We start from the raw sequence: 57671 nt of genomic DNA, 5'->3' as shown, positions 1-57671 counted from the left end.
TGAATCACAAGATTTAAAGATAGACTTTAAAGCAAGTAATAAGATGCAACATTTAGATGGTAAGAAAGCAGAAGAGTTTATTAGATGGAGAAAAAATAATGATGGTACAGGATTTGCTGATGGAGACATTGGAAGAATAAAACAACAACAAAGTTTTTATAGCAATGTTTTACAAAAATTAAAAAGTCCATCTATGATATTTAAAGCACCTAAGATTTTAAGCATTTTTCCTAAGTATATGGAAACTAACTTAGATGCTACAGACATTATGAAATATGGAATTAGTGTTGTAACAGCATCAAAAGAAAATATCAGATTTCATACATTACAAGGAGAATCAACATATATTGATGGTACTTCATACTACAAGTATGAACCGGAAATAAATGAAGATATATTAAATATTTTAAAAAATTCTGAGCCAAATCAAACTAGTGATTCAAGTATTTCTAATAGTGGAAGTGGACTTTCAATGAGTAAAGAAAGCATAAGAGTAAATGTTCTTAATGGAACTAACAAGGAAGGATTAGCTGGAGAATTTGCAAATAAAGTTATGAAATTAGGATATAATAATTGTGACTTTGGAAATTATGATGCTAATTTAAAACCAGTAAAAGTTTCAGAAATAAAGTTATATGGATTAACTAGTGATGATGCAAAAATATTAAAAAAAGAATTTGGCATAAAAAATGTTGAAGTAATGAATGAAGTAAATCCTAATTATGAGATGGAAATTATTTTAGGTGATGACAAAGCAAAAGATTAAGATAAAAAAATTACTTTTATAAAGTAATTTTTATATAAATAAATAAAAGTTTCTAGGAGGAATTTTAATTATGGAAAAGAAAATAATACACACAGAAAAAGCACCTGCAGCTTTAGGACCATACTCACAAGCAGTTAAAGTTGGAAATATGGTTTACACTTCAGGACAATTAGCAATAAACTCAGCTACTGGAGAATTAGTAAACGATGATATAAGAAAAGCTACAGAGCAATCTTTAAACAATGTTAAAGCTATATTAGAAGAAGCTGGAACATCAATGGATAAAGTTGTTAAAACATTAGTTTTATTAAAAGACATTAATGATTTTGCAGCTATGAATGAAGTTTATGCAACATTCTTCACATCAAACCCACCAGCAAGATCTTGTTTCCAAGTTGGAGCATTACCAAAAGATGCTTTAGTTGAAATAGAAGTAGTAGCAATAGCTGAATAATAAAAATAAAACTCCAGTGTAAAATCTGGAGTTTTTATTTTATGAATTAATTATATTATGTTATTATGAGATATAATATTAAATTGGTGGTGAATTAATGGAAAGTAATTTAAAATATACAGTTACTAATGAAGGCAATGATGTTAAAGTAAGAGATTATATGAAAGAAGTATTAAATCTTTCAGGAAGATTTATAAAAAAAGTAGGATTAAGTAATAGAATTAAAGTTAATGGAAATGTAGTAAGATTAAATCATAAATTGTGTGAAGGAGACTTTTTAGAAATTCAAGTTGAAAAAAAAGATGAAAGTCAAAATATAATTCCAGAAGAGATGGAGTTAGATATAAAATATGAAGATATGGATTTATTAATTGCTAATAAACCATGTAATATGGTTGTTCATCCAACTAAAAGTTATCCTACAGGAACACTTTCAAATGGTGTTTTAAACTATTTTAAGTGTAGTAATCAAAATTGTATAGTAAGATTAGTAAGTAGATTAGATATGGATACGTCAGGACTTATAATGATAGCTAAAAATCAATTTGCACATATGACACTAGCAAAAAGTATGGAAAATAATCTTATAGAGAAGAAATACTTAGCAATAGTACATGGAATAATAGAGAAAGATTCAGGAACTATTAATGCAGCAATTGGTAGACCAAGTGATGATAGTATAAAAAGAGCTGTTATGAAGAATGGTCAAAGAAGCATAACTCATTATAATGTAATAAAGAGATTTAACAATGCAACATTAGTAGAGCTTAAGTTAGAAACAGGTAGAACACATCAAATTAGAGTACATTTAAGCTCTATTGGTCATCCTATATATGGTGACTCATTATATGGAAAGCAAGAACCTCAATACATAAAAAGGCAAGCATTACATGCATATAAATTAATATTACCTCATCCTAGAAGCAATGATTTGCTAGAGATAAAAAGTGAAATTCCTCAAGATATGGAAGAGTTAATTGAAATCTTAAAAAAAGAACATTAGAGAACTCTCTAATGTTCTATCTTCTAAAATAATTTTTATTGTGTTTTTTCTTTTTAACAATGAACAAAGTTAATATTAATAAGCTACTAAAAATTCCAACTACAATTAAACCTATGTTTAACATTTTAGAATTGCTCTTAAATATTTTAGTTAAAAAATTAGAATTTTTAGGCTCATAATCTACGCCACTTATAAGATCAACTTTCTTCTCTGTATTATTATACTTAAAAGTAGCAGTACCAATGGTTTGACCAGATAAAATAGTACATTTGTCTATTTTGTTAATATCATATGATATAATAGGTTCCTCATTTAATGTTTTATCCTTAGTATAATATGCATCATTAGAAGCTAAAATAGGAATTTTAGTTCCATCAGAAGTTGTATAATTTGTTACTTCTGAATTTTTAGTAAAACATTTAACAGTCTCAAAGTTATTAAATGCCCAATCAAAGAAATTTCTACTATCACCAAAATAAGTCTTATCTTGGTCACGTAAAAATGCTACAACAAATGTTTCATTATCTTTTCTAGCTGAACCCACATAAGAATGCAATGCTTCATCTGTATAACCAGTTTTACCAGCTAAACAGTATTTATAATAATAATCATCACCAGATTGGACTAATCTATTATCATTCCAAAGAGGTCTCTTTTCTTTGAACTTATTTGTTGGTTGTAATAACATACTCTTAGTTTTTGATATTTCTAGATATGTAGGATTTTTTAAAAGTTCATTTTCTATAAGAGCTAAATCATAAGCTGTAGTTTTATGGTTTGCTTCATAAAGGCCATGTGGATTTGTAAAATTGGTATTTTTACATCCAAGTTTTTTTGCACGATCATTCATCATTTTAGCAAAACCTTCTATATTTCCACCCATATGTTCAGCAAGAGCAGCTGCACAGTCATTTGCAGAAACCATAATCAATGAATATAAAAGTTCTCTAACAGTTAGAATTTCACCAGTATCAATATATATTTTAGAACCTTCAATTGTTGGGGGAATCTCACCAACAGTTACTTTTTCATCTAAATTGCAATTTTCTAAAGTAAGAAGTGCTGTCATTAGTTTTGTTGGAGACGCTGGTGCATAAGCAGTATCCTTGTTTTTATCATATAATACTTCACCAGTTTGAGCATTTAAAACTACAACACCTTTAGCACTTGCGGTTGGAGGTTCTGATGCTGCTAAGACACTTGGAGTGTTTAAGGTCAAAAGCAAGCCTGCTGAAATTAAAATTTTATTTATTTTTTTCATATTTATCTCCTAATTGTAAAAGTCTAATTAACAAAAAATTATATACCTTAAAATTATAACATATTACCAAGAAAAATGAAATTAATTGCTAATTCATAATTATTATAGCAGAAAAGTTAAAAAAATACGATAAAAAAAAGAAAATTGGAAATAATTTAACAAAAGGAGGTATAAAAATATGAAGAATAAAGAAAAAATTATTGGGGGAATAATAATAATTATATTATCGATTATATTTGTATTTTCTGGATATATAATGTCAAGAGATAATAAGAAATTTGTAGAAGTGGAAGAAGTTTTTTCAGAACCTAATAAAAAGGAAAATATCGAGGAAAAATCACATAAAGAATCACAGAAAAGAAATGATAAAAATCAATCAAATAAAGAATCAAATATAAAAGATTGCAATCAAGACATAGATGAAATTATTGTTGATGTTAAAGGGGAAGTGAAAAATCCTAGAGAATATAAATTGCAAGAGGGAAGTAGAGTTAGAGATTTAATAGAAAAGGCTGGTGGACTTACTAATGATGCCAATGAGAATTTAATCCATTTTTCTAAAGTTTTGAAAGATGAAGATTGTATTGTAATTTATAAAAATGGGGAAAGTACAGAAGGGGTTGAAAATCCAGTTATAAAAGAAAATACATTAAAAGAAAATAAAAATGGGAAAGTGAATATAAATACTGCTGATGTAGAAAAATTAAAGACATTACAAGGAATAGGAGACTCAAAGGCTAAGCTAATTATTGAATATAGAGAGAAGAATGGTTCTTTTAAAAATGTAGATGAACTTCTAAATGTAGATGGTATAGGGAGTAAGACTTTGGAGAAATTAAGAGATAATATAGACATTAGATAGTTAATATTATAGAATTATTAAGGTGAAATGTATTTGTATTAATCAAAAAATTTCATTTAAGATATATTAGGTGAACTATAAAAATATATCTTAAGTATATTAATTTGGGAGGTATTGGCATTGGATAAAAGACTAACTGAACTTTCAAAAACTTCTGGTTGAGCAGCTAAAATAGGGCCGGAGACCCTTTCAAAAATATTAGATAAAATTCCTAAAATGCATGATGAAAACTTAATTGTTGGAATAGAAACTTCAGATGATGCAGCGGTATACAAAATAAATGATGATGTAGCAACTATACAAACTTTAGATTTTTTTACTCCAGTAGTAGATGATCCATATATGTTTGGTCAAATAGCGGCAGCAAATTCTTTGAGTGATGTATATGCAATGGGAGGAAAACCAGTAGTAGCATTAAATATTGTTTGTTTTCCAAATTGTCTTAATATAGATATATTAGGTGAGATATTAAAAGGTGGAGCAGATAAAGTAATAGAAGCTGGAGCTGTAATAATAGGTGGGCATACAGTATCAGATGATGAACCCAAATATGGTCTTTCAGTAACTGGACTTGTACACCCAGATAAAGTCTTAAAAAACTATGGTTCAAAAGTTGGAGATGTGTTGATTTTAACAAAACCTATAGGTACAGGAATTTTAAATACAGCGATAAAAGCTCAAATGGCATCTAAGGAGCATTATGATGAAGCTGTTAAGGTTATGAGTACACTGAATAAATATTCAGGAGAAATTATTATAAATCATAATATTACAGCGTGTACAGATGTTACAGGATTTAGCCTAATGGGTCATGGATATGAAATGGCAAGTGCATCTAATGTAACATTTAAAATATTTAAGGATAAATTACCAATAATAGATGGGACTACTGAATATGCCAAAATGGGATTAGTGCCAGCAGGTAGTTATAACAATAGAGCATATCTTGATGGAAAATATAAACTTATAGATGTAGATGAAGTAGTAGAAGATATACTATTTGATCCTCAAACATCAGGAGGACTTTTGGTATCTATACCTAAAGAAGAAAGTAAACAATTAATAGATGAATTAAATAAGTTAGAACTTAAATCTTCTATTATAGGAGAAGTAGTTGAACTAGAGGAAAAAAATATAATTGTTCAATAATACATATAAAAGAAAATAATTAATAAGATTACATTGAATTATTTTCTTTTTAAATGTGACTAATCTTAGGGGATTAGAAAGGGGTTATATTATGAATAAAGAATTATTGAGAAAATTACCTAAAATTGATGAATTGCTTAAAAATGATGTTATACAAAATGAGTTAAAGGAAACTCAAAGAGTGCTAATAGTTGAGTCTTTAAGAGAATCTATTGAAAAATATAGAAAGTACATATTAGAAGATAAAATACAAGATTTTGAAGAAGATGATGTTTTAAATTATGCATTAGGATTACTTTTAAAGAAAAAGAAAAATAATTTAAGAAGAGTAATTAATGCTACAGGAACAGTCATACATACAAATTTAGGACGTTCTATTTTAAGTAAAAAAGCTGTGGAGAATGCTATAGAAATAGCAGGAAGATATAATAATTTAGAGTATGATATAGAAAGTGGAAAAAGAGGCTCTAGATATAGTCATATTGAAAAGCTTATAACAAAAATAACAGGTGCAGAAGCAGCACTAGTAGTTAATAATAATGCAGCAGCAATAATGCTAGTTTTAGATAGTTTATGTAAGGAAAAAGAAGCTATAGTATCTAGGGGACAACTTGTTGAAATAGGTGGATCATTTAGAGTTCCAGATGTTATGAAATTTAGTGGCGCAAAATTAGTAGAAGTAGGAACAACTAATAGAACTCATTTATATGATTATGAAAATAATATAAATGATAATACGGGAATGCTTTTAAAAGTTCACACATCAAATTTTAAAATTTGTGGATTTACTGAAGAAGTTGAATTAGAAAGTCTTGTTAAATTGGGAAATGAACGAAATATACCAGTAGTAGAAGACATAGGTAGTGGAGTTTTAGTGGATTTTTCTAAATATGGATTTACTCATGAGCCTACTGTACAAGAAAGTATAAAAAAGGGTGTTGATGTAGTAACCTTTAGTGGAGATAAAATGCTTGGTGGACCTCAAGCAGGAATTATAATAGGTAAAAAGAAATATGTTGAATTGATGAAGAAAAATCAGCTTACAAGGGCTTTAAGAATTGATAAGATGACATTAAGTGCATTAGAAAGTACTTTAAGATATTATTTAGATGAGAAAGAAGCTATAGAAAATATACCAACTTTAAATATGATATTATCATCTAAAGAAGATATAAAGAAAAAAGCAATAAAATTCAGAAAAAAATTTAGACATGCTTTAGATAACTTTGAATTCAAAATTGATGAAGATTACTCAATGGTTGGTGGCGGATCTATGCCTACTGAAAAAATACCTACTTATGTTATAAAAATTAGTAGTGAAAATATTTCAGTAAATGAAATGGAAAAAATATTAAGGTTAAATGAAACTGCTATTATAACTAGAGTATTTAATAATGAACTTATATTGGATGTTAGAACAATTTTTGATGAAGATATTGAAGAAATAATAAAAGCATTAAGCAAAATAAACTAATATTAAAATATATAGTGAAGTAGACTAAAAGATTATTAGTTTATTTCACTATATGTATTTAAGCTAAAAGTTATTATTGAAAGGGTGTTAATTGATATATGAAGCATATTATTATAGGTACAGCAGGACATATAGACCATGGAAAAACTACACTTATTAAAACATTAACAGGAAAAGAAACAGATACTCTTAAAGAAGAAAAAGATAGAGGAATATCAATAAACCTAGGTTTTACATACTTTGACTTGCCATCAGGAAAAAGAGCGGGAATAATAGATGTTCCAGGTCATGAAAAGTTCGTTAAAAACATGCTTGCTGGAATAAGTAGTATAGATGTAGTTTTATTAGTAATAGCAGCTGATGAGGGAATAATGCCTCAAACTAGAGAGCATTTTGAAATATTACAACTTTTAAATGTAAAAAAAGGTATAATAGTTCTTACAAAATGTGATTTAGTAGATGATGAATGGGTTGAAATGATAAAAAATGATATTAAAGAAGAATTTAAAGAAACTTTTTTAAGTGATGCACCAATACATGAAGTTTCATCTAAAACAAAGAAAGGCTTTGAAAGTTTAATAGATGACATTGAGAAGCTTACAAATGAAGTAGAGCCTAAAGATACAGAAGGACATTTTAGATTGCCTGTAGATAGAGTTTTTACCATAAAAGGATTTGGTACAGTTGTCACAGGAACAATAATAAGTGGAAGGGTCACTGTTGGTGACAATATAGAAATATATCCATCTAAAACTGTAACAAAAGTAAGAGGAATAAGAATACACGATGAACCTTGTGAAGTAGGTGAAGCTGGTCAAAGATGTGCTATAAATTTAGCAAATGTAAAAGTTGATGAAGTTAATAGGGGAAATGTAATAGCCAGAGAAAATATAATGGAACCATCATATAATATAGATTGTAATTTATATTATTTAAAAAGTGCAGATAAACCATTAGTAAATAGACAAAGAGTTAGGGTTTATCATGGAACAGAAGAAGTAATAGCTAGAGTTGTTATATTAGATAAGGAAGAACTAAAGCCAGGTGAAAGTGCGTATGTACAACTAAGATTAGAAAAGCAAATAACAGCACAAAGAAATGATAGATATGTATTAAGGAGTTACTCTCCAATGATAACTATTGCTGGTGGAACAATTATAGAACCAGTAGCTAAAAAAGCAAAAAGATTTGATGAAAAATATATTGAAGAACTAAAAGTAAAAGAAAGTGGGAAATCACATAGTATACTTGAAAACATAGTTAAAAAATTAAGCAGCACTTATCCAGATAAGCAAACTATAATAAAATCACTTGGTAAAAATTTAGAGAATATTGATGAAGAACTTGAAAATTTATTAAAAGATAGTATTATAGTAAAGCTTACAGCTTCTGAGAATAATATATATGTTCATAAAGATTTTGTAAAAGAAAAAATAAATCAAATAGAAGAACTTTTAACTGAATATCATAAAAAAAATCCATTGAAATTTGGTATGTCAAAAGAAGAAGTTAAAAACAAAGTATTTGGAAAATCTTTAAAGCAAAAAAATTATGATGAAATTTTAATGGTATTAGAAGAAAGAAAAATTATTAAGGTTACATCAAAATTTATATCACTATATATTTTTGAAATTGCCTACAATAAAGAGCAAGAGAGAATCAAAAATTTTATATTGGAAGAATATAAAGTTTCACAATATAATTGCCCTAAAGTTAGTGACTTAAGTGCAAAGGAAAAAGATAAGAGTGCATTTAAAATGGTATTTGAATCTTTATTAGATCAAGAAGCTTTAATAAAACTTTCAGAAGATTGCATATTAGAAATTGAAAATTACAAAAAAGGAAAAGAACTTATAGTAAATTATATAAAGGATAATAATTCTATAAATGCTAGTAAAACAAGAGAATTATTAGAAACTAATAGAAAATATGCTGTAGCATTATTAGAACAATTAGATGCTATAAAAGTTACTAAAAGAGTAGAAAACGATAGAATTTTGTATTAAAATAATTCAATATATGTAAAATAGTAAAGAAAATTTAAAGAATTTAAAAAAAACTGTTGAAAAATATAAGAAATTTGTTATAATAATAAATGTGCTTAAAAGCATAAAAAAAATAGTAGCAAATTTGGGAGTAGATAGGTGCTGGTGTGCCTGCCGGTCTTCAAAACCGTGTTGCCGTGCTAAGACCACGACGGGTGAGTTCGATTCTCACATATTCCCGCCAATTAGATTATTAAAATAACTAAGTTTGGTTATTTTAGAGATATAGAGCCGATATGATATAAAAATCATATCGGCTGTTTTATATTTAAAAAAGAAGATTTATATAAAATTTTTATAACAAAAATAAATTGTTTCTAGCTATTATATTAAAACGTATACTATTGTAAGTTTGCTTGCAAATAGTTTTGAAAATAGATAAGGCAATATCATTATTATAAATATCATCATTACAAATATCCCTGCAATTATTTAGAAAAGTCTTTTTATGAGTGTATTCAAAATAGTTATATGAAAATGTCATAAATATACCTCCAAAATATCAATATATTCATATATCATAATATAAGATTATATATTTGTTGATATTCAAATTATGTCAGTATACTAATTGAAACTTAAATGACGTTGTTAAAATGAATAAAGTAAAGAATTTTAAACATTTATTTTATCAAAAGCATTTATTAATTTTTATAAGTATAATAATAATAAATGTATTAGGAGGAATTTATGGATAAAAAATTTAAATTTTTATTAATCATTTTAACTATTCTATTTTTAAGTGTTGGGTTAATTTTTTATAAAAATGAAGGTCAATTAAAAAAATCTAATATAGCTATAAATAAATATTTAGATAAGGTAGAAATTAAAGAATTAGATGAACATAGTTTTCTTCAAAACTTAGCAAAAACACAGGATATAAGTTATGATGAAGCTATGGGTTTAAATAGTAAATACAAGGTTGATAATGAAAATATAGTAATAAAATATGCAGAGAAAATTCAACCATATAGTATTAATGATGATATGAATGTAGTTATGATTATAGATTTTAAGTATATTCATAATAAGGATACTAATGAGAATAAGATTATAAGTGTAGGTAGTACTTATATTAATTTAAATGGTGAATATGAAGGCAGTTGGAGTGGTTCAAAATTTAATAAATATATTGAACCTGAAGAAATAAGAATAAGTACAACAGGACAAATTTTAGTTGAGGTAAAAAATAAAAAGACTGATATTTCAGGATTGCAAAAAGTTATGGAAACGAAAAATAGTTTAAAATATGCAAGTGAAATAGAGACTTATGCAATGACAATAAATATAAAAGAATTATAAATATAAAATCTATAACCTTACGATATTCATATACAATAAAGAAATATTTATATATAATGAATATTATATAGGGGTACATTTTATATTCCAAGAAACAGGATTTATTTAAAACGTTATTCATAAAAATTTCAAAGAAACTCTAATGGATTTGTCATTTTATTTCCAAGACTAAACGGCTATTAGTGAACTAAATTAAGAGCTATGTAATTAAATTCTAGTCTATTTTTCATAACTCTTCGTTAGTAATTCACATTAATAAAATACCATTATTGATGTGAATTACTTCCTTGATTTATAAATAATATACATTAAATTTTAAATTACATATTTCTAAATTTAGTTCACACGACGTCCTATCTAGGCAGTCGCTGAACCCGTCCTTGGGTTCAGGCCTTGAAAATAAAACACAAATTAATAAGAGTTTCTAAATCAATTTTTAAAGAAATACTAATTTAAATAATTCCTGTTTCTTGATAAAAGAAAAAAATTTTCAATTGAGAAAGATGTTATTTTGAATTTGAACTTGGAACACTATAGAATCCAAGTTCAAATTCAAATTATTATTTCAAGTGAGAAAGAACTGTTTAAACGAATGTACAGAAATTAACAATTAACAATGAAGGATAAAACTGAATTATTATTTTTTTATTGGTTTACATAAGGATTTGCAAAGCAAATTATTTAAACACAATATAAAAACTAGTTTTTATGTGCTTCTATTTTTAAATATTAGGAACAAAGTGAGTAATAACTACCATAACTTTTCACTTTTACTTCTTACTTAGTTCCAATATAAAATAGAAATAACATGTAAATTTAGTAGTATCATTTGATAAAAAGATTATTTTAAATTTGAGCTTGGAAACCTATATAAGTAGAAGTTTAGTGTGAAAATAAGGGGTGAGAAACATGGAATTTTTTAAAAAGCCTATATATAAATGTAAAAAGAATAGAAAAATTGATGGAGTATGTGCAGGAATAGCCAAAACAATTGGAATAGATGTTAGTTGGATAAGACTACTTTTTGCAGTATCTATTTTTGCTGGTGGCTCAGGAATAATAGTTTATATATTATTAGATATAGTGCTTGATAATGAACCAGAAGACCCTTTAAATAGTGATTTATAATGATATGAAAAATTTAAGTTTAATTCCAGAGTATTTAACTAATAATATTTTAGACAGTAAATATTATTAGGAGGAATTAAAATGATTAATAAAATAGGAAAAATAACATTATATGTAGATAATCAAGAAGAAGCTAAAGCGTTTTGGGTTGAAAAGTTAAATTTTATTGTTAAATTTGAAAAAGAGATGGGACCTAATATGAAATGGATTGAAGTTGGACCAAGCGAAAGTGAATTTACTACGTTTATATTGTATAATAAAACTTTAATGAAATCACAAAATCCAGATGCAAACTTGGAACATCCATCAATAATTTTAAGCACAATTGATATAGAGTCAGCATATGATAAAATGAAAAATAATGGTGTTGAAGTAGGCATGATGATGAATATGCCATATGGAAAAATGTTTCCATTCAAAGACCAAGATGGAAATGAATATTTAGTTAGAGAAGATAAGTAAAATTATAATTATAATTTTAAATATTAAGTATTGACTAAGAATATTTAATATGATATTTTATAATAAATTGAATTAAAAAGGAGTGCTTTTTGTGAGTGAGGTAGTATCTAAATAAATTAATTTAATATTTTATAAATCTCAAAAAATAGGTATTAAAGTACCTTTGTTTGTTGTGGGTTTATTTAAATTAATGATGAAGATACCTTAATAGCAAAAAGACATTAAATATTAATGATGATAAATGTAACAATGATTTTTTTGTTGTATATGAAATATCATCTATGGTAATTGATTGTTAAGCTATGGATTTTCCATAGCTTTTATTTATTTAAATTAAAATTGAAGTTTTAAAAATAGGTATCTTCATAATGAATTTCTAATAAAAATTTAAAATTAGTTATGAGGAGAAAATAAATGAATAATAATGCAATAGAAAAATTACAATATAACGAAATAAAAGAAATGTTAAAATCATTTTGTGTGAGTGGATTAGGAAAGAATTTAATTGATAAGTTAACACCAGAATCAAATATGAAAATTGTAAAAACTAGACTACAGGAAACTAGTGAGGGGCGAAACATCTTAGATATATATAGTTATGTTCCACTAGAAGGAATTTCTAATATAAATAAATTTATAGAAAAAATTGAAAAAGGAATGGTTTTAGAGTGTGATGAGTTAAATAGTTTTAGTGATTTTTTTAGAGGGTGTACGAAGATAAAACAGTTTATGATAAATAAAGAAGATTTAGCGCCCCTATTAAGTTCATACTCTAATTCTATTGTAGATTTTAAATCAATTGAAGATGAAATTAACTTATCAATTAAAGGAAATAGGGTTGATTCATCTGCAAGTAAGGAATTAAAAAGAATAAGAAGACTAATAGATGTAACTGAGGAGAAAATAGAAGAAAAGTTAAGTAAATTCTTAAAGAATGATTCTAATAAGAAATATATACAAGAATTCTTTATAAGTAAAAGAAATGGAAGATATACTATTCCAATAAAAAGTTCCTATAAAAATTTTGTTGAAGGAAGCATTGTAGAATCATCATCAAAAGGAACCACAATATTTATGGAGCCTAAGGCTATAGGAAAATTAAGCCAGGAGTTGATTGTGTTAAAAAGTGATGAGGCCATAGAAGAATATCAAATTTTAGCTACACTTACAGGTATAATTTTAGAAAAAATAAAAGATATAAAAATAAATAAAGAATTAATAGCTCAATATGATATGATATTTTCCAAAGCTAAATATAGTAAAAGCATTAAAGGAATAGAACCTAAAATAAATAATTATGGATATATAAAACTAATTAAGTGTAAACATCCATTATTGAGGGGTAATGTAGTTCCATTAGATTTTGAAGTAGGAGATAATTATAGAACTTTAATAATAACAGGACCTAATGCTGGTGGAAAAACTGTGGTTTTGAAGACTTTAGGGTTACTAACATTGTTAGTACAATCAGGGATTCATATAGAAGGGGAAAAAGGTTCAGAAATAGCTATATTTGATAAAATATTTGTTGATATTGGTGATGATCAAAGTTTGGAAAATGCATTAAGTACTTTTTCATCACATATGAAAAATTTATCAGCTATAATGAAAGAAAGTAATAGAAATACATTACTATTATTTGATGAAATTGGAAGTGGAACAGAGCCAAGTGAAGGTGCTGCATTAGCCATATCAATACTAGAAGAATTTTATCACATGGGGTGTATTACTGTTGCAACAACACATTATGGAGAAATAAAAAGATTTTCAGAGAAACACAGTGACTTTGAAAATGCTGCAATGAAATTCAACAAAGAAACATTAGAACCATTATACAAATTAGTCATTGGAAAAGCTGGTAATAGTAATGCAATTTGGATTTCAAGAAAAATGGGTATAAGTGAGGAAGTTTTAGAACGTGCACAAAATTATATGAAGAAAAGAGAATATAATTTTAATTTAGTCAAAGAAAGTAAAGTAAAAAAGGCTTCTTTTGATGAACAAGAAACTAACAAAGAAAACTTTTATGAATATAAAAAAGGAGATAAAGTTCTATTGCTAGATTACAATTATTCAGGAATTGTATATGAAGAAATAGATGAAAACAATAACTTAAAGATATTTGTAAACAATGATATTTTAGAAGTCAATTATAAAAGAATAAAATTAGAAATAAAGGCAAGTAATCTATACCCAGAAGATTATGATTTAAATACAATTTTTCAAGAATATAAAGAGAGAAAATTAGAAAAAGATATTAAGAGAGGATCTAAAAAAGCTCTAAAAAAAATTCAAAAAGAAATAAAAAAACATTATATATAATTAAGAAAAATATAAGGAGATGTAAAATATTTTACATCTCCTTAAAAGCTATATATATTTCAAATTTTTAAGAGAAATATCTAAAGACTTATAAGAATGAGTAGTTGCACCGCTTGATATAAAATCAACACCAGTTTCTGCAACAGATTTTATTGTGGATAAATCGATATTACCAGAAGCTTCAGTTAAAGCAGTACCATCAATAACTTTAACTGCATCATTCATAGTTTCAATGCTCATATTGTCAAGCATTATTATGTCAGCATTAGTTAAAATTGCTTCTTTAACTTCTTCTATACTTTCAGTTTCAACCTCGATTTTTTTTAGATTTCCTATGTTATTTCTTACGAGAGTAACAGCATTTATTATGTTTCCAGCAGCCTTTATATGGTTATCTTTTATTAAGATACCATCAGAAAGAGAATATCTATGATTTACGCCACCACCAATTTTAACAGCATATTTTTCAAACATTCTAAGACCAGGTGTAGTTTTTCTAGTATCTAAAAGTTTTGCTTTAGTATGAGAAATTTCTTTTACTAAGTTATTAGTTAAAGTAGCTATTCCACTCATTCTTTGAATTATATTAAGAGCTAATCTTTCACCAGAAAGTATGTTTTTCGTATTCCCCTTTAAATTAGCTATAATATCACCTTTTTTTATAATATCACCATCTTTAAAATTAAAAGATATATCTACATTTCCAAGAAGTTCAAAAACCCTTTTAAATACAGGGAGTCCTGCAATTATACCATCTTCTTTACAGATTAATTCAATACTACAAAGGCTATCATCATTTACAATGGAATCTGTAGTCAAGTCATAATAAGGCATATCTTCTTTCAATGAGTTTATTAAAAAATCATCAACTGCAAACCAATTCATTTTTTATATCGCTCCTTAAATTTTTTAATTTATCTATTATTAAAATTTCATCATTTTTAATAAGGGATGTATATTCTGAAAAATCTAGTATTTTATCGAAAGTATAATAACTAGATTTTATGGAACTATTATTAATTAAGCGTGAAGCCCTACGAGAGAATACTAACGCCTCTAGTAAAGAGTTACTTGCAAGTCTATTGTTTCCATGGACTCCGGTACAACTAACTTCACCAACAGCAAATAAATTTTTCATAGAGGTTTCAGAATTTAAATTTACCTCTATACCTCCCATGAAGTAATGTTGAGCAGGGCATACAGGAATTCTTTCTTTTGTTATATCATAGCCTTTTTCCATACATTTTTTATATATTGATGGAAATCTAGTTTTGATAAAATCACTAGGTTTATGAGAAATATCTAAATACACATAAGGTATATGACTTTTGGATATTTCTTTTTTTATAGCTTCAGTAACAACATCTCTAGGTAATAATTCATCTATAAAACGTTCATTATTACAATTAAAAAGAAGAGCACCTTCTCCTCTTAAAGATTCTGAAATCAAAAAACTTCTATCAGTAGAGTTTTTTTCATATAAAGAAGTTGGATGAAATTGAATATATTGAAGATCTTTAACTTTTATAGAATGTCTTAATGCAATGCTTAAGGCACTACCTCTTAATGATTTATCATTAGTTGAATGTATAAATAATCCTCCAATTCCACCACAAGCAAGAACAGTGTGCTTCGCATTAACTGTAAATATTTTATCTTTACTTAAAAACACTCCGCCATAACATAAATTCTTTGTATTTATAATATCAACAAGACAAGCATCTTCAATTATAGTTATATTTGTTTTTGAACAAGCTTTTTGTTTTAATGTTTCAAAGACTTTTTCACCTGTTTTATCTTTGCAATGAACAATTCTATTTACACTGTGACATCCTTCACGAGTATAATCTAGTTTATTATTTATTAAATCAAATGGTACACCTAACTTTATAAGTGTATCTATATTTTCTATAGATTCTGCAACTAAAGTTTTTACTGCATTTAAATTATTTTTATAATTGCCAGCTCTTAGTGTATCGTTTATAAATAATTCTTCATCTTCTTTATTTAGAGCTGTAGAGATACCACCTTGGGCTAAGTATGAGTTACAATTTATAGTTTTAGATTTAGTAACTATTAAAATATTTAAATTATCACTCAAATTTAGTGCGGTATAAAGACCTGCTATTCCACTTCCAATAATTAAAACATCAGCATATAAATGTTCAGAATTCATTTTATATGCCTAAACTAAGCATATTCTTTAATGAAGCTGAAGCACCTGCTATAACATCTTCAGAAAGAATTACTTCATTATCTAAGTTTTTTAATGTATTATAAAGCGATTTTAGTGATGTTTTTTTCATATTGGAACAAGTCATATCTAAAAAATAAAAGTTTTTATTTGGATATTTCATTTCTAAATCATATTTTACACCGCATTCAGTTACTATAAGATAATTTTCTGATGAATCAGAACCTACAAAATCTATTATTTCTTTAGTACTACCAACAAAAGAAGCTTTGTCACAGACTTCTTTTTTGCATTCAGGGTGAACTAAAATTTTATAAGGTTTATCTTTCATTTCTAATTTGAAAGTATCTAAATCATTTAATGTAATATTATTATGGATAGGGCAATAACCGCTCCATAAAATTATATTTTTTTCAGGAAGTTTATTTGCAACATAAGATCCTAAATTTTTATCTGGAACAAAAATAATATCCTTTTCTTTTATATTAGAAACTATATTTATAGCACTAGAAGATGTGCAACAAACATCTGAAACAGATTTAACTTCACTAGAAGAGTTTACGTAGCAAACTACTTTACTATTAGGGTAATCTTGTTTTAATTTTAATATATCTTCCTTTGTTACCATATCTGCCATTGGACATGTTGCTGTCTGTGAGCTATATAGTACTTTTTTTTCAGGCGATAATATCTTAGCGCTTTCAGCCATAAATGTAACACCACAAACAACTAAAAGTTGTTTGTCGCTTTTTTTACCAATTTCGCTTAAATAATAAGAGTCACCTACATAATCAGCAATTTGTTGAATTTCTTTAGGCTGATAAAGATGAGCTAGTATAAGGGCATCTTTATCTTTTTTTAATTTTACAATTTCATTTTCTAAATTTAAGCACATAAGTACGACCTCACTTTTGATGTTTATACTAGTGTATATACACTAGTATAAATATAACACTCATGAAAAGAATAGGCAATATAAATTTGAAAAAATGGATATAAATGAATTAAAGTGTCAATGATTACATATATAATATAATAAAATTAGGTGATCAAATGTATAGGCCATTGGTTTTATATGCTATTTCAATACTTTTAGGTTCTGTTACTTCATATATTTTTTTAGAAAAAATATATATAGGAATAATTATAAATGTTATATTAATAATTATTTTTTATAAAAAGTTAGAAAAAGAAGATTTTATAATTGCTATGATATTTGTATTTATTGGTTTTATGTCACATTATAATTACTTCAATTTTGAGCTTGGTGAACAAATTCAGGGTAGAATAATAGAATGTAACAAATATAAAATTGTAGCTACTGTGAAAAATAGAAAGGTATTTTTAGAGGGAGAAGGTTTATCTAGTTTAAAAATTGGAGATGTTTTTGAGGCAAAAGGTAATTTTAAATTTGATATAGATTATAAAAATGGATCTTTGGGAATTTTTAACATAGATAGTATGAATTCAAATAGTGATATATTAAGTAAAGTTTATAATATAAAGAATTTGTGTTATCAAGAAATAGAAAAATATGATGAAGAATTAGCCAATTTTGTAATGGCTATATCATTAGGTGATAAATCGTTTTTAGATTACGAAAAAAAAGGTGTAATGAATACATTAGGGATAATACATATAATTACTGTTTCTGGATTTCATATAGCACTTATTTATACATTTATAGAAAAAGTATTAAATTACAAAGTTGCAATAGTAACTACCTATATATATATAACAATTATAGGATATACTCCATCTACTGTTAGAGCATTTATAATGATATTTATTTTAGTTATGTCTAAAAAAGTTTATAGAAATTATGATAGTTTAAGTAGTTTATCATTAGCATTTATAATATTAGTTTCTATGAAACCATACTACATATTAAATCCAGCATTTAATTTATCATTTTTATCAGTATTAGGAATTATTACTATGAAAGATAAATTTGATAAAGTATTAGACTTTTTGCCTACATTAATAAAAGATTCAGTGTCTATAACTCTATCAGCATCAATGCTTACAACTTTATATATGGCATACAATTTTAAAAAAGTAAATTTAAATGGAATTGTTGCAAATTTTCTATTGATGCCATTTTATTCATTTTTAATAATTGTTAGTAATTTGCTTTTAATTTTAATATATATACCAAAGTTTAATAAAGTTTTTATATATTTATTGAAAGGATTACTTTTATGCACAAATACTTTTGAAAATTTTATAGTTAGCAATTTTAATACTGTATATACTATAAGTTATATTGGAGCATTAACTATAACATCAATGTATATATCATATATTTTTTATAAAAAAAATCATAAGAACACAATTTTCATACCAATCATAATGACAATATTTACCCTTGTTAATATGTATTCATATTATCCCAATATAAGTTATATAAAAACAAAAAAAGGTACAACAATAAATATAAGCTATAAAATGAATAATATCATACTGAGCAATAATAAAGTAAAAATATCAAAAATACGAGAAGATATTAAAGTAGATAGAATATATGATGAAATAGAAAATGAAAAAAATATAAAGTTAAATAATAAATATAATATTATGGTAAAAAATAATGGAAAAGATTTAGATTTAATTATTGATGATAAAATTATTATAACTAAAAATAGGAAATCTAATTTAGACAATAATAAAGCTTATAAACAAGTGAAAATAGTTGAAGATGATAGAAATGTAGGAATTGGATTTACCTATGATAAATATAAGTTAGTAAATAAAAATGTATTCCAGGTTCAAATTTAAAATAGAAATGAATAATCTTAACCATAACTAATCACTTTTCACTCTTAGTTCTTAATTGATTTTAATCATAATATCAAAATAAACTGTAAGATTGATATTATTATTTGATAAAAAGATTACTTTGAATTTGAGCTTTGAATCCTATATATGTTGTAAGTTTTCGTTAGAAATTATAATATATATATATATGGTTTTAAATTTATAATTAGAGGTAGGAGATTAAAGTTTGATTAACTTAGTTGAATTTGAACAAAAAATTAAAAAAAATAGTATAGATAATTTTTATATATTTTGTGGAAGTGATGAAAGTATAATAAAAAATTGTATAGATAGTATTTCTAAAAAAGTGATTACCAATGATTTTAAAGATTTTAATTATATAAGATTAGATGGTAGAAAAGTTAGTAATGATGAAGTAGTGAATGCTTGTGAAACATTACCTTTTATGGAAGAAAAAAAAGTTGTTGAAATTTTTAGAGCTAATTTTTTAGATGATAATAAAAGTAGCGATGATGAAAAAAACATGGATTTTAGTAAATTATTAAAATATGTACAGGACATACCACCATATACTATTTTTATTATGTATTATATTTTTAAAAGTGACAGAGAAAAGCCAAGTTCTAAAATAAAGAAATTAGAGAAGTTTGGAACACTAGTAAAAATAGATAAAATGAAGGGTGCAAATCTTAGTTATAAAGTAAAAGAGGTTTTTGAGAAAAAAGGTAAGAAAATAGATAAAGCAGAATTAAGTTTTTTTTGTAGTTTGGTAGATGGAAATATGAACATTATAAATAATGAAGTTGAAAAACTTTGTTGTTATTGTGAGGGTAGAAACATAACTAAGGAAGATATAACACTATTAATGTCTCAAAAAAATGAAAATGATATCTTTAATTTTGTAGATTATTTATCTCAAAAAAATATAAAAAAATCTATTGATATACTAAATGAACTTATATATAAAGGTGATGAAGTTACAAGTATACTTTATATGATTCAAAGACAATTTAAACTTTTATTAGCTTTAAGAGTTGGTATAGATTCTGGTGAAAGTTTAGATAAATTAGCTAAAGAATATAGATTACATCCGTTTATTGCAGAAAAGATGATGAAACAGAGCAGAAAATTTACGGTAGAAAAACTAAAAAGTAATTTAGAACTTTCATTAAAAGTTGAAAAAAATATAAAAAGTTTAAATACTAATAATAGAACTCAATTAGAATTCTTTGTAATAAATAGTATTATATAAAAAAAAGAGCTATATTATAGCTCTTTTTTTATAATAAAAAACCGGTATTGACCGGTTATTTATTATGCTGATAAATTAGATAACTTAGTAGCTAATCTAGATTTTTTTCTAGCTGCTTTGTTTTTATGTATTATTCCTTTGTTTGCAGCCATATCTAAAGCTTTAACAACTACAGTATAGTTTGCTTTAGCTTCTTCTACATTTTTGTTAGCAACTGCAGTTTCAAACTTTTTGATTGTAGTTTTAAGTGCAGATTTTATCATTGTATTTCTAAGAGTTTTAGCCTTAGTAACTTTTATTCTTTTTTTTGCTGACTTAATGTTTGCCATTTCACTTCACCCCCTTGCATTTTTATCACGCCTCGGCAGCTTTGGGGAAGTCTGCGTACGAGTATTTATATTCAACAAGTGATATTATATCATTATTTTTTTACTACTTCAAGTAAAATTTATCATTTAAATATAAAAATATGATAAGGCATGAATAATAATGTTTTATTAACATTATAACCAATATTCTTTATCAAATGCAACTTTTATTAAAAAAAGAATATTAAAGTTGCATTTGGAAAAAATACAAACAAAGGAAAGTCTACATTATTATTTTAAATAAATTAAGAGGTGGAGATAAATATGAACAATATAAGAACAGACTTAGCGTTAGAAGCTAGAGAGTATTATAGTGAACAAAATGAAAATCCTGAGATAGATGGTGTTGAAGTAGAAGAACATGTAGATAAGCAAGTTATGGTTACACATGTAAAAGTATTAAATGAGAATGGAGAAAAAGTAATAGGAAAATCAAAAGGAGACTATATCACATTAGAATTTACAGATTTTGTATACTATGATGCTGATGCCAAAGAAGATGTAAGTCAAACTCTAGCAAAAGAATTATCAAAAGTTGTAAAAATAGATGATAAGACTACAGCATTAGTTGTGGGATTGGGAAATTGGAATATAACACCAGATGCATTAGGACCACAAGTTACATCTAAATTAATGGTAACAAGGCATTTAAAGGAATATGTTCCAGATAGCATAGATGAAGGAATAATACCAGTTGCAGCCATAGCACCAGGAGTTTTGGGGCTGACAGGTGTTGAAACTAGTGAAATAGTAAAGGGTGTTGTAGATAGAGTTAAACCTAATTTAGTTATATGTATAGATGCATTAGCATCAAGAAGAACACAAAGAGTAAATAAAACAATTCAAATAGGAAATACAGGTATAGCACCAGGAGCAGGTATTGGAAATAATAGAAATGCATTAAATGAAGAAAGTTTAGGAGTACCAGTAATAGCAATTGGAGTTCCAACGGTTGTAGATGCTGCAACACTTGCAAGTGATACTATAGATTTAGTATTGGAAGATCTTATGAGTGAGTCTAAAAAAGATAGTAAATTTTATGATATGTTAAATTCATTAGATAGAGATGAAAAAGATTTATTAATAAAACAAGTATTAGGTCAAAAAATGTCATCAATGGTAGTTACCCCTAAAGATATTGATATGGTAATCGAATGCATTTCAAAAATAATAGCAAATGGAATAAATATAGCGCTTCAACCTGCACTTACATTAGATGATATAGATAAATATTTAAATTAAATATATGAAAATAAGAGAATTTTTCAATTCTCTTATTTTTATTTGAAAGTGTATAAAATAATATTTCATTCATATAAATTATATAAACATATTATATTTTTAAGGGGATGAGGGTAGGTGAATTATAAAAAACAATCATATAAGAAAAATAATTTTAAATATAATCCTAAGTATAATATTAAATATTTGGATGATAAAAATAGAAATATTAATTTGAATAAGAGTAAAAGTTTAAAAACTATACTTATAATAACAAGTTTAATCTTATGTTTTGTCTTTTCTGCATTCAATATATATTTTTTAAAGAAAAGCGAAATTAAAACTAATATTTTATATAAAGCAATGAATAATAGTATGGCAACATTAGGGGTATCTTCAAAAAAACTAGATACAAATGAAAAAGGCACATTTTTACCAAATAATATAAAAGAAGCACTTAAATATGACATAGAACATATAAAAAATAGTAAAAGTAAAGAAAAATCTCCAATAAGAAAAAATGATATTACCATGGATGATGTTTACAATATTGAAGCATTTAATTTAAGTGAAAATGATATAAAGAAAAATGAAATAGGGAAGGTGTCTAGTGATGATTTAGCTAAAAATGCAGCAAAAAAAATATTAATATATCATACACATACTTGTGAGGCTTATTCACCTGGAGAAAATAGAAAACAAGATTTAAGTCTTACAATTGCCGGTGTAGGTGAGGAACTTACAAAGAGTTTAAAAGAAAAAGGTTTTACAGTTATTCATGATATGACACTTCATGATAATGTTGATTACCCTAATGCATACAAGCATTCTAGGGAAACATTAAAAAGATATTTAAATGAATTTAAAGATTTTGATTTAATAATTGATCTTCATAGAGATGGAGGAGTGCCTAAAGCTAGAGTAACATCAAAGATAAATGAAGAATCTATAGCTAAAATTATGTTTGCTACAACATCTGAAAATCCTAGATATAAAAAGCAATTAGAAAAGATTAATAAAATTGCAGGAATTTCAAAAAAAATATATCCAGAATTATTTAGAGATATAGTTGCTCATGATAATGGAATTGGATGTGATTTTTATAGCCACGATTTAAGTGATAATGCAGTTTTAATAGAAGTTGGTTCAGAAGAAAATACTTTAGATGAAGCAAAAAATAGTATGAAATATTTAGCAGAAGCTATAAGACTTTCTTTAAACTAATTATAGTAATTTACATTTTAAAAGGTATAAATAATATAAAAATTTCATATAAATCAACTAGATGAAAGAAATAAACTTTTTATATGGACAAGTTTATTGATAATCTTACTTAAAATTTTAATTAATAATAATTTTAAAAATAAGTAAATTATAACTTGTTTAGTATAAATCTAGGGGGGAGAAAATGAATTACAAAAGGGAAACATATAAAAGATACAATCCTAGGTATAACCCAAGATATAATGTTAAATATATTGGAAATCAAGCAGAAAGCATTAATAAAAATGTTAAAAAGCATAAAAAAATAATTAGTATAATACTTATTGCTATATTAGCATTAAGTGTTTCATATATGAGTGTTAAGGAATGTTTTAATAAAGGTGATAGTAGTTTTAAAACAACTATTTTATATAAGGCTATAAATAATAGTATGGCAACTTTAGGTGCTTCAGCTAAAAATACAGTTAGAAATGAAGATAAAGGTATTGAAGCATTTAATATACAACAAGCAATTAAAGATCAGTTAGGCTTTTTTAGAAATAAAAAAAATAAAGACAAAACTAAGAGTGTAATGAATGAAACATATAATTTAAATGAATTTAATTTAAATGAAAAAGATATAAATAAAAATGAGGTAGGAAATGTTTCAAAACAAGACTTAGCTAAAAATGGATCAAAAAAAATACTTATATACCATACACATACTTGTGAAGCTTATTCGCCAGGTGAAGCTAGGAAAAAAGATCTTAATTTAACTGTTGCAAGCGTTGGTGAAGAACTTACAAAAAATTTAAAAAGTAAGGGATTCACAGTAATGCATGATACTACAATTCATGATAATGTTGATTACAATGGAGCATATTATGAATCAAGAGAAACAATAAAAAAATATATAAATGAGTTTGGAGATTTTGATTTAATAATTGATCTTCATAGAGATGGTGGAGTTCCAAAGGCAAGAGTAACAGGAAATGTTAATGGGGATTCTGTAGCAAAATTAACATTTGTACCAGCTACAGCTAATCCAAGGTATAAAAAACAATTAGAAAAAATGAACAAAATTGCAGCAAATGCACAAAAATTATATCCACAGTTATTTAGAGAAATTCCTATATATGCGGAATATACTACAGGAATAACATATTATAGTCAGGATTTAAGTGATGGTGCAGTTTTGATTGAGGTTGGTTCAGATTCAAACACTTTAGATGAAGCTAAAAATAGTATGAAGTATTTATCAGAAGCCATAAGACTTGCTTTAAATTGAGTATTAAGATGACTTGCTTAGAAAATATCTAAGTAGGTCTTTTTATGTTTTAAAACATTTTTGTTACAAATTAGTTAAAAAGTGAGTTTTATAAGATAAATTATGACTTTGAAAGAATTTTTGAAAATATGTCAATAATATATAAGTATAAAAATTATTTATAAGGCAAAGTATTATAAAAGAAAGGAAGTTAAGCTTGAGAAAGAAAGAAAGATTAATTTTGGTAATAAGCATATTTTCTCTAATGATGGGAGCGTTTATAATAAATTTCAATTCATCACAAATGGTAAAAGATAATAGTTGTATAAAAGTTTGTACAGGAGAAAAACCTAAGTTAATATTTACAATGAAAAATAAGCAAATAGTATTTGATACGAACTTCGTATGTAATTTGAAGAATGGAATTGAAGTAATATATGATAATATAATTACATATTCAAAAAAATAATAATTATAGAAAGTAAAAATACAGTTAACAAAATTTATATTAAATATGATATAATTTAACCTGATTAAATATAATATAAAATTAATTTATGATAATTTTTAGTAGAACTTTCAAAGAAACATATAATAAAGTAGATTTTGAAATTTAAATTCATTACTATAAACGGGGGTAAATAAGATGCAAAGCAACAGACAAAAACACATAAGAAATTTTTCTATAGTTGCCCATATAGATCACGGCAAGTCAACACTTGCAGACAGGTTATTAGAAAAAACAGGTACACTTACAGAGAGAGAAATGGATTCACAAGTACTTGATAATATGGAACTAGAAAAAGAAAGAGGAATAACAATAAAATCTCAAGCAGCAAGACTTGTATATAAAAGAGAAGTAGATGGTGAGGAATATATACTAAATCTTATAGATACTCCAGGACATGTAGACTTTAACTATGAAGTATCAAGAAGTTTAGCTGCTTGTGAAGGTGCACTTTTAATAGTTGATGCAACTCAAGGAATTCAAGCACAAACATTAGCAAACTGTTATCTAGCATTAGATAACAATCTTGAAATAGCACCGGTAATAAATAAAGTTGACCTTGCTAGTGCAAGACCAGATGAAGTTAAAGAAGAAATTGAGGATGTTATAGGAATAGAAGCTCATGATGCTCCAGCTATTTCTGCTAAAACAGGACTTAATATAGAAGATGTACTAGAAACAATAGTTAAAAAGATTCCATCACCACAAGGCGATGAAGAAGCACCATTAAAAGCATTAATATTTGACTCTTATTATGATAGCTATAAAGGCGTTGTAACATATATTAGAGTAATTGATGGTGTTGTAAAACCAGGAACTAAAATAAAGCTTATGAATACTAATAAGATTTATGATGTTACTGAAGTTGGGGTGTTCACACCATCACCATTACCAATCAAAGAACTTAGAGCTGGTGATGTTGGATACTTAAGTGCGTCAATTAAAAATGTAGGAGATGCTAGAGCTGGAGATACTATAACAGAAGCAAACAGACCAACTTCTGAGCCTATGGCAGGATATAGACCAGCAGTTCCAATGGTATTCAGTGGAATATATCCAGTTGATGGAGCAAAATATGAAGCGTTAAAAGAAGCTTTAGAAAAGCTACAATTAAATGATGCTGCATTATCTTTTGAACCAGAAACGTCAATTGCATTAGGCTTTGGATTTAGATGTGGATTCTTAGGTCTTTTACATATGGAAATAATTCAAGAAAGAATAGAGAGAGAGTTTAATTTAGATATTATAACTACAGCTCCATCTGTTATTTATAAGGTTTTAAAAACAAATGGTGAACTATTAGAAATAACAAATCCAACAAATCTTCCAGAACCATCAGAAATAAGTCGTATGGAAGAACCTATGGTTAAAGCTTCTATAATTGCACCATCAGATTTTGTTGGAGCAATAATGGAATTATGCCAAAATAAAAGAGGTACATTTATAGATATGCAGTATCTTGATCAAACAAGAGTTATGCTTAATTACGATATGCCTCTTAATGAAATAGTATATGATTTCTTTGATGCTTTAAAATCAAGAACAAAAGGATATGCATCTTTTGATTATGAACTAAAAGGATATCAAGAAACAGAACTTGTAAAACTTGATATAATGCTAAATGGAGATATAGTTGATGCACTTTCTATGATAGTACCAAATGAAAGAGCTTACTATAGAGGAAGAGCAATGGCTGAAAAACTAAAAGAAATTATACCAAGACAACTATTTGAAATTCCAATACAAGCAGCTGTTGGTAGTAAAATAATAGCTAGAGAAACTGTAAAAGCTATGAGAAAAGATGTACTTGCAAAATGCTATGGTGGAGATATATCAAGAAAGAAAAAATTATTAGAAAAGCAAAAACAAGGTAAAAAGAGAATGAGACAAGTTGGAAGCGTTGAAGTTCCACAAGAAGCATTTATGGCAGTATTAAAAATTGATTAAATTAAATCATTAAATGGAGGAGAAAAAATGGAGAAAATATCATTATATATTCATATACCATTTTGTAAAAATAAATGCTTTTATTGTGATTTTCCTTCTTTTAGTGGATGTGATGGACAGATGATAAACTATGCGAAAGCGCTATCTAAAGAAATAGATAATGTGAGTCTTTCAAATTATATAATAGAAACTATATTTATAGGTGGGGGAACTCCCACCTATTTCTCTTTAGAGGCAATTAATATACTAAAAGAAAGCATAAAAAAATTAAATTTATCAAAAGATATAGAATTTACTGTTGAAGGAAATCCAGGCACATTTACAAAGGAAAAATTAGAAGCATTTAAGAAAATGGGAGTAAATAGATTAAGTATAGGACTTCAAGCTTGTCAAAATAATTTATTAAAAAAAATAGGTAGAATACATACCTTTGAAGAATTTATAGAAAGTTATGATATGGCAAGAGAGAGTGGTTTTGAAAATATAAATGTAGATTTAATGTTTGGACTACCAAATCAAACTGTAGAAATGTGGGAAGAAAGTTTAAATAAAATAATTAATTTAAAACCAGAACATCTATCTTGCTATAGTTTAATAATTGAAGAGGGTACACCTTTTTATAATCTTTTTGAAAAGGATATATTAAAGCTTCCTAGTGAAGAAGATGAAAGAAAAATGAATTTAAAAACATTGGAAATTCTAAAGAAAAATGGATATATACAATATGAAATTTCTAATTATGCAAAGCCTGGAAAAGAATGTAGACATAATTTAGTTTATTGGGATGTTAAACCATATATAGGTTGCGGAAGTTCAGCTCATTCATATATAAATGAAATAAGATATTCTAATGAAAATAATATTTCTTATTATATAGAAAAAATGAATAAAAAAGGAAATGCGATAATATATAAAGAAAAGAATAATATAAAAGACAATATGGAAGAGTTTATGTTTTTGGGTCTTAGAAAAATAAATGGTATAAATAAAAATACATTTAAAGAAAGATTTAACTCGGATATATATGAAGTTTATGGGAAAATTATTAATAAGTATGTAAAACTTGGATTAATGAGTGATGAAAAAAATAGTATTTATTTAACAAAGCGAGGAATAGAAGTATCTAATAGTATAATGTGTGAATTTATTTTTGAAAAAGATTAAAAAATCTATTGACAATATACATAGAAAATGATATGTTAAGAATGTACTAATTAGCACTCTTAATTAGTGAGTGCTAATAATGAGGTGATAAAATGGAAATGGATGATAGAAAAATTTATATACTTAAAGCTATTATCCATGATTATATCACTTGTGGAGAACCAGTAGGGTCTAGAACAATTGCTAAGAAGTATGATTTGGGAATTAGTTCTGCAACTATTAGAAATGAAATGTCTGATCTTGAAGACATGGGATATCTAGAACAATTGCATACATCTTCAGGAAGGAAACCTTCAGATAAAGGCTACAGATTTTATGTTGATGACCTTATGAAAATTTCTGCACTTACTTCAGAAGAAGAAGCTATAATAAAGAATTCACTATTAGATATAGCTTTTGAGGAAATAGATAAAGTGCTTATAGAAGCAACAGAAATATTATCGAATCTTACAAATCTTACTTCTGTTGTTAAAGCACCATCATTAAAAACTAGTTCAATGAGGTACTTGCAGTTAGCTCCAATAGATAACAATAGCATTTTGTTTACTATTGTTACTAATAGTGGTGTAATAAAGAATAAAGTTATTAAAGTTAAAAAGTCTATTGATAGTAGTTTGATCTTACAAATAAATAATGTATTAAATTTAAAATTAAGAAATATATCTTTTGAGGATATGTCACTAGAGTTTTTAGAAAAATTAAAACAAGATTTAATGCAAAATGAGGAAATTTTCAATGCTATCATTCCAATGCTTTATGAAACTTTAATAAATGAAGATAATAGTAAGGTATTTATAAAAGGATCAACAAATATATTTAATTATCAAGAATACAACAATATAGATAAAGCTAAAGATTTCTTGAACTTTGTAAATAATGTAGACTATGTTAAAAAATTGTTAGATACTGATGCAAAGCAAGGATTATCTGTGAAAATAGGTGAAGAAAATTTTCTAGATTCTGCTAAGGAATGCAGTATAATAACTGCGACATATAGTTATAACGGAAATCCAATAGGAACTATAGGAGTTATAGGTCCAACTAGAATTCCATATAGTAAAGTTATAGCAGTAGTTGATAAGTTAGTTAAAGAACTTAATTATAATATACAAAAATTATATAAAGGTTTTTAATACTAAAGTTTAAAATAGCAAGTTAAATAGAAGTATTAATATGCTTTTATCTAAACTTTAATATAAGAAACAAATATTTAAGTATAGCTTGTTATTTTCTTTCAAACCTAAAAATCTAACTATAGTAAATAAATGATAATAAAAATTACAATTTATTTTACTGTATAAAGACTAAGTTAAATATAGAATGGAGGAATGAAAGTGGATAAGAGAGATGAAACCCTTAATGAAAAAAGGGAGGAAAATCTTGAGGAAGAATGCAAGTGTGAAGCAGAAAACCTGAAAGAATCCGAAAATATAGAAGATGCTGAAAAAAATGAGGAAACAAGTTTTGAACCAGTAGATATTAAAGCTTTAAAAGCAGAAAATGAAAAATTAAAAAGTGAATTGAATGATTCAAAGGAAAAGTACCTAAGATTAGGTGCTGAATATGACAATTACAGAAAAAGAACAATAAAAGAAAAAGAAGGTATTTATCTAAGTGCTTGTGAAGATGTTTTAAAAGAAATGTTTACTGTTCTTGATAATTTAGAACGTGCACTATCTTGTGATTCTAATGTAGATGATTTAAGAAAAGGCATAGAAATGACAGTAAAACAATTTAATACTTCACTTGAAAAATTAGGTGTTGAAGAAATAGATACTGCTAATGGATTTGATCCAAACTATCATAATGCAGTTATGCATGAAGAAAATGATGAATTAGGTGAAAATCAAATAGTGGAAGTATTCTTAAAAGGATACAAAAAAGAAGATAAAGTATTAAGATATAGTATGGTAAAAGTAGCAAATTAGCAAATAGGAGGTAAAATACTATGGGAAAAATAATAGGAATTGATTTAGGAACAACAAATTCATGTGTTGCAGTTATGGAAGGTGGAGAACCGGTAGTTATAGCAAACGCAGAAGGAGCAAGAACTACTCCATCAGTAGTATCTTTCATGAAAGATGGTGAAAGACTAGTAGGTCAAGTAGCAAAAAGACAAGCAATAACAAATCCAGATAAAACAATAATATCAATAAAAAGACATATGGGTACTAACCATAAACAAGCTATAGATGGAAAAGAATATACACCACAAGAAATATCAGCAATGGTACTTCAAAAATTAAAAGCAGATGCTGAAGCATATTTAGGTGAAAAAGTTACAGAAGCAGTTATAACAGTTCCTGCTTACTTTAATGATAGTGAAAGACAAGCAACAAAAGATGCTGGTAGAATAGCTGGTTTAGATGTTAAGAGAATAATAAATGAGCCAACAGCTGCTTCACTTGCATATGGTATGGATAAAATGGATACAAATCAAAAAATATTTGTATATGATTTAGGTGGTGGTACATTTGACGTATCAATCCTAGAACTTGGAGATGGAGTATTTGAAGTTAAAGCTACAAATGGAGATACAAAACTTGGTGGAGATGATTTTGATGAAAAAATCATTGATTATATAGCTGAAACTTTTAAAGCTGAAAATGGAATTGATTTAAAAAATGATAAAATGGCACTTCAAAGATTAAAAGAAGCTGCTGAAAAAGCAAAAATAGAATTATCATCATCAACACAAACAAACATCAACTTACCATTTATAACAGCTGATGCAACAGGCCCAAAACATATAGATATGAACTTAACAAGAGCTAAATTCAATGAATTAACTCATGATTTAGTTCAAAGAACAATAGAGCCTATGAAAAAAGCTTTAAATGATGCTAACTTAACAATAAATGATATAGATAAAATTATATTAGTTGGAGGATCTACAAGAATTCCAGCAGTACAAGAAGCGGTTAAAAACTTTACTGGAAAAGATCCATCAAAAGGAGTTAACCCAGATGAATGTGTTGCAGTAGGTGCAGCAATTCAAGCAGGTGTTTTAACAGGAGAAGTTAAAGATGTATTATTACTAGATGTTAGTCCATTAACACTAGGAATTGAAACTTTAGGAGGAGTTGCTACTCCATTAATAGAAAGAAATACAACTATTCCAACTAAGAAGAGTCAAGTATTCTCAACAGCAGCAGATGGTCAAACATCAGTTGAAATTCACGTTGTTCAAGGTGAGAGACAAATGGCTGCAGATAATAAAACTCTAGGAAGATTTACATTATCAGGTATAGCACCAGCTCCAAGAGGAATTCCTCAAATAGAAGTTACTTTTGATATAGATGCTAATGGTATAGTAAATGTTGCAGCTAAAGATAAAGGAACAGGAAAAGAGGCTAATATAACAATTACAGCATCAACTAACTTAAATGAAGATGAAATCAAAAAGGCAGTAGATGAAGCTGAGAAATTCGCAGAACAAGATAAAGCTAGAAAAGAAGGAATCGAAGTTAAAAATAATGCAGATCAAATAGCTTATCAAACAGAAAAAACATTAGGAGAACTTGGTGACAAGGTATCAGAAGAAGATAAAAATGATATAAATGCTAAATTAGAAGCATTAAAAGCTGTTAAAGATGGCGAAGATATAGAAGCTATCAAAAAAGCAACAGAAGAATTAACACAGGCTTTCTATGCAGTATCTTCTAAGATGTATCAAGCAGAAGGAGCTCAAGAAGGAGCACCACAAGGCGCAGAAAATCAAGGAAATAATACAGATGAAAATGTAGTAGATACAGATTATAAAGTAGACTAATAAAAAAATTTAGTTTGAATAGTTAATAAATATTAGAAGTTGATAGTTAAGGAGGCTATAATCTAATAATTAAATAACATTTAATTATTAACACCTTAACTATCAATTTTTTTTAGAAAAATAATAATTTTAAAAGGTTTTAAAAATTATTAAATATATATTAAATGTAACAAAAATGTATAATAATTAATAAAATAATACAGTTGAAATAATACATAAGATGCATTATATTATATAAGTTAGACTATAATAGGTGGTGAATTGGAAATGGCAAATAAAGATTATTATGAAGTTTTAGGTATAGATAAAAATGCAAGTGAAGATGAAATAAAAAGAGCGTTTAAAAAAGCTGCGTTAAAATATCATCCAGATAGAAATCAAGGTGATAAAGAGGCGGAAGAAAAGTTTAAAGAAATTAATGAAGCGTATCAAGTTCTTTCAGATAGTGAAAAAAGACAACGATATGATCAATTTGGAACTGCTGATTTCAATGGACAAGGTTTTGGAGGCTTCGAAGGAGGCTTCGGAGGTTTTGACTTTGGAGATATATTTGGAGATATATTCGGTGGATTTGGAGGTTTTGGTGGTTCATCATCAAGAAGAAATGGTCCAAGAAAAGGTGCCGACATTGAATATACATTAAATTTAACTTTTGAAGAAGCTGTATTTGGTGTTGAAAAAGAAGTTAGTATAAATAGAAAAGAAAAATGTGAAACTTGTAATGGATCTGGTGCTCAAGGTGGAGCATCTGCAAAAACATGTCCAAAATGTAAAGGTACAGGACAAATAAGAGTTCAAAGACAAACTCCTATAGGGGTAATAGCTACACAATCTACATGTGATGCTTGTGGTGGAAAAGGCCAAGTAATAGATAACCCTTGTAATACTTGTCATGGAACAGGAAAAGAAAATAAGAGAAGAACTATAACAATAAATGTTCCAGCTGGAGTAGATAATGGTAATGTAATTCCATTAAGAGGTCAAGGAGAAGCTGGCGATAATGGTGGTCCATCAGGAGATTTATATATAAATATTCGAGTTACATCTCACAAAACTTTTGTTAGAAAAGGATTTGATATTTATATAGATACACATATAAGTTTTGCACAAGCTACGTTAGGTGCTGAAATAAAGGTACCTACAGTTGATGGTGAAGTTAAATATGTTGTTCCAGCGGGAACTCAACCTAATACTACATTCAGATTAAAAGGAAAAGGGGTTCCAAGAGTAAATTCTGCAGGAAGAGGAGATCAATATGTAAAAGTTATAGTTGATGTTCCTAAGGAATTAAATGATAAACAAAGAGATGCATTACAAGCATTTATGGAAGCTAGTGGTGAGTCTACAGAAAATATACTACATCATAAGAAAAAATGGTTTGGAAAATAGTTATAGGAGAAACTTCTTAAAAAGAGGTTTCTTTTTATATGTTTAAAAATTAAAATATAATTCAGTTTGAAATATTAATGAATTAGGTTTAATATATTTTAAAGCTGTTAAAAATTATGATAGTATAGTAAAATAGATATTCATAATTGCTATAGGGATAAAATCAGATTTTGATTTACTTAGGAATGATCAAAAATTTAAATAACATTTAAAAATATTACTTAAATAAAGGTACAACTTAAAAACTGAGTTTAAAACCCTGAATTTGAATAAAAGCGAGATAATAAATTAGTAAATTGGAGGAATAAATTATGGAAAAAGATTGGATAGAGATAACTGTTGTGACTAGTAGTGAAGCTAGTGATGTAGTTTCAGGATTCTTTTATAATACAGGTGTAGATGGAGTTTCTATATTAGATTCTGAGGATGTTGCGTTTAAAAAGAAAAATCCAAGTGGTTGGGATTATTTTGATGAAAATCTTTTAAAGGTAAAAGAAGGCGCAATAATCAAAGGTTATTATAAAGAAGATGATAAATTACAAGAGTATATAGAGTACATAAAAGAAAGTGTAGAGAAATTACCTGAATTTGGATTTGATAAAGGGGAAGGTAGTGTACATGTTGTTAAAGTAAATGAAGGCGATTGGGAAAACATTTGGAAGCAATATTATAAACCTACTAAGATAGGTGAAAGAATAGTTGTTAAACCAATTTGGGAGCCTTATGAAGTTAAAAATGATGAAATAGTGGTTGAATTAGATCCAGGTATGGCATTTGGAACAGGAACTCATGAGACTACTAGAATGTGTATGAAGTCTCTTGAAAAATATACAAAAAAAGATAGTACAGTATTTGATATAGGAACAGGGTCAGGTATATTAGCTATATCTGCTGCGAAATTAGGTGCTAAGCATGTTGTGGCAGTTGATTTAGATCCAGTAGCAGTAGATTCAGCTAAAAAGAATGTTGGATATAATAATATTTCTAATATAGAAGTTTTACATGGAGATTTAATGGAAGTTGTAAATGGTAAGGCTGAGATAGTTGTTGCTAATATAATAGCTGATGTTATTATATTTTTAGTAGAAGGAGTAAAAGAATTTCTAAATAAAGATGGATATTTTATAACTTCAGGTATAATACTTGCTAAAGTAGACGAGGTAGTGGAAAAGTTTAAGCAATGTGGATTTGAAATAGTTGAAGTTATTAGAGATGGTGAATGGGTGTGTGTAATAGGTAAAAACATATAGTAATTTAAAGTAGAAGAGGTGATTTTTATGCATAAGTTTTTTGTGCCTAAAGAGAATATTAACTTGGATACGTGTTTTATAGAAGGTGATGATGTAAAACATATATATAAAGTTTTAAGACTTACAGAAGGAGATAAAGTAAGTATAAATAACTGTGAAGGCAAAGAATATATAGGAACATTAAAAGAAATTAATAAAAAACAAGTAATTGTTGATTTAATAGAAGAATGTGAATTAAATAATGAAAGTCCAATAAAAGTTCACTTATTTCAAGGTCTTCCGAAGTCAACTAAAATGGACTTAATAGCTCAAAAAAACACAGAATTAGGTGTAAGCTCTATAACTCCTATAATTACAGAAAGAGTAGTTGTAAAAAATGATTCTGAGTTCAAAAAAGTAGATAGATGGAATAGGATAGCATTAGAAGCATGTAAACAGAGTAAAAGGAGCTTAATTCCTACCATAAATGAGCCTATATTATTTGAAGAGTTATTGAATAGATTAAATTATATGGATTTAATTGTTGTACCTTATGAAAATGAAGAAGGATTTGGAATAAAAAAATTAATAGGAAATGTAGAAAAAAGTTCTATTGAAAATGTGGCTATAGTTATAGGTCCGGAAGGTGGATTTGAGGAAAGTGAAATAGAATTACTAAGAAGTAGTGGTGCGCATATAGTGACGTTAGGACCAAGAATTTTAAGAACAGAAACAGCAGGCTTTACAGCTTTAAGCTTGTTAATGTATGAATTAGGTGATTTAGGAGGGGTTTTATAATGAAAGTTGCTTTTTGTACTTTAGGATGTAGAGTTAATGTATATGAGTCAGAAGCTATGACGGAAAAATTCATAAAAGCTGGCTATGAAGTAACATCTTTTGATGAAAAGGCAGATGTTTATGTTATAAATACATGTACAGTTACTAATATGGGAGATAAAAAATCACGTCAAATGATTTCAAGAGCAAGAAGGAAAAATCCGGATGCTATAATTGCAGTTGTTGGATGTTATTCTCAAATTGCATCTGAAGAAGTATCTAATATAGAAGGTGTAAATGTAGTATTAGGAACTAAAAATAAAGGCGATATTGTATTTTATGTAAATAAAGCAAGAGAAGAGAAAAAGCAATTTGTGGATGTAAATGATGTTTTAAGAAATAAGCATTTTGAAGAATTGAAAATAGAAGAATATCAAGATAAAACAAGAGCATTTTTAAAAATACAAGATGGTTGTAATAGATTTTGTTCATATTGTTTAATACCTTTTGCAAGAGGTGCTGTTTGTAGCAAAGAGCCCGAATTGATATTAAGTGAAGTAAAAGAGCTGGCTAAAAATGGATTTAAAGAAATAATTTTATCTGGTATACATATTGCATCATATGGTGTTGATTTAGAAGATTGGTCACTTATAAGAGTTTTAGAGGAAGTAAATAAGATAGACGGGATAGACAGGATAAGAATAGGTTCTATAGATCCTACATTTTTTACTGATGAAGTTATAGAGAAAATATCTAAATTAGAAAAACTTTGCCCACATTTTCACTTATCATTACAAAGTGGTTCAGATGCAACATTAAAAAGAATGAACAGGCATTATACTGCACAAGAGTATAAATTAGTTCTAAAAAAATTAAGAGCGAGTATAAAGAATGTATCCATAACTACAGATGTTATTGTTGGATTTCCAGGTGAAAGTGAAGTTGAATTTGAAGAAACATATAAATTTTTAAAGGAAATAGAACTTTCAAAAATGCATATATTTAAATATAGTCCAAGAAAAGGAACCAAAGCAGCTGATATGATGTTGCAAGTAGATGGAAATATAAAAGAAAAAAGAAGTGCAAAACTGATTGAATTAAATAATATGCTAGAAAAGAAGTTTATGGATAAATTCATAGGACAAGAAATGAAAGTTTTATTTGAAGAAGAAATGAAAGGTAAAGAAGGCTACTATGTAGGCTATACACCAAATTATATTAAAGTGATTGTTAAAAGTGACTTGTCTTTAGAAGGAAAAGTACTGAATGCTAAACTAATGGAAACAGAAGATGAAAATATGATAGGAAATATATAAATTTATAAAAAAATGAAGGAATTTTAAATAATTAGTAGAATAAATATTAATTAGGTATATAATATGTAATTGAGGAAAATACTTTTTATAAAAAAGAGTATAAATTTATATAAAAAAGTTTAATAATAATTAATAAGTTATTAAATTTTAAATAGAAGGGAGGGAAAATGTCACTAATTTTTCTAAGTGACTATAAATTATGAGCGATTGTATTTTTTGCAAAATAATAAATGGTGAAATTCCAAGTGAAAAACTCTATGAAGATGATAAAGTTTTAGCTTTTAATGATATAAATCCTGAAGCACCAGTGCATTTTTTAGTTATTCCCAAAGAACATATTAAAAATATTAATGAAATAACAGAAGAAAATTCAGAGATAGTATCACATGTGTTTAAAGTGATAAAAAAGATAACTCAAGATTTAGGTATATCAGAAGATGGTTATAGAGTTGTGACTAATATTGGTCAAAATGGAGGTCAAACTGTATGTCATATGCATTTTCATATTTTAGGCGGAAGAAATTTAGTTTGGCCACCAGGTTAAAAAAACAATGAAATTGTTGACAAAAGATTTAACTATACTGTATAATTAACAATGTGCTATTTATGTCCCGCAGCGCTATTTTAAGTTTATAAAATTGAATTGAGCTAGCGGAGGGAGGGATAACAATGTCAGAAATTAGAGTTGGAGAAAACGAATCATTAGAAAATGCTTTAAGAAGATTTAAAAAGAAATGCGCTAGAGCTGGTGTACTTTCAGAAGTAAGAAAAAGAGAGCACTATGAGAAACCAAGCGTAAAGAAAAAGAAAAAATCAGAAGCTGCAAGAAAGAGAAAATTCAAATAGGATTTTTGAAATTTGAAAGAGGGTAAAGAGCTATGTCCCTTAAGGATAGATTACAGGAAGACTGGAAAAATGCTTTAAAAGGAAGAGATAAATTTAGAGCAAGTGTGATTAGCATGGCTAAAGCTGCTATCTTGTTAATAGAGAAAAGTGGAACTGGAAGTCTTAATGATGATCAGGTCATTGAGGTTTTAGCTAAGGAAGTTAAGCAAAGAAGAGACGCTTTGCAAGAGTTTGAAAATGGAAATAGACAAGATTTAGTGGAAAGCACTAAAGCTGAAATAGAGATCTTGTTAAATTACCTTCCTCAGCAGTTAACAGAAGATGAGATCAGAACAATTGTTCAAGAGTCTGCGGAATTAATAGGCGCAAATAGCATGAAAGATATGGGAAAATTAATGTCCACTGTTAAACCTAAAATAACTGGTAGAGCAGATGGAAAATTAGTAAGTCAAATAGTTAAAGAATATTTGAATAAATAAGAACTCAGTTTATCTGAGTTCTTTTTTCAATTTATAGTAATTTCAACTTTAAAATGTATTAATAAATTGATGAGAAGGGAATTATTCGTGATAAATTAATATAAAAACTAATATAAAAATTAATCAATAATTTAGATTTATAGAAAAAGCATGTGAAAACATGCTTTTTTATTTTGCGTTATATTTATAAGTAAAAATAAAATTATTTAAGTATTAAGTTTAGAAAATAAATTTTATAGTGATTTTCTGAGGAGTTTAGCCTAATAAAAGCATATAATTGCACTTATTGACAAATGATGATTGAACAAACAATTGAATCCATATATATGAAATTTACATGTAATAAGTAATTGCTGAAAATTTTAATACTTCCAAAATCATATAGTTTTAAAAGATAGTAATTTATTTTGAAAGGTAATCATAAAATTAAAATATAAAATAACATATATAATTAAAAAAAGTCAGAGTAACTTATGTTTTTGATTTAAGTAAAAAATAGGTAATATAGTTAAGAATTAAAATATAAATTATGTATAAGTTAAAAACGTATTAAATTTTAGTAAAGCAAGTATAAGAGGTAAAGAGGTGTTTGTTGATGAATAATAAAATTCAAGATAGATTTGAAAAGTTAGGCGAAAAGTTGGACATACCTAGGGAAGCAATATTAGATGTACCTAAAATAACAATTATATCCAATACAGAGGTAACTATAGAGAATCATAAGGGGATAATGTTGTTTGAGAGAGAAGAAATTAAAATAAGAACATCTATAGGAACATTAAGTATTTTGGGTCAAGACTTTGAAATAATATTTATAGGGGGGACAACAATGGTTTTAAATGGCAAATTTAAAGCTATTGGATATTTAGGTGATGAGTAGAATGAAAAAATATAATAAAGGTGTATTATTAGTAGAAGTTGAAACTTTGAAGTCCGAAAAACTTTTAAACTATCTATGGAAGAAAGATATAAAACTTAGAAGAATAAAACGAAATAGTTTAACAAACTACACTATGGAAATAGAGTTTAAAGATTATAATACTTTGCTTGAAGGTGTTAAAAAAGTTGATGGAAAAGTTAAAGTCTTAAATAGAGATGGGATTATGTTTACTATTTTAAAATTGAAAAGAAGGCGTTCATTAATTATAACCTTAGTTATATTTATTGGAGTTATTTATTATTTAAGTAGTTTTATTTGGAGCATTGATGTAGTTACAGAAAATTATATTCCACCTTTTGAAATTAGAGAGATGCTAAAAGATTATGGAATTGAAAAAGGTGTAAATAAAAATAGTTTTGATGTATATAGATTACAAGAAAGAATAATAGATGATAATGATGAAGTGATGTGGGTTAAAGCTAGGATTGAAGGATGTAAATTAAAAGTTGAAATAGTTGAAAGACAAGCTCCACCTAAAATTAAAGAGCCAGAAGTTACTGGAAATGTAATAGCATCAAAAAATGGTGAAGTTCAAAGAATATTTTCTAAAAGTGGAACTGTATTGGTGGAGAGAGGGCAAGTTGTTAAAGAAGGAGATGTTCTTATAAAGGGAGAACAAGGGAAGGAAGGAAAAGAATATATAACAAATGCAGAAGGTGCTGTAATAGCGAAAACTTTTTATGCGGTTAAAAAAGAAGTACCTAAATTAAAAATAGAGAAGAAACGAACAGGAAAGATAGCTAAAAGTTATTATATTGATATTAAAGGAAAAAGAATTTATCTTAAAAATGCCTTAAATACCTTTGAAAAGTATGATAAAATAGAGGATAATAAAGGAATAATAAAAACAGAGATTTATCATGAAGTTTTAGAAGAAGAAAAAGCTACAAATATAAATGATATAGTAGAAGAAATGAAAAGAAGTATTCTTTTGAATTTAAATAAATCTGTAAATGTTTTAGATGTAAAAAAAGATATAAAAGAGCAGGGTGATAAAGTACTTATTGAAGTAGTTATTATAGCAGAAGAAGATATATCTAAGAATCAAACAATAACTGATGAGAATGATATTGATATAGGAAAAGAAGAAACAATAAATAATGAGCAACAAGAAAATTAATATTATTTAAAATTTTCACTAGAGAGAAGAAAGTCGGAGGTATTTTATGGATAAAATACAAAGTAAAAAAAGAAAAAAATTTAATGTATTTAAAATATCTAATAAAATAGTATTTTTAATAGTAACATTAATTATATATCTTATACTTTCTACTTCTATAATAACAAAAACTTATGATTTAAATGTGGGGGATATAGCTAAAGTAGATATAAAGGCTCCTAAAGACATAGAAAATCAACTTGCTACAGAAACTGAAAAAGAGGAAGCTATAAAACATATTCCGGATGTATATAGTTATAATGGAGAAGTAAGTCAAAATGCCATAAAAAATATAGAAGAATTTTTTAAAGATGCAATAGAAGTAAATGGAAAATATGAAAATGTTTCTGCACAAGATACTAAAGCGGAAGAGAGGAAAATAGGAGAGCTTAAGAAAGTATTAAAGATTAGTAACTTATCAGAGGAAAATTATCAAGCGATAGCTAAGACTACAGTTAAAGAACTCGAAGAACTTAGAAGTTTTACAACCAATACTATGACGAAACTATTTGATGAAATGAAAATACATGAAGATAAGCCACAAGACATAGTATTAGCACAAGGAATGATAACAACAATATTTAATAATTCTAGATTTTCTAAAAACCTTAAAGATATAGGAATGAATGTTGGATATTCTCAAGTAAAGCCTAATTATTTTATAGATTATGATAAAACTCAAGAACAAAGAGAAGAAGCTAAAAAGAAGGTAAAACCTGTAATAATAAAGAAGGATCAAATTATTGTTAAAGAAGGGGAACCGATAAATCAAATACAAATAGAAGTTTTAAAAGAACTTGGGTTACTTGATAAAGACAATTCATTGAGGATATATATATATATTGCATTACTTGTTCTTATTCTATCAGTTGTAATTATGCAATGGTATTATTTAAAAAATGTACGAAGTGATATATATGGTGAGAATAATAAAATATTGGTTATAAACACTTTAACGATCATATCATTGATATTAGCAACTACTTTAAACATTATATCGCCATATGCTATACCATTTGCTTGTGTTCCTATACTTATTAGTATCTTAGTAGATAATAGAGCATCAGTAATTATAAATATATTAAACGTTATACTTATGAGTGTAATTGTAAAGTTTAATCCTATAGTAATTATAATTGCACTTTTTAATGCAGTAGCAGTTCCTGTTATGTTAAAAAAAGTTCAGCAAAGAAATGATATATTGCATGTAGCTGCGTATCTTGCTGTATTTAACTTTGTATTCTCGTTGGCATTAGGATATATATTAAGTAATCATATAAGAGGAGTTATTATTCAGGCTGGGTTTACATCTCTAGGAAGTATAATATCAGGAATATTAGCTATAGGCATTTTGCCGGTGCTAGAGAACTCTTTTGATATTGTAACTAATATAAAATTATTAGAGCTTGCAAACCCTAATAGTCCTCTTTTAAAGAGGTTATCACTAGAAGCACCAGGAACGTATAACCATAGTGTTTTAGTAGCTAATTTAGCAGAATTAGGTGCAGAAGAAGTAGGAGCAAATTCAGTTTTGGCAAGAGTAGGTGCATATTATCATGATGTTGGAAAAATAGAAAGAGCATATTATTTTAAAGAAAATCAATTTAGTGGTGAAAACCCACATGATAGAATTTCTCCAAAAGTTAGTTCGCTTATAATTACATCTCATGTAACGGATGGAGTAGAGCTGGCTAAAAAATATGGACTTCCTAAAATTATTAGAGATGTGATTGAACAGCACCATGGAGATTCTTTGGTGAAATACTTTTATATCACTATGAAAAATTCAAGTGAAAATCCAGAAGATGTAAAAGAGGAGGACTTTAAATACAAGGGGATTAAACCATTAAGCAAAGAGGTTGCAATAATAATGCTTGCAGATAGCACAGAAGCGGCAGTTAGGTCTATACAAAACCCAACTAAAGAAAAAATTGAATCTATGGTTGATAATATATTCAAGGGCAAATTAAATGAAAATCAATTAGATAATTGTAACCTAACATTTAAAGATATAAATAAAATAAAGCAAGCATTTTTAAAAGTATTAAGAGGTATATACCATGAAAGAGTGGAATATCCATTAGATAAATTGGAGGCAAAAGAGATAAATAATGATACTGATAGATAATAGACAAGAAAAAATTGAAGTTACAAATGAGTTAGAAGAAAAAATGACAGAGATTATAGGATATACTTTAAAAGAAGAAAAAGTTAATGTTCCTTATGAAGTAAGTATAATTTTTGTTGATAATGATGAAATAAGAAGTATAAACAATGAGCAAAGGGATATAGATAGAGTTACAGATGTACTATCTTTTCCGATGTTAGATTATGAAAAAGATAAATATTTTAAAGATATGTATTCTGATTATAAGTTTGAACCATATGAATTAGATGATGGTAAGTTAGTGCTTGGGGATATGGCGCTTTCGTTAGAAAGGGCTAAGGAACAATGTATTGAGTATGGCCATTCATTTATAAGAGAGGTTATGTATTTAACTGTTCACTCAATGTTGCATCTTTTAGGATATGATCACATGGAAGATGATGAGAAGAAGGTAATGAGAAATCGAGAAGAAGAAATTATGACTAAATTTAATATAACTAGATAAAAATATTAATAAATAATATATAATTACATAACATATATTATAAAATTCATGTTAACTCATAGTTAAGTGTAAATTTAACTATGAGTTAAATTTTAAATTCTATAAAATAGGGTGATATGTTTATGAAAGTAAAAAAGATGTTAGATAGTTTTAATTATGCTATAGAGGGGATAATATATTCGATTAGAACACAGCGAAATATGAGAATACATGTTTTTGCAACATTGATAGTACTTACACTATGCTTTTTTTATGATTTGACCAAAATAGAACTTTTAATAACTACTATAACGATAACCATGGTAATAGTAGCTGAAATGGTAAATACAGCAGTGGAATGTGCTATAGATGCTACTACTAACTATTATCATCCACTTGCTAAAATAGCTAAGAATGTTGCAGCAGGTGCTGTTTTAATAACTGCATTGAATGCTGTGTTAGTTGGGTATATAATTTTTTGGGATAGGTTATTACCTTTTTCGATGAATGTGTTAAATAAGATAAAAAATAGTAGTCCGCATATGATATTTTTAATGCTTATAATTGTTAGTATAGTTACTTTAATAGTTAAAGCTATATTTGGTGAAGGTACACCGCTAAAAGGTGGCATGCCAAGTGGACACAGTGTTATATCATTCTCTATTGCAACAACAATAACTTTAATAAGCAATAATGCAATAGTAATGCTTTTATCATATTTACTAGCTATAATAGTAGCACAAAGTAGAGTAGATGCTGAAATACATTCAATTTTAGAAGTTGTATGTGGGGCATTATTTGGCATATTATTAACACTTATTTTATATAAATTTCTAACATAAAAAAATTATATTTAAAATAAAGATGACTAATTTAGTATTTTGTAATATAATTATATTCCAATGTTCATGGAAAAAATAATTTTATATACGGCATTAATATATAGTGTATATTTGAATTAATTTACATTTATAGTGAGAGTGAAATAAATAATATTAACCATAAATGTTAATTGTCAATTGACATTTGACTTGAGGATAATGGTATATTTAGGAGGAGTAAAAATGCAATATAAAGATATCGTTAAAGAAGCTATAAAAGCTAGAGAAAATGCATATGCACCATACTCTAATTTTAAAGTTGGAGCAGCGCTGATAACAGAAGATGGAACAATATATTCAGGATGCAATATCGAAAATGCTTCATATGGAGCATCAAACTGTGCGGAGAGAACAACTATTTTTAAAGCAGTTTCAGAAGGGCATACTAAGATTAAAGCAATTGCAGTTGTTGGAGATATGTCAACATATACATCACCATGTGGTATATGTAGACAAGTAATTGCAGAATTCTTAGAAACTGACGGAAAAATTATAATTGTAAAAAATGAAGAAGATTATATTATAAAAACTTTAGAAGAAATTTTACCAGGAGCTTTTACTAAAGCTGACCTTATAAAATAATGGAGGAAAGAATGTTTAAATCAGGATTTGTAACAATAATAGGTAGACCTAATGTAGGAAAATCTACATTATTAAATTATATAATGGGTGAAAAGGTATCAATAGTTTCAAGTAGACCTCAAACTACTAGAAATAATATACAAACAATAAAAACAACAGAGGATTACCAAGCTATATTTGTAGATACACCAGGAATGCATAAACCAAGACATAAACTAGGTGAATACATGGTGAATGTTGCAAAAGATTCTTTAAAAGAAGTTGATGTTGCTTTATTTATAACAACTCCAGAAGAGGATGAAATAAATAGAGGGGATGCACATATATTAAATCAACTTAAAGAGTGCAACATACCTATATTTTTACTTATAAATAAAATTGATGAAAATTCAGCGGATAAAGTAGCTAAAGCTATTGAAAGATATTCAAAAGAGTTTGAGTTTGCAGAAGTAATTCCTTTAAGTGCGATAAATGGTAAAAATGTAAATACATTATTAGAACTTATAGTAAAAGAACTTCCGGAAGGACCTAAGTATTATCCAGATGATATGATAATGGATAGACAAGAAAGATTTATAGTTACGGAAGCTATAAGAGAAAAAGCATTAAGACTTCTATCAAAAGAAGTGCCACATGGTATAGCTGTAGAAATATTATCAATGAAAAAAGATGAAAGTGGCAAATATCACATAGATGCAAATTTGTTATGTGAAAAAGATTCACATAAAGGTATAATCATAGGTAAAAATGGAACTATGTTAAAGAAGATTTCTACATATGCAAGACAAGATATAGAAAAGTTTTTTGAAACTAAAGTATCACTTAAACTTTGGGTAAAGGTAAAAAAAGACTGGAGAGATAGTCAAATAATGCTTAAAGAATTAGGATATAAAAAATAGAGGTCAAAAGTGAATATAATAACAACTAGAGGAGTTGTGATTAAAACTCAAGATTATAAAGAAAATGATAAATTAGTATGGCTTTTTACTGAAAAGTTAGGCAAGATATCTCTAATAGCAAAAGGGGCTAGAAAAAATAAAAGTAAACTTATGTCGATTACTCTTCCTTTTTGCTATGGAGAGTTCACTTTATATAAGGGCAAAAGTATGTACATATTAAATGAAGGAAAAATAATAGAATCTTTTCAACAGTTTTTAGATGATTTTGACTATCTTATATATGGTACATATTTTAATGAACTTATAGATATAGTTTCAGAAGATGAGGAAAAGCAATTTGAATTATTTAAGGAATTTATTACTTGTTTTTATCTAATGAGGAGTAAAGTGGTTGATTTAGAATTATTATCAAGAGCATTTGAACTTAAAGTGTTAAAATATACAGGATATGAATTAAATTTAAATTATTGTTCAATGTGTAATGAAAAAATGAAAAATTCTAATTACATATCTTTTCAATATTTAGGTGCAATTTGTGATGAATGTGAGAAAAGTTATGGAACAAAAATAACTAATATGGCTTATAATATATTAAAATTTCTTAATAATTCGACCTTAGACAAAGTTAGTAGGGTAAAGGTTAATGAGGTAGCTAGAAAAGAAATTTATAAAATATTAGCTCAAATAATAAGCACTAATTATCAGAGAAGACCTAAAAGTTTGGATATGTTGAAAGAATTTTTTGAAAAATAATTTATTAAATAAATAAAATTTCAAAATGAAGTTTAGTTAGTTATTTAATTTAAAAAACAATCAAAATTGGAGGGGAATATTCATGAAAGAAATAACTTTAGAAGATATAGATATACTTAGAAGTAGATTTGGAATAAGTTATAATGAAGCTAAAGAAATATTAGAAAAATTTGAAGGAAATGTAATAGACGCTCTGATTTATCTCGAAAAAATCGATAATGAGAAAGAAAAAAATACAAATATTAATAAAGATGAAATAATAAATGCTATAAAGAAGATAATAGAAAAAGGAAATGCAACAAGGATAAAAATAAAAAAAGACGATGAAATTATATTAGATATACCGTTAACAGGGGTAATAGCTACAGGTGCGATAACAGCATTATATCCAAAACTTTTGGCTATAATTACAGTCACATGTGCAATTACGGTAGTTGCATCAAAACTTACAATAGAAATAACTAAAGAAGATGGATCAGTTGAAATTATAAATAAAACTATCAAAAAAGGAATGAATACTGCTAAAGAAACTGTGTGTGACTTTGCGGAAGATATAAAAGAAAGTTTAAATGAAATAAAATCCGGAATAAAAAGTAATGTTAGTAGAGAATCAGAAGATGAACATGTTCTTAAATCAAATACTTATTCATATAAAGTAAATTTTGAAAACTAGACATATGTCTAGTTTTATTTAATTTTTTAGAAAAATAGTAAATAAATAATAGTGGTTTGGTGTTTATTTAATACGAAAAAAAGAATTTTAAATTTTAAATTTAATGAATGACACTATAAAATGTCGGAAAAAAATTATGTATAAGTTTTCCTTGAAATAAAAACAAGAATAAAAAAATATCGCAAAAAATACAAATTTCAAATTAATTAATATATCACATAAGCTTTTAAAAATGTTATAAATAACGCGTAAAATAAAAAATGTAATACACTTTTTACTTGATTTTTATTGCGTTTCAAGTTATATTTAAAATGTAAGAAATATGTTATTGAATAATATGAATAGTTAAAATAATTTGAAATTTACAATTCAATGCAACAAAATTTGCATAAGCATATTAAACATGATAGAATAAAGAAGCAAATAGTACTTGCTGACCTTTGAACTTATCGTATATTATGATAAAATTAATACTGTATTTTTATCATCGATATTTATGATTTAAATAATTTTAACTATCCATAGGAAGTAATTTCATATTGTTTTTTATTCAATATGAATGCAAATAGCATTAATAAAAATTTAGATCGAAAGAGGGCGAAGACAATAGAATTTTCAGCAAGACAAGAAGAAATAATAAGACTAGTAAAAGAAAATGGACCAATTACTAGTGAAACATTAGCTGCAAAGTTAGGATTAACACGTTCGGCAATAAGAGCAGACTTATCCATACTTACAATGATTGGGATGTTAGAGGCAAGACCTAAAGTAGGATATATTTACTCAAAAGGAAACTCCGTAGGCTTTAGTAGTGATTATATAAGAAGCATAAAGGTTAAAGATGTTATGTCAAAGCCTATAGTAGTTGCAGAAGAAACTACAGTTTATAATGCTATTTTAGATTTATTCTTAAATGATGTGGGAACTTTATTTATAACTAATAATGATAATTTGGTAGGTGCAGTATCAAGAAAAGATTTTATAAAAACTGCAATGGGGACATCAGATATTCATAAAGTACCAATAGGGATTATAATGACAAGAATGCCCAATATAATATTAATAGAAGAAGAAGATTCAGCTTATGATGCTGCTAAAAAAATAATTGAACATGAGGTAGATTGTTTACCTGTAGTTAAAAAAGAAATAGAAAATGGCAGAGAAGTGTTTAAAATTAGGGGGAAAGTTTCAAAAACTAGTATAACAAATATATTTGTTAAATTGGGTGAAGATAGATAGGAAATATTCTTTGACAGTATATTTCCTGTCTATTTAACTATATATTTCTAAATTATTTTGTTTTAAGGGGTTGTTTAAGAATGGAAGGAAAAAAGTATGTATACCTTTTTAAAGAAGGTAACGGTTCAATGCGAGATTTGCTTGGGGGCAAAGGTGCAAATTTAGCAGAAATGACAAGTATAGGAATACCAGTTCCACAAGGATTTACAGTAACTACAGAAGCATGCAATAAATATTATGATGATAATGAAGTTATATCAGAAGAAGTAGTTAGTGAAATAAAAGAAAAAATGAAGGAATTGGAAAGAAGTACTGGTAAAGTATTTGGAAGTTTAGAAAATCCATTGTTAGTTTCAGTAAGATCTGGTGCTAGAGCATCTATGCCAGGTATGATGGATACAATATTAAATTTGGGATTAAATGATACAACAGTAGAAGTAATGGCTAACAAAACTAATAATCCTAGATTTGCATATGATTCATATAGAAGATTTATTCAAATGTTTGCAGATGTAGTAATGGGAGTAGAAAAAAAACATTTTGAAAATATAATGGATGAGATTAAAAATGCTAAAGGTGTCAAACTAGACACAGAATTGGATGCGGAAGATTTAAAAGAAATAGTTAAAAGATTTAAAGCATTTTATAAAAAGGAAAAAAATCAAGATTTCCCAATGGAACCAGAAGTTCAACTAATAGAATCTATAACAGCAGTGTTTAGATCATGGAATAATCCAAGAGCTATAGTATATAGAAGATTAAATGATATACCTTCAAGTTGGGGTACAGCAGTTAATGTTCAAGAAATGGTATTTGGAAATAAAGGTGAAACATCTGGTACTGGTGTTGGATTTACAAGAAATCCGTCTACTGGGGAAAAGAAAATATTTGCAGAATATTTAATGAATGCTCAAGGTGAGGATGTTGTTGCAGGTATAAGAACTCCATCACCTATAAGTAAATTAAAAGAAGATATGCCTAAAATATATGATGAGTTTATAGAAATAGCTAATAAATTAGAAAGCCATTATAAAGATATGCAAGATATGGAATTTACTATAGAAGAAGGTAAATTATATTTCTTACAAACTAGAAATGGTAAAAGAACTGCACAAGCAGCTTTGAAAATTGCTGTTGATTTAGTTGAAGAAGGAATGATAACTAAGAAAGAAGCAGTTTTAAAGGTTGAACCTAGACAATTAGATACTTTATTACATCCAAATTTTGATATAAAAGATTTAAAAAAATCTGAACCAATTACAAAAGGATTGCCAGCATCACCAGGAGCTGCTTGTGGAAAAGTATATTTTACAGCAGAAGATGCAAAGATAGCTCATGAAGAAAGAGGAGAAAAAGTTGTACTTGTTAGACTAGAAACTTCTCCAGAAGATATAGAAGGAATGATAGCGGCAGAAGGTATCTTAACAGTAAGAGGAGGAATGACTTCACATGCAGCAGTTGTGGCAAGGGGAATGGGAACTTGTTGCGTAGCAGGATGTGGAGATATTCAAGTTCATGAAGAAGAAAAGACATTTAAGGTAAATAATGTTTTATATAAAGAAGGAGATTACATCTCTATAGATGGTAGCACAGGAAATGTTTATGCAGGTCAAATAAATACAGTTGAGCCAGAGATAAGTGGATATTTTGGAACACTTATGGGTTGGGCTGATGAAATAAGAGTTCTTAAAGTAAGAACAAATGCAGATACACCAAGAGATACTGAACAAGCTATTAAATTTGGTGCAGAAGGTATAGGACTTTGCAGAACTGAACATATGTTCTTTGACACAGATAGAATAATGGCAGTTAGGGAAATGATAGTTGCTAACACTGAAGAAGAAAGAAGAAAAGCATTAGAGAAAATACTTCCTATGCAAAAACAAGACTTTATAAAAATTTATGAAGAATTAGAAGAAAAACCAGCAACTATAAGATTTTTAGATCCACCACTACATGAATTCTTACCATCAGCAGAAGATGATATAGAAGAACTTGCAAAAGATCTAAATATAACTGTTGAAAATTTAAAAGATACAATAGCACATTTACATGAATTTAATCCTATGATGGGACATAGAGGATGTAGACTTGCAGTATCATATCCTGAAATAGCAGAAATGCAAACAAGAGCAGTTATAGAAGCTGCAATAGATGTTAAAATGAGAAAAGGATATAATATAATTCCAGAAATAATGATTCCTTTAGTTGGGGAAGTTAAGGAGTTATCATATATAAAGAATGTAGTAAATAAGGTTGCTGATGAAATTATTAAAAATAGCGGAATAGAACTTAAATATCTTGTAGGTACAATGATAGAAATTCCAAGAGCTGCAATAACAGCAGATGAAATTGCTAAAGAAGCTGAATTCTTCTCATTTGGAACTAATGATTTAACACAAATGACATTTGGTTTTTCTAGAGATGATGCTGGAAACTTCTTAAAACACTATTATGATAAGAGAATTTATGAGTTTGACCCATTCCAAAAATTAGATCAAGATGGAGTAGGCAAGCTTGTAAAATTAGCAGCAGAACTTGGCCGTAAAGAAAGACCAACAATAAAATTAGGAATTTGTGGAGAACATGGCGGAGATCCATCTTCAGTAGAATTCTGTCATAGAGTAGGATTAAACTATGTATCATGTTCACCATTTAGAGTGCCATTAGCAAGACTTGCAGCAGCACAAGCACAAATTAAAAATCCACGTAAATAAAATATTTAAAATAAAAGGCATCATTGAAGATGCCTTTATTTTTGCGTAAATTTATATTAATTCATCACTCTTACTTCTTACTTGATTTCCAATATAAATATAGTAATAAATTGTAATAGAGTTAGTATCATTTGACAAAAATATTACTTTGAATTTGAACTTGTTTCCCTATAGAATAGTATCAAATTTATATTCTATATAGTTCTTAAATTTTAACGCAAAACTATATTGTTTTTCAGATAAAGAAACAGATTTTTTTAATAGCATAATAAATGACTTTTTATTACACTTGTTTATATTAGCATAATAATCTCTAGAAATTTTCCAGTATTTTTGCGGAAAAGTTAAATATGAAAGTAAATATTTGTAGTCGTCTAAATTTAAAGAATTTGATTTTTCGTATTCATCTAAAAAATGTAAAGTAAGTGGTAAACTCCATTCATTTTTTTCTTTTCTTAATAATCGTCGCAAACAATAACCTATATCCAATGAACAAAAATCTATTTTGCATTTATCAAAGTCTATAACCCAAACATTATCTTCTTTATCCAAAATTAAATTTTTACTTACATAGTCATTATGACACATAGAGGTAGAGAGGTTATTTTCATTTATAGTTGATGCTATTTTGTTAGAAAATGAAGCTAACTTTATATTTATATCAAAATTTTTTAGATACAATTTAGAAAAATTATCTTTATATTTATAAGCATAATTAGAGTAAAGTAAGAGATTATTGAAATGCTTATTTATAGAAGTATAAAACTTTGAACAACCAATTCTATTGGTACAACCATGTATAGGTTCAAAGTTTGCTGAAGACTTATGGATTTCACCTAGTGTCTTTCCACATAAAATAACTTCATATTGAGAATTAAAGTCGCATTTTTCACCGTTTACCCAAGGGGTAAGAATAAAAAGCATATTATTATATATAACAAATCGTCCATGATTTTTGGTGGATAGAATCCTAGGAACATTTATTTTATGTCTATAAAGCCATTCAGTTGCAGAATAAATAAATAGTAAATCCTCAATAGGATAATAAACTTTTTTAAGACAATATGTATTATCCTTATCACTTATCATGTAAACAGCTCTTTGTTTTTCTGTATCTTTAAATTTGATTTGTTTTACATCACAGTTTTCCAAGTTGTAATTAGTGAGAACATATTTTTTTATATTATCTTCATTTAAGAACTCTAAATTGTTTTTAGAATTTACAACTTTACTCATCAGAACACTCCTTAATAAAAGATTACATTATAAACATATTAATAAAAAAACATTAATATACATGAATATAAAAAAATAAAGTAAATATATTATTAAATAAATTTTTGGCATTTTGGAATTAATAGTATTTAAATAAATATATATAAAAATAGAGGTTTTTATAGTACAACAGTAGAATAAATGATATTATAGGTTTTTAGGTATAATTAGTTTAATATAAGAGAAAAACTATAAAAAATGAGAAAATAGTTTTACATTAATGTGAAAACTATTCGAAGATATAAATAAAAGTAGTATAAAAACTATAGTTAAAGTATTAGTTTTTATGATGAGTAAGTAGAAGTAATATAATTTTATTATTAAATACCAGTGAAAAGGATATAGTTGAATTAGATTTGACATATGAAGTATTAGATGGCATACTTTATCACAGTGGATTTAATTTAAATTCAAAAAAATCTTTTACATTAGAAGGACAAGTTATAAAATATGCATATAAAATTGCATATACAAATCATGATATAGATGATTTTATTAGAGCTAAATTATTAGCTAAAAATGACATTCCAAGTAGTATAATTAAAAATTTAGGGCAAAATTATTAATGAAAGAATTAATATGTTTGTTGAAATTGTATTTTAGATGAAGTTAAAAATAAAATAATAATAAAAGTATTAGAGTTTTTTTTATAGACACAAGATGTGTTAGAAGAACTTATAAATTTTATGTTTAAAAAAACATATAAAGGAGATATTTTAAAAGTAGAAAGAAAAAAGGCAAAATTTGTTTTTAAAATTATAAATGATTATCTGTTATAATCATCTACAAAAAGATCTCAATTTATACAGATTATATGTAAAAATCACAAAATGAAAAGTATTAAATTAAGAAGTTATTGATATATTAAGAGAAGAGTAGCAAATATTGTCTTTTGCTCTTTAATAGTATGTATGTTAATGAATATTAAAAATATTATTTTTATAATATTATAATATGTATTTATAATATTTAAGGGAATAATATAAAATACTTAAATAAATAATATAAAAATTGAATTTTTTGAAGGAAATTTTTAATTTATAAAGAATATATAAAAAGTAAAATATTAATACTGACAAAAAATAAATAAAAAAAGAAGGAATTTTAATTTTTTTGTCGAATTTGAATAAAAGAAATTTAAAAGGTGGGATTTTAACCAGTGATTTCAGAAGAAGTCATCCAAAAAATAAAAGAGGAAGCGGACATTGTAGATATTATATCTGAAAAAATTTCACTAAAAAGAGCAGGAAGAAATTTTTTAGGAAGATGTCCATTTCATAGTGAAAAGACACCGTCTTTTACGGTATCTCCAGATAAACAAATATATAAATGCTTTGGTTGTGGAGAAGCAGGTAATATTTTTAGTTTCGTTATGAAAACTGAAAATTTATCTTTTCCAGAGGCAGTTAAAAGAGTGGGAGAAAAAGTAGGAGTAGAAGTGGAAGAAGAAGGAGGAGTAAATAAAGAAAAAAAACAGCGGTATGAAAGAATGAAGAATATTAATTTAGAGGCTGCCAAGTATTTTTTTTCTTTGTTAAGAAAGAATCCTGTTGCTATAAAATATTTAAAAGATAGAAATATAGAAGAGAGAACTATGAATAAATTTGGTCTTGGATTTGCATTAGATGATTGGCAAAATCTTAGAACGTATTTAAAAAGAAAAAAGTATAGTGATAAAGAAATTGAAGAATTAGGATTAATAATAAAAAGTCCTAAGAATAATTACTATGATAGGTTTAGAAACAGAATAATATTTCCAGTTTTTGATTATAAAGGCACTGTGATTGGATTTGGAGGAAGGGTACTTGATGATTCAAAGCCTAAGTATTTAAATTCGCCAGAAACACCATTATTCTTTAAGGGAACTAATTTATATGGTTTAAATTTTGCACTTAAAGATGACTTTCAAAGAACGATAATAATAGTTGAAGGGTATATGGATTGTATATCATTATATCAAAATGGAATAAAAGGTGTAGTTGCAACACTAGGGACTGCTTTAACAGAAAATCAAGCAAAGATTTTAAAAAAGTTTGCAGATAGAGTTATTATAGCATATGATGCAGATACAGCAGGACAAAATGCTACTTTAAGAGGATTAGAAATTTTAAGAAAAGTAGGTTTGGAAGTTAGAGTTTTAACTGTTCCAAGTGGAAAAGATCCAGATGAATTTATAAAAACATATGGAAAAGATGCCTTTGAGAAGTTAGTTAAAAATGCATTGCCTTTTATAGATTATAGATTAAAAAAGGCAGAAGAAGGAATAAATTTTAGAGATAATGAGATGATAATAAAGTATAAGAATTTAGCACTAAATATATTGAAGGATTTAGGCGAATTTGAAAGAAATATATATATAAAGAAAATTTCAGAAAAACTCAATGTTAAAGATGAAATATTAACTGATGAATTTAATCAAAAAAATGCTCATAAAAGTATTGGAGAAAATTTATTAGATAAATTTCAACGGGATACTTATATAGAACCTGCAAGTATAAAAGCAGAAAGAATTTTAATAAAACATATATTAGAACATACCAAGTATTTTGATACAGCAAAATCTTTAATAGATGAGCTAGGATTTATATCAAATTCACATAAAAACATTTATGAACTAATAGAGAGGTTTTCTAATTTAAATTATGAAGAAAAAATAAAAAACATTGAAAATAATTGTAAAGATAATGATACAATGAAACAGTTTGTAAACCTAATGGAATATTCAATAGATAATGTAGATTGCAATAATGATAAAATAATACAAGATTGCGCTAAGATTATAAAAAAATATAAGTTAGAGGAGTCAGAAAAAGAAATTATGAATAGAATAAAACATTATGAATCTAAAGGCTTGATGGAAGAGTCATTAAAATACGCTCAAGAATTAATTAATATACAAAAGAACCTAAAAGGATTGCAATAGAACGAAGGGAGGGAACTATATGAAGGATAAGGATAAAGGCTCAAGAATTGCTATAGTAAAAAAACTAATAGAAAAAGGAAAAAAACAAGGTAGTTTAACATACAAGGAAATTGTAGATGAATTAGACGATGTTGATTTAAATCCAGAACAAATTGAAAAAATTTATGAAGTTTTAGAGTCAATGGAAATAGATGTTGTAGGAGATATGCAAGAAGTTGAAGAAGAAGAATTAGACATATCTATTCCAGAAGGAATAACTATAGATGACCCAGTTAGAATGTATCTAAAAGAAATAGGAAAAGTTCCATTATTATCTTCAGAAGAAGAAATAGATTTAGCACAAAAAATTGAAAATGGTGATGCTTATGCTAAGAAAAAATTAGCAGAAGCAAACTTAAGATTGGTTGTAAGTATTGCAAAAAGATATGTTGGAAGAGGAATGTTATTCTTAGATTTAATACAAGAAGGAAATTTAGGATTAATAAAAGCTGTTGAAAAGTTTGATTATAGAAAAGGATATAAATTCTCTACTTATGCTACATGGTGGATAAGACAGGCGATTACAAGAGCTATAGCAGACCAAGCTAGAACAATAAGAATACCAGTTCATATGGTTGAAACTATAAATAAACTTATAAGAGTTTCTAGACAATTATTACAAGAATTGGGAAGAGAACCATTACCGGAAGAAATTGCAAAACAAATGGATATGACTGTAGATAAGGTTAGAGAAATAATGAAAATTGCTCAAGAGCCAGTATCTTTGGAAACACCAATAGGTGAGGAAGAAGATAGTCATTTAGGAGACTTTATACCTGATGATGAAGCACCAGCACCAGCAGAAGCAGCAGCATTTACCATGCTAAAAGAGCAATTAATTAATCAATTACAAACTTTAACTCCAAGAGAAGAGAAAGTTTTAAGATTAAGATTTGGATTAGATGATGGTAGAGCTAGAACATTAGAAGAAGTAGGTAAAGAATTTAATGTTACTAGAGAAAGAATAAGACAAATAGAAGCAAAGGCATTAAGAAAATTAAGACATCCAAGTAGAAGTAAAAAATTAAAAGATTACTTAGATTAATAAAAAGCCAAAAGAGTTTTATCTTTTGGCTTTTTCTATTAAATTTACCGAAGTTTTATTTTATGTTATAATTATATACAAAAATATAGTATATAATTTAATTAAAGATAAGATTTTGTTAAGAGAGGTGATAAAGTGGAATTTGGTTCAAAGCGAAGAAAAGAAATGCTATGGATATTTTTAATGGCATTAATGTGTAATTTGTTTTTGATATTTATTTTAAAGTATATAAATTCATATGTGATTTTGAGTTTATTAAAATTAGTAATAGTATGCTATGATATATATTGGTTTTATTATATAGGTTTATGGTTGACCTTAAAGTATTATATTTATGATAATGAAATAATTATTTCAGGATTTAGTGGATTAAAAAAGATAACAATACCCATAAAAGAAATAGAAGGATATAAAAAAATTAGTGGAAAAATAAAAGGCGTAAAATTATCTGGTTTAGTAACTAATAATTTTGGATTAGGAAGAACTGTTATTAAAAAGATTGGTACTACTAGAATGTTTGTAACGAATAATGAAGATGTTTTATATTTAAAGACAAATGAAATTAATTATGCAATATCGCCAATTAATGTAGAACAATTTGAAAATATACTTCATAACAATAATATAAATGAAATAGACTGGGAAAAGAAATTTAATAAAGTTCATAAATTATATAAAGAATGGAGATTTAGAATTCCTGTAATTTTAACTAGTATAATAATAATAGTATTGATTTTAAATCCGTTAATATTATATTTAACGCAAAGATTGCCATCAATTATGCCTATTTCATATGATGCTAAGCTTAATCCTGTTACAATGGGAACGTCTAAGGAATTTGCATCAGCTCAGATGACTTATGGTGTATTAAACATGGGCTTATTCTTTTGTATGTACTATGCATCTTATTTTTATGCTAAATATGACAAAAAGGTAGCATATAGATACTTATATGTGCCATTAATAATAGCGGGAGCATTCTTATTTATGCAATTTAGAATGTTATTTATATCTATATAGAGGAAGTGCGAAATGAATTTAAGTAATAGATTAGAAAAAATAAGCAATATGATAACTGAAGTAGAAAGTGTTGTAGATGTAGGTACTGATCATGCTTATGTACCTATATATTTAGTTAATAATAATATAATAAAAAGAGCAATAGCATCAGACATAAACAAAGGACCTGTTAAGAAAGCAGAAGATAATGTTAGTAAGTATAATCTACAGTCAAAAATTGAGTGTAGACTTGGAGGCGGACTTACTACAATTAAGCCTTGTGAAGTAGAAGCTGGAATTATAGCTGGTATGGGTGGAAATTTAATAAGAGATATAATAGAAGAAAGAATGAATGTATTCAAAAGCCTTAAGTATTTAATAGTTCAGCCAGTTCAAAATCCAGAAGTATTAAGAGAATATATATATAAGAGTAAAATTGAAATTATAGATGAGGCAGTTATAAAAGAAGATAATAAGTTTTATGAAATTTTAAAGATAAGATATAGTGGAAAAGATCAGATAATTGACCCTATATACTATGAAATTAGTAAAATCTTACTTGAAAGAAAAGACTCTACAATGAAGGAGTATTTAGAATTTAAACTTAGAAAATATAATAGTATATGTAGTACATTAACTCAAAACACTGAATCTGCAATTAAAAGAAAAAAAGAGCTAGATAAAAATATAAAGAAAATTGAGGAGTTTTTATTATGCTTTTAAAAGTTGAAGATATTATTAAAATAATGGAAAAATATGCTCCACCAAAATTAAAAGAAGACTATGATAATGTTGGGTTAATGGTTGGGGACAGAAATTCAGAAGTAGGAAAAATATTAGTAACTTTAGATGTAACTTTAGATGTAATAAATGAAGCTAAAGAAAAAGGATGTAATTTTATTCTATCTCATCATCCAATATTATTTAAGAGACCTAAAACTATTACTACAGATACTCTTTTAGGGAAAAAAATAATAGAAATTATAAAAAATGATATAAATGTATATTCAAGTCATAC

General features: G+C 26.7%; 52 protein-coding genes and 1 tRNA gene (2 of these 53 cut by a window edge). 47 read left to right on the top strand and 6 right to left on the bottom strand.

The genetic code is table 11. The features are described 5' to 3' along the window. The 3 genes from AC07E4_RS17185 to AC07E4_RS17175 form a co-directional block, all read left to right on the top strand. Nucleotides 1-766 carry the 3' portion of an LCP family protein gene (locus AC07E4_RS17185; RefSeq protein ID WP_478217051.1) on the top strand. Its footprint begins 518 nt before the window's first position, so the window shows 766 of its 1284 coding nt (coding positions 519-1284); the start codon falls outside the window, past its left edge; it ends in the stop codon at nt 764-766. Between the two features lie 70 nt (nt 767-836). Next, complete coding sequence (locus AC07E4_RS17180) at nt 837-1220, top strand: RidA family protein (RefSeq protein WP_034438603.1); 384 nt, start codon at nt 837-839, stop codon at nt 1218-1220. Nucleotides 1221-1317: 97 nt separating this feature from the next. Further along, the gene (locus tag AC07E4_RS17175) at nt 1318-2223 is read left to right on the top strand and encodes an RluA family pseudouridine synthase (protein ID WP_034438601.1); all 906 of its coding nucleotides are present in this window, start codon (nt 1318-1320) and stop codon (nt 2221-2223) included. A 16-nt stretch (nt 2224-2239) separates the two neighbouring features. On the opposite strand, the gene AC07E4_RS17170 is transcribed toward AC07E4_RS17175, so the two are convergent. Continuing rightward, complete coding sequence (locus AC07E4_RS17170; RefSeq protein ID WP_034438600.1) at nt 2240-3484, bottom strand: D-alanyl-D-alanine carboxypeptidase family protein; 1245 nt, start codon at nt 3482-3484, stop codon at nt 2240-2242. Nucleotides 3485-3662: 178 nt separating this feature from the next. Between AC07E4_RS17170 and AC07E4_RS17165 the strand changes: the two genes are divergently transcribed. The 9 genes from AC07E4_RS17165 (at nt 3663) to AC07E4_RS17125 (ending at nt 14228) form a co-directional block, all read left to right on the top strand. After that, the gene (locus AC07E4_RS17165) at nt 3663-4346 is read left to right on the top strand and encodes a helix-hairpin-helix domain-containing protein (protein WP_478217050.1); all 684 of its coding nucleotides are present in this window, start codon (nt 3663-3665) and stop codon (nt 4344-4346) included. Nucleotides 4347-4460: 114 nt separating this feature from the next. Continuing rightward, nucleotides 4461-5495, top strand: a complete 1035-nt coding sequence (gene selD / locus AC07E4_RS17160; RefSeq protein ID WP_101541660.1) for a selenide, water dikinase SelD — start codon at nt 4461-4463, stop codon at nt 5493-5495. Between the two features lie 91 nt (nt 5496-5586). After that, nucleotides 5587-6969 (top strand): L-seryl-tRNA(Sec) selenium transferase, encoded by a 1383-nt coding sequence (gene selA / locus AC07E4_RS17155; RefSeq protein WP_478217049.1) that lies wholly within the window; start codon nt 5587-5589, stop codon nt 6967-6969. Between the two features lie 98 nt (nt 6970-7067). Continuing rightward, nucleotides 7068-8975 carry a selenocysteine-specific translation elongation factor gene (selB, locus tag AC07E4_RS17150; RefSeq protein WP_478217048.1) on the top strand — a complete coding sequence of 636 codons (1908 nt, stop codon included), beginning with the start codon at nt 7068-7070 and terminating at the stop codon, nt 8973-8975. 126 nt (nt 8976-9101) lie between these two features. Further along, nucleotides 9102-9198 (top strand) — tRNA-Sec (locus AC07E4_RS17145). Nucleotides 9199-9704: 506 nt separating this feature from the next. Then, entirely contained in the window at nt 9705-10316 is a 612-nt protein-coding gene (locus AC07E4_RS17140; protein ID WP_478217047.1) for a hypothetical protein, read from the top strand. Between the two features lie 909 nt (nt 10317-11225). Continuing rightward, entirely contained in the window at nt 11226-11444 is a 219-nt protein-coding gene (locus tag AC07E4_RS17135) for a PspC domain-containing protein (RefSeq protein WP_034438157.1), read from the top strand. Between the two features lie 81 nt (nt 11445-11525). Beyond that, entirely contained in the window at nt 11526-11906 is a 381-nt protein-coding gene (locus AC07E4_RS17130) for a VOC family protein (protein ID WP_034438156.1), read from the top strand. A 414-nt stretch (nt 11907-12320) separates the two neighbouring features. After that, nucleotides 12321-14228: an endonuclease MutS2 gene (locus tag AC07E4_RS17125; protein WP_478217046.1), complete on the top strand. Its 1908-nt coding sequence runs from the start codon at nt 12321-12323 to the stop codon at nt 14226-14228. 48 nt (nt 14229-14276) lie between these two features. Here the strand turns inward: AC07E4_RS17125 and nadC are convergent, their stop codons facing one another. Genes nadC through nadA form a run of 3 tightly spaced genes read right to left on the bottom strand, consistent with a single transcriptional unit; the run spans nt 14277 to nt 17317 of the window. Further along, nucleotides 14277-15113: a carboxylating nicotinate-nucleotide diphosphorylase gene (gene nadC / locus AC07E4_RS17120; protein ID WP_478217045.1), complete on the bottom strand. Its 837-nt coding sequence runs from the start codon at nt 15111-15113 to the stop codon at nt 14277-14279. After that, nucleotides 15094-16404, bottom strand: a complete 1311-nt coding sequence (locus AC07E4_RS17115) for an L-aspartate oxidase (RefSeq protein ID WP_478217044.1) — start codon at nt 16402-16404, stop codon at nt 15094-15096. The genes nadC and AC07E4_RS17115 overlap by 20 nt, the downstream gene beginning before the upstream one ends. Nucleotide 16405: 1 nt before the next feature. Further along, complete coding sequence (nadA, locus tag AC07E4_RS17110; RefSeq protein ID WP_478217043.1) at nt 16406-17317, bottom strand: quinolinate synthase NadA; 912 nt, start codon at nt 17315-17317, stop codon at nt 16406-16408. 158 nt (nt 17318-17475) lie between these two features. Between nadA and AC07E4_RS17105 the strand changes: the two genes are divergently transcribed. Both AC07E4_RS17105 and holA read left to right on the top strand, forming a co-directional pair. Continuing rightward, a complete protein-coding gene (locus AC07E4_RS17105; RefSeq protein WP_478217042.1) occupies nt 17476-19200 on the top strand; it encodes a ComEC/Rec2 family competence protein in 1725 nt (574 codons plus the stop codon). Nucleotides 19201-19426: 226 nt separating this feature from the next. Then, on the top strand, nt 19427-20452 hold the full coding sequence (holA, locus tag AC07E4_RS17100) for a DNA polymerase III subunit delta (RefSeq protein ID WP_478217041.1): 1026 nt from the start codon (nt 19427-19429) through the stop codon (nt 20450-20452). A gap of 62 nt (nt 20453-20514) precedes the next feature. On the opposite strand, the gene rpsT is transcribed toward holA, so the two are convergent. After that, the gene (rpsT, locus tag AC07E4_RS17095; protein WP_034438141.1) at nt 20515-20781 is read right to left on the bottom strand and encodes a 30S ribosomal protein S20; all 267 of its coding nucleotides are present in this window, start codon (nt 20779-20781) and stop codon (nt 20515-20517) included. 303 nt (nt 20782-21084) lie between these two features. Here rpsT and gpr point away from each other — a divergent pair, with 303 nt between their 5' ends. From gpr to ppdK, 27 genes are all read left to right on the top strand, one after another. Further along, complete coding sequence (gpr, locus tag AC07E4_RS17090; protein WP_430829644.1) at nt 21085-22062, top strand: GPR endopeptidase; 978 nt, start codon at nt 21085-21087, stop codon at nt 22060-22062. Nucleotides 22063-22179: 117 nt separating this feature from the next. Beyond that, nucleotides 22180-23265 carry a stage II sporulation protein P gene (locus tag AC07E4_RS17085; protein WP_478217040.1) on the top strand — a complete coding sequence of 362 codons (1086 nt, stop codon included), beginning with the start codon at nt 22180-22182 and terminating at the stop codon, nt 23263-23265. 184 nt (nt 23266-23449) lie between these two features. After that, nucleotides 23450-24532 (top strand): stage II sporulation protein P, encoded by a 1083-nt coding sequence (locus tag AC07E4_RS17080; RefSeq protein WP_478217039.1) that lies wholly within the window; start codon nt 23450-23452, stop codon nt 24530-24532. A 196-nt stretch (nt 24533-24728) separates the two neighbouring features. After that, entirely contained in the window at nt 24729-24980 is a 252-nt protein-coding gene (locus tag AC07E4_RS17075; RefSeq protein ID WP_034438136.1) for a hypothetical protein, read from the top strand. A gap of 177 nt (nt 24981-25157) precedes the next feature. Further along, a complete protein-coding gene (lepA, locus tag AC07E4_RS17070) occupies nt 25158-26966 on the top strand; it encodes a translation elongation factor 4 (RefSeq protein ID WP_034438132.1) in 1809 nt (602 codons plus the stop codon). Nucleotides 26967-26993: 27 nt separating this feature from the next. After that, nucleotides 26994-28130 (top strand): radical SAM family heme chaperone HemW, encoded by a 1137-nt coding sequence (gene hemW, locus AC07E4_RS17065; RefSeq protein WP_034438130.1) that lies wholly within the window; start codon nt 26994-26996, stop codon nt 28128-28130. A gap of 92 nt (nt 28131-28222) precedes the next feature. Further along, nucleotides 28223-29263, top strand: a complete 1041-nt coding sequence (gene hrcA / locus AC07E4_RS17060) for a heat-inducible transcriptional repressor HrcA (protein WP_034438127.1) — start codon at nt 28223-28225, stop codon at nt 29261-29263. A 195-nt stretch (nt 29264-29458) separates the two neighbouring features. Then, a complete protein-coding gene (grpE, locus tag AC07E4_RS17055; RefSeq protein WP_101541655.1) occupies nt 29459-30058 on the top strand; it encodes a nucleotide exchange factor GrpE in 600 nt (199 codons plus the stop codon). A 20-nt stretch (nt 30059-30078) separates the two neighbouring features. Continuing rightward, nucleotides 30079-31902, top strand: coding sequence for a molecular chaperone DnaK (dnaK, locus tag AC07E4_RS17050; RefSeq protein WP_478217038.1), 1824 nt, complete (start codon nt 30079-30081; stop codon nt 31900-31902). 267 nt (nt 31903-32169) lie between these two features. Then, on the top strand, nt 32170-33291 hold the full coding sequence (gene dnaJ, locus AC07E4_RS17045; protein WP_478217037.1) for a molecular chaperone DnaJ: 1122 nt from the start codon (nt 32170-32172) through the stop codon (nt 33289-33291). Between the two features lie 311 nt (nt 33292-33602). Beyond that, nucleotides 33603-34541, top strand: coding sequence for a 50S ribosomal protein L11 methyltransferase (prmA, locus tag AC07E4_RS17040; protein ID WP_478217036.1), 939 nt, complete (start codon nt 33603-33605; stop codon nt 34539-34541). A 27-nt stretch (nt 34542-34568) separates the two neighbouring features. Further along, a complete protein-coding gene (locus tag AC07E4_RS17035; RefSeq protein ID WP_478217035.1) occupies nt 34569-35318 on the top strand; it encodes a 16S rRNA (uracil(1498)-N(3))-methyltransferase in 750 nt (249 codons plus the stop codon). Next, nucleotides 35318-36613: a tRNA (N(6)-L-threonylcarbamoyladenosine(37)-C(2))-methylthiotransferase MtaB gene (mtaB, locus tag AC07E4_RS17030; protein WP_430829648.1), complete on the top strand. Its 1296-nt coding sequence runs from the start codon at nt 35318-35320 to the stop codon at nt 36611-36613. The genes AC07E4_RS17035 and mtaB overlap by 1 nt, the downstream gene beginning before the upstream one ends. Before the next feature lie 199 nt (nt 36614-36812). Then, nucleotides 36813-37157 carry a histidine triad nucleotide-binding protein gene (locus AC07E4_RS17025; protein ID WP_478217034.1) on the top strand — a complete coding sequence of 115 codons (345 nt, stop codon included), beginning with the start codon at nt 36813-36815 and terminating at the stop codon, nt 37155-37157. A gap of 125 nt (nt 37158-37282) precedes the next feature. Continuing rightward, on the top strand, nt 37283-37459 hold the full coding sequence (gene rpsU, locus AC07E4_RS17020; RefSeq protein ID WP_034438108.1) for a 30S ribosomal protein S21: 177 nt from the start codon (nt 37283-37285) through the stop codon (nt 37457-37459). A 32-nt stretch (nt 37460-37491) separates the two neighbouring features. Continuing rightward, nucleotides 37492-37938, top strand: coding sequence for a GatB/YqeY domain-containing protein (locus AC07E4_RS17015; protein ID WP_034438106.1), 447 nt, complete (start codon nt 37492-37494; stop codon nt 37936-37938). Between the two features lie 595 nt (nt 37939-38533). After that, entirely contained in the window at nt 38534-38818 is a 285-nt protein-coding gene (yqfC, locus tag AC07E4_RS17010; protein WP_034438104.1) for a sporulation protein YqfC, read from the top strand. A gap of 1 nt (nt 38819) precedes the next feature. Next, nucleotides 38820-39998 (top strand): sporulation protein YqfD, encoded by a 1179-nt coding sequence (yqfD, locus tag AC07E4_RS17005; RefSeq protein ID WP_051539806.1) that lies wholly within the window; start codon nt 38820-38822, stop codon nt 39996-39998. A 46-nt stretch (nt 39999-40044) separates the two neighbouring features. Further along, nucleotides 40045-42165 (top strand): HD family phosphohydrolase, encoded by a 2121-nt coding sequence (locus AC07E4_RS17000; RefSeq protein ID WP_034438099.1) that lies wholly within the window; start codon nt 40045-40047, stop codon nt 42163-42165. After that, the gene (gene ybeY / locus AC07E4_RS16995) at nt 42149-42649 is read left to right on the top strand and encodes an rRNA maturation RNase YbeY (protein WP_034438098.1); all 501 of its coding nucleotides are present in this window, start codon (nt 42149-42151) and stop codon (nt 42647-42649) included. The genes AC07E4_RS17000 and ybeY overlap by 17 nt, the downstream gene beginning before the upstream one ends. Before the next feature lie 122 nt (nt 42650-42771). Beyond that, nucleotides 42772-43470, top strand: coding sequence for a diacylglycerol kinase (locus AC07E4_RS16990; RefSeq protein ID WP_034438097.1), 699 nt, complete (start codon nt 42772-42774; stop codon nt 43468-43470). Between the two features lie 222 nt (nt 43471-43692). Further along, nucleotides 43693-44091: a cytidine deaminase gene (locus tag AC07E4_RS16985; RefSeq protein WP_034438095.1), complete on the top strand. Its 399-nt coding sequence runs from the start codon at nt 43693-43695 to the stop codon at nt 44089-44091. A gap of 11 nt (nt 44092-44102) precedes the next feature. After that, the gene (era, locus tag AC07E4_RS16980) at nt 44103-44990 is read left to right on the top strand and encodes a GTPase Era (RefSeq protein WP_034438094.1); all 888 of its coding nucleotides are present in this window, start codon (nt 44103-44105) and stop codon (nt 44988-44990) included. Between the two features lie 9 nt (nt 44991-44999). After that, the gene (recO, locus tag AC07E4_RS16975; protein WP_034438093.1) at nt 45000-45743 is read left to right on the top strand and encodes a DNA repair protein RecO; all 744 of its coding nucleotides are present in this window, start codon (nt 45000-45002) and stop codon (nt 45741-45743) included. A gap of 82 nt (nt 45744-45825) precedes the next feature. After that, nucleotides 45826-46416, top strand: a complete 591-nt coding sequence (locus AC07E4_RS16970) for a DUF4342 domain-containing protein (protein WP_034438091.1) — start codon at nt 45826-45828, stop codon at nt 46414-46416. 555 nt (nt 46417-46971) lie between these two features. Then, nucleotides 46972-47655, top strand: a complete 684-nt coding sequence (ccpN, locus tag AC07E4_RS16965; RefSeq protein ID WP_051539804.1) for a transcriptional regulator CcpN — start codon at nt 46972-46974, stop codon at nt 47653-47655. An 80-nt stretch (nt 47656-47735) separates the two neighbouring features. After that, nucleotides 47736-50372: a pyruvate, phosphate dikinase gene (ppdK, locus tag AC07E4_RS16960; RefSeq protein ID WP_034438090.1), complete on the top strand. Its 2637-nt coding sequence runs from the start codon at nt 47736-47738 to the stop codon at nt 50370-50372. 168 nt (nt 50373-50540) lie between these two features. Here ppdK and AC07E4_RS16955 read toward each other — a convergent pair whose 3' ends face one another. After that, complete coding sequence (locus AC07E4_RS16955) at nt 50541-51608, bottom strand: CotS family spore coat protein (RefSeq protein ID WP_034438088.1); 1068 nt, start codon at nt 51606-51608, stop codon at nt 50541-50543. A gap of 395 nt (nt 51609-52003) precedes the next feature. On the opposite strand from AC07E4_RS16955, the gene AC07E4_RS16950 reads away from it, so the two are divergent. The 6 genes from AC07E4_RS16950 to AC07E4_RS16925 form a co-directional block, all read left to right on the top strand. Further along, nucleotides 52004-52213: a hypothetical protein gene (locus tag AC07E4_RS16950; protein WP_051539802.1), complete on the top strand. Its 210-nt coding sequence runs from the start codon at nt 52004-52006 to the stop codon at nt 52211-52213. A gap of 593 nt (nt 52214-52806) precedes the next feature. Continuing rightward, nucleotides 52807-54570 (top strand): DNA primase, encoded by a 1764-nt coding sequence (gene dnaG / locus AC07E4_RS16945; protein WP_034438087.1) that lies wholly within the window; start codon nt 52807-52809, stop codon nt 54568-54570. Between the two features lie 19 nt (nt 54571-54589). Beyond that, nucleotides 54590-55654 (top strand): RNA polymerase sigma factor RpoD, encoded by a 1065-nt coding sequence (gene rpoD / locus AC07E4_RS16940; protein ID WP_034438086.1) that lies wholly within the window; start codon nt 54590-54592, stop codon nt 55652-55654. A gap of 135 nt (nt 55655-55789) precedes the next feature. Further along, complete coding sequence (locus tag AC07E4_RS16935) at nt 55790-56674, top strand: PH domain-containing protein (RefSeq protein WP_051539800.1); 885 nt, start codon at nt 55790-55792, stop codon at nt 56672-56674. A gap of 12 nt (nt 56675-56686) precedes the next feature. Then, nucleotides 56687-57376 (top strand): tRNA (adenine(22)-N(1))-methyltransferase, encoded by a 690-nt coding sequence (locus AC07E4_RS16930; protein WP_430829652.1) that lies wholly within the window; start codon nt 56687-56689, stop codon nt 57374-57376. Further along, nucleotides 57367-57671 carry the 5' portion of a Nif3-like dinuclear metal center hexameric protein gene (locus AC07E4_RS16925; RefSeq protein ID WP_478217033.1) on the top strand. The gene runs 511 nt beyond the window's last position, so only the first 305 of its 816 coding nucleotides appear in the window; the start codon lies at nt 57367-57369; the stop codon falls past the right edge of the window. The genes AC07E4_RS16930 and AC07E4_RS16925 overlap by 10 nt, the downstream gene beginning before the upstream one ends.

The sequence above is a fragment of the Clostridium amazonense genome, assembly GCF_056431285.1.
Note: the sequence above shows the minus strand (reverse complement) of the source record. Positions and strands in the feature narration are given on the sequence as shown.

Excerpts from the sequence above, each read along its gene's own strand:
- AC07E4_RS17180 (WP_034438603.1), top strand. The coding sequence starts at position 837 with ATGGAAAAGAAAATAATACACACAGAAAAAGCACCTGCAGCTTTAGGA.
- AC07E4_RS17175 (WP_034438601.1), top strand. The coding sequence starts at position 1,318 with ATGGAAAGTAATTTAAAATATACAGTTACTAATGAAGGCAATGATGTT.
- AC07E4_RS17170 (WP_034438600.1), bottom strand. The coding sequence starts at position 3,484 with ATGAAAAAAATAAATAAAATTTTAATTTCAGCAGGCTTGCTTTTGACC.
- AC07E4_RS17165 (WP_478217050.1), top strand. The coding sequence starts at position 3,663 with ATGAAGAATAAAGAAAAAATTATTGGGGGAATAATAATAATTATATTA.
- selA (WP_478217049.1), top strand. The coding sequence starts at position 5,587 with ATGAATAAAGAATTATTGAGAAAATTACCTAAAATTGATGAATTGCTT.
- selB (WP_478217048.1), top strand. The coding sequence starts at position 7,068 with ATGAAGCATATTATTATAGGTACAGCAGGACATATAGACCATGGAAAA.
- AC07E4_RS17140 (WP_478217047.1), top strand. The coding sequence starts at position 9,705 with ATGGATAAAAAATTTAAATTTTTATTAATCATTTTAACTATTCTATTT.
- AC07E4_RS17135 (WP_034438157.1), top strand. The coding sequence starts at position 11,226 with ATGGAATTTTTTAAAAAGCCTATATATAAATGTAAAAAGAATAGAAAA.
- AC07E4_RS17130 (WP_034438156.1), top strand. The coding sequence starts at position 11,526 with ATGATTAATAAAATAGGAAAAATAACATTATATGTAGATAATCAAGAA.
- AC07E4_RS17125 (WP_478217046.1), top strand. The coding sequence starts at position 12,321 with ATGAATAATAATGCAATAGAAAAATTACAATATAACGAAATAAAAGAA.
- nadC (WP_478217045.1), bottom strand. The coding sequence starts at position 15,113 with ATGAATTGGTTTGCAGTTGATGATTTTTTAATAAACTCATTGAAAGAA.
- AC07E4_RS17115 (WP_478217044.1), bottom strand. The coding sequence starts at position 16,404 with ATGAATTCTGAACATTTATATGCTGATGTTTTAATTATTGGAAGTGGA.
- nadA (WP_478217043.1), bottom strand. The coding sequence starts at position 17,317 with ATGTGCTTAAATTTAGAAAATGAAATTGTAAAATTAAAAAAAGATAAA.
- AC07E4_RS17105 (WP_478217042.1), top strand. The coding sequence starts at position 17,476 with ATGTATAGGCCATTGGTTTTATATGCTATTTCAATACTTTTAGGTTCT.
- rpsT (WP_034438141.1), bottom strand. The coding sequence starts at position 20,781 with ATGGCAAACATTAAGTCAGCAAAAAAAAGAATAAAAGTTACTAAGGCT.
- gpr (WP_430829644.1), top strand. The coding sequence starts at position 21,085 with ATGAACAATATAAGAACAGACTTAGCGTTAGAAGCTAGAGAGTATTAT.
- AC07E4_RS17080 (WP_478217039.1), top strand. The coding sequence starts at position 23,450 with ATGAATTACAAAAGGGAAACATATAAAAGATACAATCCTAGGTATAAC.
- lepA (WP_034438132.1), top strand. The coding sequence starts at position 25,158 with ATGCAAAGCAACAGACAAAAACACATAAGAAATTTTTCTATAGTTGCC.
- hemW (WP_034438130.1), top strand. The coding sequence starts at position 26,994 with ATGGAGAAAATATCATTATATATTCATATACCATTTTGTAAAAATAAA.
- hrcA (WP_034438127.1), top strand. The coding sequence starts at position 28,223 with ATGGAAATGGATGATAGAAAAATTTATATACTTAAAGCTATTATCCAT.
- grpE (WP_101541655.1), top strand. The coding sequence starts at position 29,459 with ATGAAAGTGGATAAGAGAGATGAAACCCTTAATGAAAAAAGGGAGGAA.
- dnaK (WP_478217038.1), top strand. The coding sequence starts at position 30,079 with ATGGGAAAAATAATAGGAATTGATTTAGGAACAACAAATTCATGTGTT.
- dnaJ (WP_478217037.1), top strand. The coding sequence starts at position 32,170 with ATGGCAAATAAAGATTATTATGAAGTTTTAGGTATAGATAAAAATGCA.
- prmA (WP_478217036.1), top strand. The coding sequence starts at position 33,603 with ATGGAAAAAGATTGGATAGAGATAACTGTTGTGACTAGTAGTGAAGCT.
- AC07E4_RS17035 (WP_478217035.1), top strand. The coding sequence starts at position 34,569 with ATGCATAAGTTTTTTGTGCCTAAAGAGAATATTAACTTGGATACGTGT.
- mtaB (WP_430829648.1), top strand. The coding sequence starts at position 35,318 with ATGAAAGTTGCTTTTTGTACTTTAGGATGTAGAGTTAATGTATATGAG.
- AC07E4_RS17025 (WP_478217034.1), top strand. The coding sequence starts at position 36,813 with ATGAGCGATTGTATTTTTTGCAAAATAATAAATGGTGAAATTCCAAGT.
- rpsU (WP_034438108.1), top strand. The coding sequence starts at position 37,283 with ATGTCAGAAATTAGAGTTGGAGAAAACGAATCATTAGAAAATGCTTTA.
- AC07E4_RS17015 (WP_034438106.1), top strand. The coding sequence starts at position 37,492 with ATGTCCCTTAAGGATAGATTACAGGAAGACTGGAAAAATGCTTTAAAA.
- yqfC (WP_034438104.1), top strand. The coding sequence starts at position 38,534 with ATGAATAATAAAATTCAAGATAGATTTGAAAAGTTAGGCGAAAAGTTG.
- yqfD (WP_051539806.1), top strand. The coding sequence starts at position 38,820 with ATGAAAAAATATAATAAAGGTGTATTATTAGTAGAAGTTGAAACTTTG.
- AC07E4_RS17000 (WP_034438099.1), top strand. The coding sequence starts at position 40,045 with ATGGATAAAATACAAAGTAAAAAAAGAAAAAAATTTAATGTATTTAAA.
- ybeY (WP_034438098.1), top strand. The coding sequence starts at position 42,149 with ATGATACTGATAGATAATAGACAAGAAAAAATTGAAGTTACAAATGAG.
- AC07E4_RS16990 (WP_034438097.1), top strand. The coding sequence starts at position 42,772 with ATGAAAGTAAAAAAGATGTTAGATAGTTTTAATTATGCTATAGAGGGG.
- AC07E4_RS16985 (WP_034438095.1), top strand. The coding sequence starts at position 43,693 with ATGCAATATAAAGATATCGTTAAAGAAGCTATAAAAGCTAGAGAAAAT.
- era (WP_034438094.1), top strand. The coding sequence starts at position 44,103 with ATGTTTAAATCAGGATTTGTAACAATAATAGGTAGACCTAATGTAGGA.
- AC07E4_RS16970 (WP_034438091.1), top strand. The coding sequence starts at position 45,826 with ATGAAAGAAATAACTTTAGAAGATATAGATATACTTAGAAGTAGATTT.
- ccpN (WP_051539804.1), top strand. The coding sequence starts at position 46,972 with ATGAATGCAAATAGCATTAATAAAAATTTAGATCGAAAGAGGGCGAAG.
- ppdK (WP_034438090.1), top strand. The coding sequence starts at position 47,736 with ATGGAAGGAAAAAAGTATGTATACCTTTTTAAAGAAGGTAACGGTTCA.
- AC07E4_RS16955 (WP_034438088.1), bottom strand. The coding sequence starts at position 51,608 with ATGAGTAAAGTTGTAAATTCTAAAAACAATTTAGAGTTCTTAAATGAA.
- rpoD (WP_034438086.1), top strand. The coding sequence starts at position 54,590 with ATGAAGGATAAGGATAAAGGCTCAAGAATTGCTATAGTAAAAAAACTA.
- AC07E4_RS16930 (WP_430829652.1), top strand. The coding sequence starts at position 56,687 with ATGAATTTAAGTAATAGATTAGAAAAAATAAGCAATATGATAACTGAA.